53 protein-coding genes, 1 tRNA gene and 1 riboswitch (1 of these 55 only partly in view) are annotated in these 55,934 nt (G+C 65.2%); of the genes, 33 read left to right on the top strand and 21 right to left on the bottom strand.

What is annotated here, in order from left to right; all coding sequences use genetic code 11:
• Nucleotides 1-122 precede the first annotated feature (122 nt).
• The 3 genes from RSE12_17720 to RSE12_17710 form a co-directional block, all read right to left on the bottom strand.
• Complete coding sequence (locus tag RSE12_17720) at nt 123-1,091, bottom strand: 1-phosphofructokinase family hexose kinase (GenBank protein ID WRH62185.1); 969 nt, start codon at nt 1,089-1,091, stop codon at nt 123-125.
• Between the two features lie 140 nt (nt 1,092-1,231).
• Nucleotides 1,232-2,161 (bottom strand): MBL fold metallo-hydrolase, encoded by a 930-nt coding sequence (locus RSE12_17715; GenBank protein WRH62184.1) that lies wholly within the window; start codon nt 2,159-2,161, stop codon nt 1,232-1,234.
• A gap of 132 nt (nt 2,162-2,293) precedes the next feature.
• A complete protein-coding gene (locus RSE12_17710) occupies nt 2,294-2,749 on the bottom strand; it encodes a metallopeptidase family protein (GenBank protein ID WRH62183.1) in 456 nt (151 codons plus the stop codon).
• A gap of 90 nt (nt 2,750-2,839) precedes the next feature.
• On the opposite strand from RSE12_17710, the gene gltX reads away from it, so the two are divergent.
• The 10 genes from gltX (at nt 2,840) to RSE12_17660 (ending at nt 12,815) form a co-directional block, all read left to right on the top strand.
• Nucleotides 2,840-4,168 carry a glutamate--tRNA ligase gene (gene gltX, locus RSE12_17705; protein ID WRH62182.1) on the top strand — a complete coding sequence of 443 codons (1,329 nt, stop codon included), beginning with the start codon at nt 2,840-2,842 and terminating at the stop codon, nt 4,166-4,168.
• Between the two features lie 94 nt (nt 4,169-4,262).
• Nucleotides 4,263-5,642, top strand: coding sequence for an MATE family efflux transporter (locus tag RSE12_17700; GenBank protein ID WRH62181.1), 1,380 nt, complete (start codon nt 4,263-4,265; stop codon nt 5,640-5,642).
• Nucleotides 5,643-5,726: 84 nt separating this feature from the next.
• A riboswitch (glycine riboswitch) is annotated at nt 5,727-5,834 on the top strand.
• Between the two features lie 174 nt (nt 5,835-6,008).
• Nucleotides 6,009-7,163 (top strand): glycine cleavage system aminomethyltransferase GcvT, encoded by a 1,155-nt coding sequence (gene gcvT / locus RSE12_17695; protein ID WRH62180.1) that lies wholly within the window; start codon nt 6,009-6,011, stop codon nt 7,161-7,163.
• Between the two features lie 7 nt (nt 7,164-7,170).
• Nucleotides 7,171-7,530, top strand: coding sequence for a glycine cleavage system protein GcvH (gene gcvH / locus RSE12_17690; protein WRH62179.1), 360 nt, complete (start codon nt 7,171-7,173; stop codon nt 7,528-7,530).
• Between the two features lie 117 nt (nt 7,531-7,647).
• On the top strand, nt 7,648-10,485 hold the full coding sequence (gene gcvP / locus RSE12_17685) for an aminomethyl-transferring glycine dehydrogenase (GenBank protein WRH62178.1): 2,838 nt from the start codon (nt 7,648-7,650) through the stop codon (nt 10,483-10,485).
• 200 nt (nt 10,486-10,685) lie between these two features.
• Complete coding sequence (locus tag RSE12_17680; GenBank protein ID WRH62177.1) at nt 10,686-11,393, top strand: AzlC family ABC transporter permease; 708 nt, start codon at nt 10,686-10,688, stop codon at nt 11,391-11,393.
• Nucleotides 11,390-11,707 (top strand): AzlD domain-containing protein, encoded by a 318-nt coding sequence (locus tag RSE12_17675; protein ID WRH62176.1) that lies wholly within the window; start codon nt 11,390-11,392, stop codon nt 11,705-11,707. The genes RSE12_17680 and RSE12_17675 overlap by 4 nt, the downstream gene beginning before the upstream one ends.
• 71 nt (nt 11,708-11,778) lie before the next feature.
• A complete protein-coding gene (locus RSE12_17670; GenBank protein WRH62175.1) occupies nt 11,779-12,096 on the top strand; it encodes a DUF3775 domain-containing protein in 318 nt (105 codons plus the stop codon).
• Between the two features lie 138 nt (nt 12,097-12,234).
• Nucleotides 12,235-12,684 carry a thioredoxin TrxC gene (gene trxC / locus RSE12_17665; GenBank protein ID WRH62174.1) on the top strand — a complete coding sequence of 150 codons (450 nt, stop codon included), beginning with the start codon at nt 12,235-12,237 and terminating at the stop codon, nt 12,682-12,684.
• A gap of 55 nt (nt 12,685-12,739) precedes the next feature.
• Nucleotides 12,740-12,815 (top strand) — tRNA-Ala (locus RSE12_17660).
• Between the two features lie 82 nt (nt 12,816-12,897).
• Here the strand turns inward: RSE12_17660 and RSE12_17655 are convergent.
• Entirely contained in the window at nt 12,898-13,683 is a 786-nt protein-coding gene (locus RSE12_17655; GenBank protein ID WRH62173.1) for an alpha/beta fold hydrolase, read from the bottom strand.
• Nucleotides 13,684-13,778: 95 nt separating this feature from the next.
• Between RSE12_17655 and RSE12_17650 the strand changes: the two genes are divergently transcribed.
• Entirely contained in the window at nt 13,779-14,150 is a 372-nt protein-coding gene (locus RSE12_17650) for a hypothetical protein (protein WRH62172.1), read from the top strand.
• On the opposite strand, the gene RSE12_17645 is transcribed toward RSE12_17650, so the two are convergent.
• Nucleotides 14,110-15,018, bottom strand: a complete 909-nt coding sequence (locus tag RSE12_17645; GenBank protein WRH62171.1) for a DUF817 domain-containing protein — start codon at nt 15,016-15,018, stop codon at nt 14,110-14,112. The two genes, RSE12_17650 and RSE12_17645, sit on opposite strands and share 41 nt — an antisense overlap.
• 136 nt (nt 15,019-15,154) lie before the next feature.
• On the opposite strand from RSE12_17645, the gene RSE12_17640 reads away from it, so the two are divergent.
• Entirely contained in the window at nt 15,155-15,838 is a 684-nt protein-coding gene (locus tag RSE12_17640) for a hypothetical protein (GenBank protein ID WRH62170.1), read from the top strand.
• 61 nt (nt 15,839-15,899) lie between these two features.
• Here the strand turns inward: RSE12_17640 and glyA are convergent, their stop codons facing one another.
• The gene (gene glyA / locus RSE12_17635; protein WRH62169.1) at nt 15,900-17,195 is read right to left on the bottom strand and encodes a serine hydroxymethyltransferase; all 1,296 of its coding nucleotides are present in this window, start codon (nt 17,193-17,195) and stop codon (nt 15,900-15,902) included.
• Nucleotides 17,196-17,408: 213 nt separating this feature from the next.
• Here glyA and RSE12_17630 point away from each other — a divergent pair, with 213 nt between their 5' ends.
• The 3 genes from RSE12_17630 (at nt 17,409) to RSE12_17620 (ending at nt 20,241) form a co-directional block, all read left to right on the top strand.
• The gene (locus tag RSE12_17630) at nt 17,409-18,176 is read left to right on the top strand and encodes an NAD kinase (protein ID WRH62168.1); all 768 of its coding nucleotides are present in this window, start codon (nt 17,409-17,411) and stop codon (nt 18,174-18,176) included.
• A gap of 215 nt (nt 18,177-18,391) precedes the next feature.
• A complete protein-coding gene (locus RSE12_17625) occupies nt 18,392-18,790 on the top strand; it encodes a hypothetical protein (protein WRH62167.1) in 399 nt (132 codons plus the stop codon).
• 59 nt (nt 18,791-18,849) lie between these two features.
• The gene (locus tag RSE12_17620) at nt 18,850-20,241 is read left to right on the top strand and encodes a PepSY domain-containing protein (protein ID WRH62166.1); all 1,392 of its coding nucleotides are present in this window, start codon (nt 18,850-18,852) and stop codon (nt 20,239-20,241) included.
• Between the two features lie 46 nt (nt 20,242-20,287).
• On the opposite strand, the gene RSE12_17615 is transcribed toward RSE12_17620, so the two are convergent.
• The 4 genes from RSE12_17615 to RSE12_17600 form a co-directional block, all read right to left on the bottom strand.
• Nucleotides 20,288-21,736, bottom strand: a complete 1,449-nt coding sequence (locus RSE12_17615) for a sigma-54 dependent transcriptional regulator (GenBank protein WRH62165.1) — start codon at nt 21,734-21,736, stop codon at nt 20,288-20,290.
• Complete coding sequence (locus RSE12_17610; GenBank protein WRH62164.1) at nt 21,733-22,170, bottom strand: hypothetical protein; 438 nt, start codon at nt 22,168-22,170, stop codon at nt 21,733-21,735. Before RSE12_17610 ends, RSE12_17615 begins: the two co-directional genes overlap by 4 nt.
• A 129-nt stretch (nt 22,171-22,299) precedes the next feature.
• Nucleotides 22,300-24,192 carry a propionyl-CoA synthetase gene (locus RSE12_17605; GenBank protein ID WRH62163.1) on the bottom strand — a complete coding sequence of 631 codons (1,893 nt, stop codon included), beginning with the start codon at nt 24,190-24,192 and terminating at the stop codon, nt 22,300-22,302.
• A 317-nt stretch (nt 24,193-24,509) separates the two neighbouring features.
• Entirely contained in the window at nt 24,510-26,804 is a 2,295-nt protein-coding gene (locus RSE12_17600) for an NADP-dependent malic enzyme (protein WRH62162.1), read from the bottom strand.
• 139 nt (nt 26,805-26,943) lie between these two features.
• Between RSE12_17600 and RSE12_17595 the strand changes: the two genes are divergently transcribed.
• From RSE12_17595 to RSE12_17565, 7 genes are all read left to right on the top strand, one after another.
• Entirely contained in the window at nt 26,944-28,038 is a 1,095-nt protein-coding gene (locus tag RSE12_17595) for a cupin domain-containing protein (protein ID WRH62161.1), read from the top strand.
• 161 nt (nt 28,039-28,199) lie between these two features.
• On the top strand, nt 28,200-28,592 hold the full coding sequence (locus RSE12_17590) for a cytidine deaminase (protein ID WRH62160.1): 393 nt from the start codon (nt 28,200-28,202) through the stop codon (nt 28,590-28,592).
• A 5-nt stretch (nt 28,593-28,597) separates the two neighbouring features.
• Nucleotides 28,598-29,905 carry a thymidine phosphorylase gene (locus tag RSE12_17585; GenBank protein ID WRH62159.1) on the top strand — a complete coding sequence of 436 codons (1,308 nt, stop codon included), beginning with the start codon at nt 28,598-28,600 and terminating at the stop codon, nt 29,903-29,905.
• Nucleotides 29,905-31,113: a phosphopentomutase gene (locus tag RSE12_17580; protein WRH64853.1), complete on the top strand. Its 1,209-nt coding sequence runs from the start codon at nt 29,905-29,907 to the stop codon at nt 31,111-31,113. The genes RSE12_17585 and RSE12_17580 overlap by 1 nt, the downstream gene beginning before the upstream one ends.
• Before the next feature lie 8 nt (nt 31,114-31,121).
• The gene (locus RSE12_17575; protein WRH64852.1) at nt 31,122-32,084 is read left to right on the top strand and encodes an adenosine deaminase; all 963 of its coding nucleotides are present in this window, start codon (nt 31,122-31,124) and stop codon (nt 32,082-32,084) included.
• Nucleotides 32,085-32,093: 9 nt separating this feature from the next.
• A complete protein-coding gene (gene upp / locus RSE12_17570; GenBank protein ID WRH62158.1) occupies nt 32,094-32,726 on the top strand; it encodes a uracil phosphoribosyltransferase in 633 nt (210 codons plus the stop codon).
• Between the two features lie 68 nt (nt 32,727-32,794).
• Entirely contained in the window at nt 32,795-33,973 is a 1,179-nt protein-coding gene (locus tag RSE12_17565) for an SPOR domain-containing protein (GenBank protein WRH62157.1), read from the top strand.
• 56 nt (nt 33,974-34,029) lie between these two features.
• Here the strand turns inward: RSE12_17565 and RSE12_17560 are convergent, their stop codons facing one another.
• Together RSE12_17560 and RSE12_17555 are read right to left on the bottom strand one after the other, a co-directional pair.
• Complete coding sequence (locus RSE12_17560; GenBank protein ID WRH62156.1) at nt 34,030-35,046, bottom strand: hypothetical protein; 1,017 nt, start codon at nt 35,044-35,046, stop codon at nt 34,030-34,032.
• Nucleotides 35,047-35,221: 175 nt separating this feature from the next.
• Nucleotides 35,222-36,850 carry an AMP-binding protein gene (locus RSE12_17555; GenBank protein ID WRH62155.1) on the bottom strand — a complete coding sequence of 543 codons (1,629 nt, stop codon included), beginning with the start codon at nt 36,848-36,850 and terminating at the stop codon, nt 35,222-35,224.
• Nucleotides 36,851-36,956: 106 nt separating this feature from the next.
• On the opposite strand from RSE12_17555, the gene RSE12_17550 reads away from it, so the two are divergent.
• Complete coding sequence (locus RSE12_17550; GenBank protein ID WRH62154.1) at nt 36,957-37,898, top strand: DMT family transporter; 942 nt, start codon at nt 36,957-36,959, stop codon at nt 37,896-37,898.
• Between the two features lie 51 nt (nt 37,899-37,949).
• Here RSE12_17550 and RSE12_17545 read toward each other — a convergent pair whose 3' ends face one another.
• Both RSE12_17545 and RSE12_17540 read right to left on the bottom strand, forming a co-directional pair.
• Complete coding sequence (locus RSE12_17545) at nt 37,950-38,528, bottom strand: thymidine kinase (GenBank protein WRH62153.1); 579 nt, start codon at nt 38,526-38,528, stop codon at nt 37,950-37,952.
• Between the two features lie 171 nt (nt 38,529-38,699).
• Nucleotides 38,700-40,064 (bottom strand): DEAD/DEAH box helicase, encoded by a 1,365-nt coding sequence (locus RSE12_17540; protein ID WRH62152.1) that lies wholly within the window; start codon nt 40,062-40,064, stop codon nt 38,700-38,702.
• A gap of 328 nt (nt 40,065-40,392) precedes the next feature.
• Between RSE12_17540 and RSE12_17535 the strand changes: the two genes are divergently transcribed.
• The 3 genes from RSE12_17535 to RSE12_17525 all read left to right on the top strand — a co-directional run bounded on the left by RSE12_17535 (nt 40,393) and on the right by RSE12_17525 (nt 41,603).
• Nucleotides 40,393-40,854 carry a BrnA antitoxin family protein gene (locus RSE12_17535; GenBank protein WRH62151.1) on the top strand — a complete coding sequence of 154 codons (462 nt, stop codon included), beginning with the start codon at nt 40,393-40,395 and terminating at the stop codon, nt 40,852-40,854.
• A gap of 87 nt (nt 40,855-40,941) precedes the next feature.
• A complete protein-coding gene (locus RSE12_17530; protein ID WRH62150.1) occupies nt 40,942-41,394 on the top strand; it encodes a hypothetical protein in 453 nt (150 codons plus the stop codon).
• Nucleotides 41,391-41,603: a hypothetical protein gene (locus RSE12_17525; protein ID WRH62149.1), complete on the top strand. Its 213-nt coding sequence runs from the start codon at nt 41,391-41,393 to the stop codon at nt 41,601-41,603. The genes RSE12_17530 and RSE12_17525 overlap by 4 nt, the downstream gene beginning before the upstream one ends.
• 59 nt (nt 41,604-41,662) lie before the next feature.
• Here RSE12_17525 and RSE12_17520 read toward each other — a convergent pair whose 3' ends face one another.
• Nucleotides 41,663-42,265: a hypothetical protein gene (locus RSE12_17520; protein ID WRH62148.1), complete on the bottom strand. Its 603-nt coding sequence runs from the start codon at nt 42,263-42,265 to the stop codon at nt 41,663-41,665.
• 44 nt (nt 42,266-42,309) lie between these two features.
• Nucleotides 42,310-45,639: a carbamoyl-phosphate synthase large subunit gene (gene carB, locus RSE12_17515; protein ID WRH62147.1), complete on the bottom strand. Its 3,330-nt coding sequence runs from the start codon at nt 45,637-45,639 to the stop codon at nt 42,310-42,312.
• 301 nt (nt 45,640-45,940) lie between these two features.
• Here carB and RSE12_17510 point away from each other — a divergent pair, with 301 nt between their 5' ends.
• Nucleotides 45,941-47,080, top strand: a complete 1,140-nt coding sequence (locus RSE12_17510) for an aminodeoxychorismate synthase component I (protein ID WRH62146.1) — start codon at nt 45,941-45,943, stop codon at nt 47,078-47,080.
• A complete protein-coding gene (locus tag RSE12_17505) occupies nt 47,023-47,661 on the top strand; it encodes an aminotransferase class IV (protein WRH62145.1) in 639 nt (212 codons plus the stop codon). The genes RSE12_17510 and RSE12_17505 overlap by 58 nt, the downstream gene beginning before the upstream one ends.
• A 192-nt stretch (nt 47,662-47,853) precedes the next feature.
• On the opposite strand, the gene RSE12_17500 is transcribed toward RSE12_17505, so the two are convergent.
• The gene (locus RSE12_17500; protein WRH62144.1) at nt 47,854-48,495 is read right to left on the bottom strand and encodes a dienelactone hydrolase family protein; all 642 of its coding nucleotides are present in this window, start codon (nt 48,493-48,495) and stop codon (nt 47,854-47,856) included.
• Nucleotides 48,492-49,403 (bottom strand): ring-cleaving dioxygenase, encoded by a 912-nt coding sequence (locus RSE12_17495; protein ID WRH62143.1) that lies wholly within the window; start codon nt 49,401-49,403, stop codon nt 48,492-48,494. Before RSE12_17495 ends, RSE12_17500 begins: the two co-directional genes overlap by 4 nt.
• Before the next feature lie 213 nt (nt 49,404-49,616).
• Here RSE12_17495 and aspS point away from each other — a divergent pair, with 213 nt between their 5' ends.
• The 5 genes from aspS (at nt 49,617) to RSE12_17470 (ending at nt 53,692) form a co-directional block, all read left to right on the top strand.
• The gene (gene aspS / locus RSE12_17490) at nt 49,617-51,398 is read left to right on the top strand and encodes an aspartate--tRNA ligase (GenBank protein ID WRH62142.1); all 1,782 of its coding nucleotides are present in this window, start codon (nt 49,617-49,619) and stop codon (nt 51,396-51,398) included.
• Between the two features lie 143 nt (nt 51,399-51,541).
• On the top strand, nt 51,542-52,027 hold the full coding sequence (locus tag RSE12_17485) for a DUF1993 family protein (protein WRH62141.1): 486 nt from the start codon (nt 51,542-51,544) through the stop codon (nt 52,025-52,027).
• A gap of 58 nt (nt 52,028-52,085) precedes the next feature.
• Nucleotides 52,086-52,778 carry a GNAT family protein gene (locus RSE12_17480; GenBank protein ID WRH62140.1) on the top strand — a complete coding sequence of 231 codons (693 nt, stop codon included), beginning with the start codon at nt 52,086-52,088 and terminating at the stop codon, nt 52,776-52,778.
• Between the two features lie 235 nt (nt 52,779-53,013).
• Nucleotides 53,014-53,418 (top strand): methylmalonyl-CoA epimerase, encoded by a 405-nt coding sequence (mce, locus tag RSE12_17475; GenBank protein WRH62139.1) that lies wholly within the window; start codon nt 53,014-53,016, stop codon nt 53,416-53,418.
• Nucleotides 53,419-53,422: 4 nt separating this feature from the next.
• Nucleotides 53,423-53,692 (top strand): DUF1467 family protein, encoded by a 270-nt coding sequence (locus RSE12_17470; GenBank protein ID WRH62138.1) that lies wholly within the window; start codon nt 53,423-53,425, stop codon nt 53,690-53,692.
• A gap of 298 nt (nt 53,693-53,990) precedes the next feature.
• Here RSE12_17470 and RSE12_17465 read toward each other — a convergent pair whose 3' ends face one another.
• The 3 genes from RSE12_17465 to RSE12_17455 all read right to left on the bottom strand — a co-directional run.
• Nucleotides 53,991-54,680, bottom strand: a complete 690-nt coding sequence (locus tag RSE12_17465; GenBank protein WRH64851.1) for an EI24 domain-containing protein — start codon at nt 54,678-54,680, stop codon at nt 53,991-53,993.
• A 24-nt stretch (nt 54,681-54,704) separates the two neighbouring features.
• Complete coding sequence (locus RSE12_17460; protein ID WRH64850.1) at nt 54,705-55,274, bottom strand: nitroreductase; 570 nt, start codon at nt 55,272-55,274, stop codon at nt 54,705-54,707.
• Between the two features lie 178 nt (nt 55,275-55,452).
• Nucleotides 55,453-55,934, bottom strand: the 3' end of a protein-coding gene (locus RSE12_17455; GenBank protein ID WRH62137.1) for a class II histone deacetylase. It continues 646 nt past the right edge of the window; 482 of the gene's 1,128 nt are visible here — the last part of the coding sequence; its start codon lies off the right edge, out of view; its stop codon occupies nt 55,453-55,455.

Here is a 55,934-nt window from a genome sequence, read left to right as displayed (position 1 = left end):
AGCCTGCGCGACAGCCGGGAGGGCGATCAAGGGAAAAGCGGTGCGCCGAGGGGGCTTTTGACCAAGGCGAATGATGGGTGCCGGAAGGGTAAAGGGCGCGTCGCCCGATCCTGCGCGGTGGATCAGGTTTCGCTGACCACCGCCTCGGGCAGTAGGCGCGCGACATCCTCGGACCGGCAAAGCTCGGTGGCGGCGGACATGACGGCGGCGGCGGCGGCGGCCACGCCTTGGGCCAGCGCCTGGGCCTCGGACTGGCCGCGCGCGAGGGCCAGGATATAGCCCCCGACAAAGCTGTCGCCCGCGCCGACCTTGGAGTTCACCGTCACCTTCGGGGCCTTGGCAAAGAGGCGGCGGGTGGCATCGGCCAGCACCGACCCATCTGCCCCGCGCGCCACGACGACCTTTTTCGCCACGCCGCGTGCCACTAGGGATTGGGCGAAATCGGCGGTCTCGGTCCGGGTGTCCAGTTTGCGGCCTGCCAGCGCCTCGGCCTCTTCGCCGTCCATGCGCAAGAGGTCCAGTCCGGGGATGGGATGGGTCACCGCCTGAGTGAGGGCGGCACCCGACGTGTCCAGCACCACGCGCATCCCGGCCATGGAGGCGGCAAGGCGGGCGGGGAAATCCATCGGCACACCGGGTGGCTGGCTGCCAGAGATGACGGCAAAGCCGCCCGGCTTGCCTGCGGCGCGCAAGAGCATGAAGACGCGGTCCTGATCGGCATCCGACCAGACCGGGCCAGGCAGCATGAAGCGGTATTGGCGGCCGGTGGCGGCCTCATTCACTGTCAGGCTCTGGCGGGTTTCGCCGGGGCCGGTGATGCCCAGAAACATCACGCCTTCGCGCCGGATCAGCACGGCCAGCCGGTCGCCGGTGAGCCCGCCAAGGGCCACGAGGGCGAGGGATTCACCGCCAAGGGCATGGATCGCACGGCTGACGTTCAGGCCGCCACCGCCGGGATCAAGCTGGGGTTCCGAGCAGCGCAGCTTTTCATCGGCCACCATCTGCGGTACCGATGTCGCCATATCCAGCGCCGGGTTGAGGGTGAGCGTCAGGATCGGGGTCTGCTGGAAAACGGCTGTGTTTTCAGACATGTGCTGCTTCCCCCTGATCGACGCGGGCCTGTGCCCCAGGGCCACGATAGCGCTAACGCCCGGTGCCGGGCAACCGCTGTTCGGTTGGGGAAAGGGGAGGGGGTGCGGGGGAGGGGGCGGTTGCCCCCTCCCCCGTTGAATCAGAGCATCAGCTGATAGCTGGCCGGGACGTAGCGGAAGCCGTCGCCATTCGCTTCGACGAAGCCCACACCGGGGAAGGGCATGTGATAGCCCGCGAAGGGGATCTTGTCGGTGGCGAGCATGCCAAGGATCGTGCGCCGGGTGGCGGCGGCCTGCGCCTTGTCCTGATCGAAGCGCACTTCCCAATCGGGATAGGCCAGCGACCAGACATAGTGGTTGGTCGTGTCGGCCAGAATGGCCATCCGCGCGCCGTTTGATTCCAGCATATAGGTGAAATGCCCCGGCGTGTGGCCCGGTGCGGCCATGGCGGTGATGCCCGACACCACGGCGCCGCCATCATCGAGGAAGGTGAACTTGTCGTTCAGCGGTTTGACCTTGGCGTCGAAGCCTTCGTTTGCCGCAGTGGACCAGTTGTTGTGTTCGGTCGCGCCAGTCACGTAGCGGGCATTGGCATAGGTCACTTCGCCCGCGTCATTGGAAAGGCCGCCGATATGGTCGCCATGCATATGGGTCAGGACCACGATGTCGATCTGATCGGGGGTGATCCCGGCGCTGGCAAGGGCGGCGGTGGTGGCGTCGCTGGCAAGGCCGGTGTCAAACAGCACCAGTTCCGCACCGGTGTTCACGACGACGGGGGTGAAGAAGTTGTAGGTCTTGTCGGCGGGGATGAAGTTCGCAGCCGAGGCGGCGGCAAATTCTTCGGGGGTGACGTTCATGCCAAAGGTTTCCTGCGGCTTGTCACCGGCGCGGGCGCCGGCGAGGATCGTCGTCACCTCGAACGCGCCAAGTTTGGCGCGGTTGAACAGGGCGCTGGCCGGGCCCTGCTGCGGGGCGGCGGCAAGGGCCGGGCGTGCCGAGAGCAGCGCGGGGGCGGCAAAGGGAAGGGTGGCACCGGCGAGCAGCGCGTGGCGGCGGGACAGGGTCGTCATGGCATCCTCCTGAGAAAAACTGCCCAAAAGGATAGGAAGGCCGGCCTTTCCGGCCAGTCACGGTTAAGTCAGGTCATGTGCAGTGGCGCACATCTGCTCTGCAATCATTTTGAGAGTGGCTTTTGAGGGTCGTCATTCCCACCACGGGTCGATGGCCGCGATATCTTCATCCGACCAGCCGAAGTGGTGGGCGAATTCGTGGATCACGACATGGGTGATCAGATCGCCAAGGCCCACATCGCCGCGGTCGATCCACTCCTCAAGGATCGGGCGGCGAAACAGCCAGACGATATCGGGATGGTCGGGCTGATCCATCACGGATTTCTCTGTCAGCGGAATGCCTTCGTAGAGACCGGTCAATTCGTAGGGATCGTTGAGGTCCATCGCTTCGAGCATGTCATCGGGCGGGAAGTCGACGACGCGCAGGGCGACCTTGGTGGCAATGTCGCGCCAGGGTTGGGGCAGCGAGATCACCGCGCCATGGGCAAGCTGTTCGAACAAGGCCAGATCGGGGGCGGTGAAGGCGTCCCAGCCGGGAGGTTGGGTATCGGGGGTGTCCGTATCGGCAGTGGGGTCGGCGGTTGTCATGGGGCGGCCTTTCCTGCCGGGGGTCTGGTGCAGATATGGACAAAAGGGACCGCCTGTGAAAGAGGGACAGGGTCCATCGGAGCCTGTCAAATGACCACCGTCACCACCCGTTTCGCGCCGTCGCCCACCGGATATATCCATGTGGGCAACCTGCGCACCGCGCTGATGAATTACCTGATCACCCGCAAGGCGGGGGGGACGTTCATCCTGCGGCTGGATGACACCGATCAGGAACGGTCAAAGCAGGAATACATCGACGGGCTGCTGGCCGATCTGGATTGGCTGGGCATCCGCTATGACCGGATCGAGCAGCAATCCAAGCGGATGGCGCGTTATGCCGAAGCGGCCGAGACGCTGAAGGCGGCGGGGCGGTTCTATGAATGTTTCGAGACGCCGGTCGAGTTGGACCTGAAGCGCAAGAAATTGCTGAACATGGGCAAGCCGCCGGTTTATGACCGCGCGTCGCTGCACCTGACCGAAGAGCAGAAGGCCGCGTATCGGGCCGAGGGGCGGCAGGGCTATTGGCGGTTCCGTCTGGATCAGGAGCGGATCGAATGGCGCGACGGGATCATCGGTGACATTTCCATTGATGCGGCGTCGGTGTCGGACCCGGTGCTGATCAAGGCGGATGGGCAGGTTCTTTATACCTTCGCGTCATCGGTGGATGATGTGGATATGGGCGTCACCCATATCGTGCGGGGCGCGGACCATGTGACGAACACGGCCACGCAGATCCAGATCATGAAGGCGCTGGGCGGGGTGCCGCCGACCTTCGCGCACCACAGCCTGTTGACCGGGCCGCAGGGCGAGGAATTGTCCAAACGCCTTGGCGTGCTGAGCCTGCGCGACCTGCGGGCGCGGGGGGTTGCACCCTTGGCGCTGATGTCGCTGATGGCGCGGCTGGGATCATCGAAGCCGGTGGAGCTGGCGACGTCGATGCAGGATCTGATCGACGGGTTCGATGTGGGATCGTTCGGGTCGGCGCCGACGAAGTTTGATGCCGAAGACCTGTTCCCGCTGACGCGGGCCTATGTGCAGAGCCTGCCGTTTGAGGCGGTGGCCGACAAGGTTGCAGCACTTGGCGTGCCGGCGGATGAGGCCGAGGCGTTCTGGGCGGTCGCCAAGGGCAATATCACCGTGCTGGATGATCTGGCGGAGTGGTCGGTGTTGTTCCGGGATGGGGCCGAGCCGCTGATCGAGCCGGAGGATGCCGCGTTCATCACGCAGGCCGTGGCCCTGCTGCCGCCGCGTCCCTGGACTCATGCGACATGGGGCGAATGGACCGAGGCTGTGAAGACCGCGACTGGCCGCAAGGGCAAAGCGCTTTACATGCCGTTGCGCAAGGCGCTGACGGGACGGGTGAACGGGCCCGAGATGGCGGATGTGATGCCGCTTTTGAAGGTGGTTCGGGCGGGCTGAGGCCACGAATTTTCTGCGAAAATTCTGGCGCTTTGCCGGGGCGGTCGTGCCCGTGGCGGGCGTTCAATGGGTATTTAAGCCAAGGTGAAACGGCATGGCGTCTTTTGAAGAGACAGGCGTGACGCCGGCGGCGAAGGCCCCGGTTCAGGGCAAGTTCGTGACCGGGAACCTGTTCCGGCATATCGCGGTGATGTCGCTGACATCTTCGGTCGGGTTGATGGCGATCTTTGTCGTTGATCTGATCAACCTTCTGTACATTTCCTGGCTTCAGGACCCGGTGAAGACGGCGGCCATCGGCTATGCCGGGGCTGTGCTGTTTTTCACCACGGCTTTTGGCATCGGGCTTTCGGTTGGCGTGTCGGCGCTGGTGTCGCGGGCGGTCGGGTCGCGCGATCTGGCGCTGGCGCGGCAGCGCACGACCGAAGGGCTGCTGCTGGGGGCCGGGTTCGGGGCCGCTTTTGCGGCGGTGGTCTGGCTGGCCTTGCCGCCCATCGTGGGGTTGCTGGGGGCCGAGGGGGCGACGGCGGCGGAGACGCTGCATTACCTGCGGATTATCATCCCGTCGCAGCCCTTGCTGATGATCGGGATGATCGGGGCGGGGGTGCTGCGCGCGCATGGCGATGCGCGGCGGTCGATGATGGTGACGGTCTGGGGCGCGGTGGTGCTGGCAGCGCTGGACCCGGTGCTGATCCTGTGGGCGGACCTTGGGCTGACCGGGGCGGCGCTGGCGGGGTGGGGGTCGCGGGCGGCGATTGCGGGCATGGCGCTGTGGCCGATCTGGCGGCATTACGGGGGGTTCGGGCGCCCGTCGGGGGCGAGCGTGGTGGCGGCGGCGGCGCCGTTGTTCGCGATCTCTGGCCCGGCCATCCTCACGCAACTGGCCACCCCGGTGGGGCAGGCGGTGGTGACGCGGATGGTGGCGGGATATGGCGAGGCGGCGGTGGCCGGGATGGCGATTGCCGGGCGGCTGACGCCGGTGGCGTTCGGAATCATCTTTGCGCTGTCGGGCGCGGTGGGGCCGATCATCGGGCAGAACCTTGGTGCCGGGAAGATGGACCGGGTGCGGCGGACGCTGCGCGAGTCGATCCTGTTTTCGGGGATCGTGATCGTGGTCATGTCGGCCGTGCTGTTCGCGGCGCGGGGGGCGATTGCGGATGCCTTCCATGCCGAGGGGTTGACGCGGGATCTGATCTATCTGTTCTGCGGGCCGCTGAGTTTGCTGTTCTTTTTCAACGGGATGATCTTTGTCGCCAATGCCGTGTGCAACAATCTGGGCGCGGCGATGCAATCGACGATGGTGAACTGGGGGCGGCATACGATCGGGACGGTGCCTTTTGCCTGGGCCTTCGGGCAATGGTGGGGCGCGCCCGGCGTGCTGGTGGGCCAAGCGGTGGGGGGTATCCTGTTCGGGGTGCTGGCGGTCTGGCTGGCGCTGCGCGTGGTGGACCGGGTGACCAAAACCCGCGCGGTTTAACGCGTGGTGCATGTCGGGGACGGGTTGCATACCGTCGCATATGATTTCCCCCTTGCCGGATCGATTGGGCCGGGTTAGGCAAAGGCACCAGCATCGGGAGAATCCGGCGCGCAGGGGTAACCCTGTGGGAGCCGGTGCCGAAGGAGCAACCGCCCCGGTAAACTCTCAGGCGCAACGGACCGTTGCTGGTGGAGTACTCTGGAGAGTGGCGCGGATGCGCCCGCCGAAGGGATAACGATCTCAGGCGTCCTAAAGCCGAAAGGTGGGGACAGGGACAGAGGGGGCATCGTGGGACAGGGATTGGCCTGTCCGGACGGTGCCGATTGGTTTGTACAACCGGCGCTCTGAAGACTGGGGAGGGACGTTTTGTCCGACCTTGACGAGACGACGGCTGTTGAAACTGCGCCGCTGAAGCGGTTGGGGCTGCATGATCTGCATGTGGGGCTGGGCGGCAAGATGGTGCCCTTTGCCGGTTATGAGATGCCGGTGCAGTATCCCGCCGGGGTGATGAAGGAACATCTGCACACGCGGGCCGCCGCCGGGCTGTTTGACGTGAGCCATATGGGGCAGGTGATCCTGCGGCCCAAGGCGGGGATGGCGGCGCTGTGCGCGGGATTTGAGTCGCTGATGCCGGTGGATGTGGCGGGGCTGGCGCAGGGGCGGCAGCGCTATGGGCTGTTCACCAACGACACGGGCGGCATCGAGGATGACCTGATGTTCGCCAATCGGGGCGATCACCTGTTTGTCGTGGTCAATGCCGCCTGCAAGGAGGCCGATGTGGCGCATATGCGCGCGCATCTGGGCGCTGTGGCAGAGGTGGAATTCATTCAGGACCGTGCGCTTCTGGCGCTGCAGGGGCCTGCGGCCGAGGCGGCGCTGGCCGTGCTGCTGCCGGGCGTGGCGGCGATGCGGTTCATGGATGTGGCGGTGATGGATTGGGACGGGGCCGAGGTCTGGCTGTCGCGGTCGGGCTATACCGGCGAGGATGGGTTTGAACTGTCGATCCGCGAGGACCGCGCGCTGGATTTTGCGCAAGCGCTGCTGGCGCGGCCGGGGGTGATGCCCATCGGGCTTGGCGCGCGCGACAGTCTGCGGCTTGAGGCGGGGCTGTGCCTGTATGGCCATGACATCGACGACGGCACCAGCCCGGTAGAGGCCGGGCTGACATGGGCGATCCAGAAGGTGCGGCGTTCTGACGGTGACCGCGCGGGCGGCTTCCCCGGTGCGGACCGCATCCTGCGCGAGTTGGCCGAGGGGCCGGAGCGGTGCCGCGTGGGCCTGCGGCCCGAGGGCCGGGCGCCGATGCGTGAGGGGGTGGAACTGTTCGCCGTGGATGGCACGCCGCTGGGCCGTGTCACATCCGGCGGGTTCGGGCCTTCGGTCGAGGCACCTGTTGCCATGGGCTATGTCCCTGCGTCTTATGCGACTACCGGAACGGCGGTGATGGGCGAGGTGCGCGGCAAGCGCCTGCCCGTGACTGTGGTGCCGATGCCTTTTCACCCCACCACCTACAAGCGTTGAGGATGCGATGAAGTACACGGAAGAACATGAATGGCTGCGGATCGAGGGTGATCTGGTGGTCGTGGGCATCACTGAACATGCCGCAACCCAGTTGGGGGATGTGGTGTTCGTGGAATTGCCCGCGACGGAAACCATGGTCGCGTCCGGCGATGAGGTTGTGGTGATCGAAAGCGTCAAGGCGGCGTCCGACATCCTGGCCCCCATCGAGGGTGAGATCGTCGCGGTCAACACCAAGCTGATCGACAACCCGGCGCTGGTGAACGAAGACCCGACCGGGGCGGCCTGGTTCTTCAAGATGAAGGTGGATGATCTGGACGTGCTGGATCAGTTCATGGACGAGGATGAATACAACGACATGATCGGGTGATCCCGGTTCAAACCGTTGAGACGCAAAAGTTTTTGAAAACTTTTGCAAATTCCTTCCAAGGAATTTGGTGGGCGCGGGACGCGCGCCCGCCATGGGAAACACGATGAGGCCTGCGCCATGACCTTTACCCCTGTCGACTATAATCCCTATGACTTTGCCAACCGCCGCCATATCGGCCCCTCGCCTGCCGAGATGGACGAGATGTTGAAGGTGGTGGGCGTCAAGACGTTGGATGCGCTGATTGATGAGACGGTGCCGAAGTCGATCCGGCAGGCGGTGCCGCTGGGCTGGGCGCCCTTGTCCGAGCATGAGCTTTTGGCGCGGATGCGGACGGTGGGTGCGAAGAACAAGGTGATGACCAGCCTGATCGGGCAGGGCTATTACGGGACGGTGACGCCGCCTGCGATCCAGCGGAATATTCTGGAGAACCCGGCGTGGTATACGGCCTATACCCCCTATCAGCCCGAGATCGCGCAGGGGCGGCTTGAGGCGTTGTTGAACTATCAGACGATGATTTCGGATCTGACCGGGTTGCCGGTGGCCAATGCCAGCCTGCTGGATGAGGCGACGGCGGCGGCCGAGGCGATGGCGATGGCCGAACGGGTGGCCAAGACCAAGGCGCGGGGGTTCTTTGTCGACCATGGCTGCCATCCGCAGACCATCGGCGTGATCCGCACGCGGGCAGAGCCGTTGGGCATTGAGGTGATCGTCGGCGATCCGGCGAAGATGGAGCCGGAAAAGCTGTTCGGGGCGATTTTCCAATATCCCGGAACTTATGGGCATGTGATTGATTTCACGGATGAAATCGCCGCACTGCATGAGGCGAAGGCGGTGGCGATTGTCGCGACCGATCTGCTGGCGTTAACGCTTTTGAAAGAACCGGGCGCGATGGGGGCGGATATTGCCATCGGGTCGAGCCAGCGGTTCGGGGTGCCGTTGGGCTATGGCGGGCCGCATGCGGCCTTCATGTCCTGCAAGGATGAGATGAAGCGGGCGATGCCGGGGCGGATCGTGGGGGTTTCCATCGACGCGCGGGGCAACAAGGCCTATCGCCTGTCGCTGCAAACGCGCGAGCAGCATATCCGGCGCGAGAAGGCCACCAGCAACGTCTGCACGGCGCAGGCCCTGTTGGCGGTGATGGCGTCGTTTTATGCGGTGTTCCACGGGCCGAAGGGCCTGCGCGCCATTGCGGAACGGGTGCATTTCCTGACCAACCGGCTGGCGCGGGCGTTGAAGGCGGCGGGGGCGAAAGTGTCGCCCAAGGCGTTCTTTGACACGATCACGGTAGAAGTGGGCGTGGGGCAGGCGGGTATTCTGGCCGCCGCACGGCATGAGGGGCTGAATTTCCGCAAGATCGGCAATGACCGGGTGGGGATTTCGCTGGACGAGACGACGGATGAAAAGGTGCTGATCCGCGTGCTGCGCGCCTTTGGCATCGAGGGCGTGCCGCCACATCGGGCGAACCTTGGCTTCCCCGAGGCCATGGTGCGGGTGACGGACTACCTGACCCATCCGGTGTTCCATATGAACCGCGCGGAATCCGAGATGATGCGCTATATGCGCCGCCTGTCGGACCGTGATCTTGCGCTGGATCGCGCAATGATCCCGCTGGGGTCTTGTACCATGAAGCTGAACGCGGCGGCAGAGATGATGCCGATCACCTGGCCGGAATTTGGCACGCTGCACCCCTTTGCGCCCGCCGATCAGGCGCTGGGGTACAAGGAGGCGATTGACGACCTGACGGTCAAGCTGTGCGAGGTGACGGGATATGATGCCTTCTCCATGCAGCCCAACAGCGGCGCGCAGGGGGAATATGCGGGATTGCTTACCATTCAGGCCTATCACCGTGCGCGGGGGGATGGGCACCGCAACATCTGTCTGATCCCGGTATCGGCGCATGGCACGAACCCCGCCTCTGCCCAGATGGCGGGGATGCAGGTGGTGGTGGTCAAGTCGGCCCCGAATGGCGATGTGGACCTTGATGATTTCCGGCAAAGGGCTGCGGAGGCAGGGGAAAATCTGGCAGCCTGCATGATCACTTATCCGTCGACCCATGGGGTGTTTGAGGAAACGGTGAAGGAAATCTGCGCGATCACCCATGCGCATGGGGGGCAGGTTTACCTTGATGGCGCGAACATGAACGCACTGGTGGGGTTGGTGAAACCCGGCGAGATCGGCAGCGATGTGAGCCACCTGAACCTGCACAAGACATTCGCCATTCCGCATGGCGGCGGCGGGCCGGGGATGGGGCCGATTGGCGTGAAGGCGCATCTGGCGCCCTATCTGCCGGGGCATTCGGAGACGGGTGGTGACGGTGCGGTGAGCGCGGCACCTTATGGAAGCGCGTCCATTCTGCTGATTTCATGGGCCTATTGCCTGATGATGGGGGGCGAGGGGCTGACGCAGGCGACGCGGGTGGCGATCCTGAACGCCAATTACATCGCGGCGCGGCTGAAGGGGGCCTATCCGATCCTGTTCATGGGCAACAAGGGGCGGGTGGCGCATGAATGCATTCTTGACACCCGGCCCTTTGCAGAGTTCGGCGTGACGGTGGATGACATCGCCAAGCGGTTGATCGACAACGGTTTCCACGCGCCAACGATGAGCTGGCCGGTCGCGGGGACGCTGATGGTGGAGCCGACGGAAAGCGAGACGAAGGCCGAGATCGACCGTTTCATCACCGCGCTGCTGGCGATCCGGGCGGAGATCGACGCTGTGGAGAAGGGCGAGATTTCTGCCGAAGACAGCCCCCTGCGCCATGCCCCGCACACGGTGGAGGATCTGGTGGCAGACTGGACGCGGAAATACCCGCGCGAGCAGGGCTGCTTCCCGCCGGGTGCCTTCCGGGTGGACAAGTATTGGCCCCCCATCGGCCGGGTGGACAATGTGTTCGGCGACCGCAACCTGATCTGCACCTGCCCGCCTGTCGAGGCCTACGCCCAAGCGGCGGAATAGGGCGGCGGCTGTGCCGCCATCGGTGCAGATGGCGGTGCAGACGGGTGTGCATACAGATTGGCGCAGCTTTGGCTGCGCCTTTTTGGTTTATGTGCGTGGGTGCAGAGGCGTGAGCATGGTTGGCCCGAGGTCTTGACGAGGCGTTGACGCGGTAAGGCGGCGCGGATAGCCCTGCTGACCGGGGCAGGGTGGGGTTGACCGTGAGCGAAGAAAAAGCCGGAACATTCGGCGCGGGGGTGATTGCTGCGCTGCCCATTGCGCTGGGTTATTTCCCGATCGCCTTTGCCTTTGGCGTGGCGGCGACGGGGGCGGGGTTGTCGGGTTGGGAGGCGGCGGCGCTGTCGCTGATCATTTATGCCGGGGCGTCGCAGTTTCTGGCGCTGGCCCTGCTGACATCGGGCGCGGCGCTGCCAGTGGCGGCCTTTACCCTGATCGCGATGAACCTGCGGCATGTGCTTTATGGCCCTGCGCTGATGAAGGCGGCGGGGGCGGGGGCCGGAAAGCGGCCGCCGAAGCAATGGGCCTGGGCTTGGGCCTGGGGTTTGACGGATGAGGTGTTCGGCGCGGCGCTGGGGGAATTGGCGCGCGGGCGGCGTTTTGGCGAGGCGTATATGTTCGGGCTGGGCCTGCCCGCCTATGCCGCCTGGGTGGGTGGCACCGTGGCGGGCGCGATGGCGGGCGGTGGTGCGCTGGAGGGCTGGCCCGTGCTGGAAGCGGGGCTGTCCTTCCTGCTGCCTGCGCTGTTTCTGGCGCTGCTCTTGTCGATCCTGTCGCGGCCGCAGGTGCCTGTGATTGCTGTGGCGGGGCTGGCCTGCGTGGCGGGGACTTTGCTGGTGTCATCCACCACGGGAATCCTTGGCGGGATGATCGCCGGGGCGCTGGCCGGATTGCTGCGGGGGCGGGCATGAGCGGCGAGGTGCTGGCGCTGGCGCTGATCGTCGGGGCGGCGAATTGGGCGTTCCGCTATCTGCCGATCCGGTTCGGGCTGGGCGATGGGGCGCAGGGCGGGTGGCTGGCGCGGTTTCTGGCGGCGGTGGGGCCTGCGGCGATTGCCACGCTGTTCGTGGCCTCTGCCCTGCCCTTTGTTGCGGCGGGGGCGGTGCTGGCACCGCTGGCGGGGACGGCGGGGGTGGTGGTTGTCTGGCTTTGGCAGCGGTCTGTGGTGGGGGCGACGCTGGCGGGGGCGGTGGCCTATGCGGCAATCTTTGCCTTGATGGCCTGAGCGGGTGCAGTTTGGCTTGCGCTGGGGCGCGGCTGGGGCAACGATAGGACACGCAGAAGAGGAGTCGCGCCATGCTGGAGATCAGCCCGGAGAAAGTGGTGCATATCATTTACCAGTTCCGCGAGGAGGGCATCGCCGACCGCGAATTGCATGCCTTCATCGACGCGCTGAATGATGACGAGAAGGCGCATCTGACGGCGATAGCCTGGGTCGGGCGCGGTGCGTTCGAACCCGAGGATTATGCGACGGCGGTGGAGACGGCCTATACCGAGGCGACCGTGCCCACGGACCAGTATCTGATGGGGATGCCGCATCTGGCCGAGAACCTTGAGGCGGGGTTGGAGGCGATGGGGATCGACGTGACGGAAGTGGAGAGCGATTTCCTGTGAGGTTTAGGGGGCTGCCGCCCCCGCCGCCCTGACGGGCGGCTCCCCCGCGGGTATTTGGGGCCAAGATGAAGCTGGGGGCTTGCATTCCGGTCTCAGCGTCCAAACATATGCGGCAGGGCGAATATGACGGGGGCCAAGATGGCGGATGCGGTCAAGCTGTGCTGTGCCGAATGCGGGCAGATGAACCGGGTGCCGGTGGCGCGGCTGGCGGCGGGGCCGAAATGCGGCATCTGCGGCGCGGCGCTGCTGGATGGGCGGGTGATGGAGTTGGACGCGGCGGCGCATGACAAGGCCGTGCGCGGGGATGACCTGCCGCTGATCGTGGATTACTGGGCGGCGTGGTGTGGGCCATGCCGGATGATGGCGCCGGAATTCGCCAAGGCAGCGAAGGAGATGGCCCCGAAGGTGCGCTTTGCCAAGCTAGACACCGAGGCGCATCCGGCCGTGTCGCAGCGGGCCGGGATCCGGGGCATTCCGGCGTTGATCCTGTATCACCGGGGGCGCGAGGTGGCGCGGTTGGCGGGCGCACGCCCGGCGGCCGAAATCATCGCCTTTGTGCGCCAGCACGTGGCCGTAGCCACCCCCTGAGCGGCGGGGGCGCGGCTTGACAAAGCGGGGGCAATCGGCAAAAACGCCGCCCGTGGGGGCAGTAGCTCAGTTGGGAGAGCGCGTCGTTCGCAATGACGAGGTCAGGGGTTCGATCCCCCTCTGCTCCACCAAGCAATCCAAGAACTTACGGGCCAGGTTTCGGGGGCTGGTCCTTCCGGCGCTTGGCGTTGCTTTGCCGAAATGGACGATCCTTCAGGCCCGGTCGGGGGTGGTGAGGAAGACGCGCACGGTCTCTTCGAATTCGCGGGGTTTTTCGGCGTGGAGCCAGTGGCCGGCATCCGGGATGCGGGCGAAGCGGGCGGCGGGGAAGAGGGTGCGGATGGTGTCGCGGTATTCGGGTTTGACATAGGCGCTGTTGGCCCCTGTCAGGAACAGGGTGGGGCGGTCGAAGTGACCTGTCGTGCCGGGCCAGCCGACGATGCGGGGCATCTCGGCCTCCAGCACATCGAGGTTGAGCCGCCAGCGGGGGCCGCCTTCGGCCTTGAGATCCAGCGATTGCAGAAAGAAGGCGCGCAGGGCGGCATCGTCGATCAGGGCCGAGAGGCGCTGGTCGGCCTCGGCCCGGGTGGTGAGGTGGGTCAGGTCCAGCGCGCGCATCGCATCGATATGGCGGGTCTGGTCATGGGTATAGGCGACGGGGGCGATATCGGCCACGATCAGGCGGCGGATCAGGTCAGGCTGGGTCAGGGCAAGCTGCATCGCGGCCTTGCCGCCCATGGAATGGCCCAGAAGATCGGCAGGCGCACCGATATGGCGGATCACCTCGGCCAGATCGGCGGCGAGGTCGGGGTAGCTGTGCGAGGCGGCGCGCGGGCTGTCGCCGTGGTTGCGCATGTCGACGGCAAAGACATCGCGGCTGTCGGCCAGACGGCGGGCGATGACGCCCCAGTTGCGACCCGAGCCGAAGAGGCCATGCGCGATGATCAGCGGGGGATGGCTGGGGCCTTCGGTGGCAGGGTGGTGGATCAGGTTCAGCATTGTTTCCCTTTGCGCATCCGGTCGTTTCCGGATGCCTGCTTTTTCTGCCCCAGTCTTGCCGCTATGTTGCCACAATGCGTTAAGGGGTATTAAAAATGTCTGCCATCGCCATTATCATTCTGCAGAAGGCAAACCGCATTTCGGAGTTGCTGGAGGAACGGCTCGGCGTCAAGGGGCCGTCGCTTGAGGCGCGGCTGGGGCGGGCGGGGCGGGTGCTGCCTTCCGAGGCGCGTCAGGCCGGGTGGCGGATTGCGCTGGCCGAACGCAAGGCCAAGCTGGGCGATCTGGCCGGGATCGACGAATACAGCTTTGATGACGATTACCGCACCTGCCTGCGGCATTTGCAGATGATGGCGCCCGGAACGCCCGGATTGCCGCATTTCCGGTCTGCGCTGCAAAGCGGGGTTACGGCGGTTCTGTCGGTGCTTATTCTGTATATCGGGTTGGCGTTTGCCGGTCTGATCTGATCGCGCCTGATCTGATTGCGTCTGATCTATCGGATGGAGCGCTGCCGCCCAAGGCGCGGCGGCTGACCAGCGTGACGGTCACGAAGGACACGTAAAGCAGCAGATACCAGGAGCCGAGTTTGCCGAGGCTGACCATCTGGCCGGGCAGTTGGCCGGAATAAAGCCATGTGCCGGTGGCGGTGCCGACATTTTCCGCGATCCAGAGCGCGAGGCTGGCAAGAAAGGCCGCAAGTGGGAGCGGCATCCAAAGCGGGCGGTCGGTGATGCGGAAATAGACGCGGGTGCGGGCGTAGAGGATCAGCGTGGCGGCAAAGAGCGCGATGCGGATGTCGGGCAGGAAGTGGTGGGCGAAGAAGTTCACATAGATCGCGGCGGCCAGCACGAGGGTAAGCGCGAAGGGCGGGTAGGGGGTGAAGCGCATGTCGAAGATGCGGATCACGCGGGCGATATAGCTGCCCACGGCGGCATACATGAAGCCGGAGAACAGCGGCACGCCCATCAGTTTGAACAGCGCGGGTTCCGGATAGCCCCATGACCCGGCGCTGACCTTGAACCATTCCATCGCGGTGCCGGTCAGGTGAAAGAGCAGGATGACCCGCGCCTCTTCCCATGTTTCCAGCTTTTTCCACAGAAACAGCGCCTGTGTTGCAATGGCAAAGAGGAATAGCGCGTCGTAGCGGTGCAGCGGCCAATCCGGCTGCCAGATCAGGGCGGAGCCGATGATCGCCGCCAGCATGAGGCCGCCAAAGAGGCAGGCCCAGCCCTGTTTCAAGACGAACATGACGAATTCGGCCAGCGCGAAGGGCAGGCGGTCGCGGGCCCAATCCCCCAGCCGACGTTCGATGCTGCGGGTGTTGGGGGTGATCATCCTGTCCTGCGCGGTTTTGTGGGCGGATTTGATCGCCGTGGATCGAAGCCGTCAAGTCCGGTGATCGCGCGGCTTGCTGGACAATCGGTGGTCGGACCGGGCACGATAGGACGGCGAGGGAGGCCGCCCACAGGCAATGACTGACACGACGGACGATGGACAGAAGGCACTTCAGATTGACGCCCAGCGCCTATTGGGGCGCTGCATTCTGCGGCTTCAGCAATATGAGAGGCTTTTGAAGGCCATCCTGCAGATGTGCAGTGTAACGATCACGGCAGACGGCCCATCGGGTGGTCTTGCGGTTCAGGAGGCGGACGTCAGGCTTAAGACCTTAGGGATGCTGGTTGGGGCCTTTACCGGTGATCATCTGTTCGCGCTGGGCGAGGGTGAAATGGACAACGTTCGGGTGAAGGACGTGCCCGATTTCTCGGTCCATTTGCGTTTGGGAATGACGGCCGAGGCATTTGAGCGAACCAAGCAGGACCTTGCCGAACTCGTCACCCTGCGTAACGATCTGGTCCACCACTTCATCGAACAGCATGATATTGCCACGGTGGCTGGGTGCCAGAGTGCGCTTATCGCGTTGCATGCCGCTGACGAACGTATTGGCGCCCATCTGGTGCGTCTGCAGGCGTGGGCGAAGACGTTAATGCAGGCGCGGCAGGAAGCAGCCCGTGCCCTTTCGTCGGGCCCTGTGCTTGAGAGTTTGGTAGACTCCAACGCTGCGACGGGTGTGGCGTCTGAGAGAGGGCCCGCACCGCGCCGGGGTACACCGCGCCGAAAGATAAAGAAAAACACCCCGACGCCACGGAAGCATTGACCGAAAAGGAAAAGGGCGCGGGACTTTGGCCCGCGCCCTTTCACCCGTAACGTCAGGTCTATCAGAGCCCCGGATAGATCGGGAACTGCTTGCAGAGGGTTTCGACCTCGGCCTTTACTTTGGCTTCGACGGCTGCGTTGCCGTCTTCGCCATTGGCGGCGAGGCCGTCGACGACTTCGGTGATCCAGCGGCCGATCTGGCGGAATTCGCCTTCACCGAAGCCGCGCGTGGTGCCTGCGGGGGTGCCGAGGCGGACGCCGGAGGTGATGGTGGGCTTTTCCGTGTCGAAGGGGATGCCGTTCTTGTTGCAGGTGATGTGGGCGCGGCCGAGGGCTTTCTCTGTGGCGTTGCCCTTCACGCCCTTGGGGCGCAGGTCGACCAGCATCAGGTGGGTGTCGGTGCCGCCGGTGACGATATCCAGCCCGCCCTTCATCAGCTCATCCGCCAGCGCCTTGGCGTTGGTGATGACCTGCTTTTGATAGGTGATGAATTCCGGGCGCAGGGCTTCGCCGAAGGCGACGGCTTTGGCCGCGATGACGTGCATCAGCGGGCCGCCCTGAATGCCGGGGAAGATGGCCGAGTTGAACTTTTTGGCCAGCGCCTCATCATCCGTGAGGATCATGCCGCCGCGCGGGCCGCGCAGGGTTTTGTGCGTGGTGGTGGTGGCGACATGGGCATGCGGGAAGGGCGAGGGGTAGAGGCCTGCCGCGACGAGGCCCGCAAAATGTGCCATGTCGACAAGGAGATAGGCACCCACGCTGTCAGCGATTTCGCGCATCTTGGCGAAGTCGATGATGCGGGGAATGGCCGAGCCGCCGGCGATGATCAGCTTGGGCTTATGTTCAGCGGCAAGTTCGGCGACCTGATCGTAGTTCAGTTCCAGATCCTGCTTGCGCACGCCGTATTGCACGGCCTTGAACCACTTGCCCGATTGGTTGGGCGCCGCGCCATGGGTGAGGTGGCCACCGGCATCGAGCGACATGCCGAGGATGGTGTCACCCGGCTGCAGCAGGGCCTGAAACACGCCCTGGTTCGCCTGCGAGCCGGAGTTGGGCTGGACGTTGGCAAAGCCGCAACCGAACAGCTTGCAGGCGCGTTCGATGGCGAGGTTTTCCGCAATATCAACATATTGGCAGCCGCCATAGTAGCGCTTGCCCGGATAACCTTCGGCATATTTGTTGGTCATCACGGACCCCTGCGCTTCCATCACGGCGCGGGAGACGATGTTTTCCGAGGCGATCAGTTCGATTTCGTGCCGCTGGCGGCCGAGTTCCTGGGTGATCGCGCCGAACAATTCGGCGTCACGGGTGGCGAGGGGTTCGGTGAAGAATCCGGTATCGCGGTGGGGGGCGTTCATGGGCTCTCCTCATGGCGGGAATGCAGGATTGGTGACGGGCTTGTCCCGCATCTAGCGCACTGGATGCGATGCGGGAAGGCAAGAAAACGACTCCAATCGGGGTCTGTGCGAAATAATGGGTCGGGCGGGCCGGTGGGGCGGGGGTGTTTCGGGGGTTGAGTTTGGCGGGGTTGGCCCGCAAGACTGCGGTGCACGACTGGGGAGACTGGGCCGATGACCACATCACGCATCGCCTTTATGGCATCGGGGGCACCGGCGGCGACCGAGGCGCTGCGGGTGTTGACCGCGCGCTATGGGCAGGTGGCGCAGGAGAGCGCAGATGTTGTGGTTGCCCTTGGGGGGGACGGCTTCATGTTGCAGACCCTGCATGAGACGCAGCGGCTGTCCTTGCCGGTCTATGGGATGAATTGCGGCACCATCGGATTCCTGATGAACGCTTATCAGCCCGGCGATCTGCCTGCGCGGCTGGCGGCGGCGGAGGAGGCGGTGATCAACCCGCTGCGGATGCGCGCCGTGGATGTGGAGGGCGCGGTGCATGAGGCGCTGGCGATCAACGAGGTGAGCCTTTTGCGTGCGGGGCCGCAGGCGGCGAAACTGCGGGTCAGCGTGGATGGCCGGGTGCGGATGGAGGAGTTGGTCTGCGATGGGGCGTTGGTGGCAACGCCTGCGGGATCAACGGCTTACAACTATTCGGCGCATGGGCCGATCCTGCCCATCGGGGCGGATGTGCTGGCGCTGACGGCGATGGCGGCATTCCGGCCCCGGCGTTGGCGCGGAGCGCTGATCCCCAAGGGGGCGGTGGTGCGGTTTGAGGTGCTGGAGGCCGAGAAGCGCCCGGTGATGGCCGATGCCGACAGCCGCGGGTCGGTGCGGGGGGTGGCGAGCGTCGAGGTGCGGTCTGAGCCGGGGGTGCGGCACCGCATCCTGTTCGATCCCGGCCATGGGCTGGAAGAGCGGCTGATCAACGAGCAGTTCGTCTGACGAAACCGCCAAGCGCTTGCGGGCGCTGGGTTTAATTTCGGGATAAGGGCCGGAGGGCGGTGCAGCGCGTGGTGCAGATGCCGGTGCAGACGGCTGTGCATACGCGCGGTGGTGTCGGGTGGCGTTAACCATGTGTCTGGCGGGTGAGTCGCGCAGTCTTTGGCTGGTGCTTGCCCCCTTGATCGGCGGGGGGCAGGTGGGTTAGCGCTGCGCTGATGCTGTTGTCGCGTTTTCCATTGCTGATGCGGGCTGTGCTGGCCCTGACGCTTGGCCTGGCTTTGGCCGGGGCGGGGGCGGCGCATCGCCCGCTGGAGCGGCCCGCCGAGGCGGCGGCCCAGTTTGCCGCGATGGCAGCCTTTCTGGCGGCGGGCGGATCGGTTGACGATCTTTGCCACGATGCCGGGATGGCGGGGCATGAGGGCGGGCATGGGCAGCGGGACTGCCCGGCCTGCGTGTTGCAGAAATCTGCAATGGCTGTGGCGGTGGTGGCGCTGCCTGTGCCGATCGAACGGCAATGGCGCGCGCTTTGGCCTGTCGTGCAGGGGCAGGCGGTGCCCGCCGGTCCCCTGTTTTTGCCCCCGGCGCGGGGGCCACCGGAGACGACCTTTTCCTGATGCGGACTTCAGGCTGTCGCGTGGTGCGGCGGCTGGCACATGGACAAAGGACAGATCCCATGGTTTCGACGACAGAGGATGTCGCCCGCGCGGCGACGGAACGGCGCTATTTCACGGTGTGGCGCTGGCATTTCTACTGCTCACTTTACGTCTTTCCATTCCTGATCATGCTGGCGGTGACCGGCCTGATCATGCTGTGGATTTCGGCGCTGACCGATTTGAACGGCGAGCGGATGGTGGTGGCCCCAACAGGCAGCCTGATGGCGGTGTCCGCCTTGCAGGCGGCGGCGGAGGCGGCCGTTCCGGGCGGAGTGGCGGGCAGCTATATCGCGCCGATGGCGGCGGATCGGGTGGCGGTGTTTCAGGTGACGGGTGCAGAGGGGGCGATGACGGTGGTCATCAACCCCTATACTGCCGAGGTGGTGGACACCTTTCCCTGGCGGGCGGGGTGGTACGACTTCGCGACCGAAATTCACGGCACGCTGCTGATCGGCGATCTGGGGGATTGGCTGATCGAGGCGGCCGCGTCGCTGGGCGTGATCCTTGTGGTGACCGGCGTCTGGCTGCACTGGCCGCGCCGGGGTGGGACATGGCGCGAGGCGCTGTTGCCGAAGGTGGCCTTCACCTCGCGCGGGGCGTGGAAGGCGCTGCACGGTGCGGTGGGAATGTGGATGTCGGCGGTGCTGCTGGTGTTCCTGATTTCGGGGCTGAGTTGGGCGGGAATCTGGGGCGGCAAGATGGTGCAGGCCTGGTCGACCTTTCCGGCAGAGAAGTGGGAGGCGGTGCCGCTGTCGGACAAGACCCATGCCGATATGAACCATGGCGCGGCGAAAGAGGTGCCTTGGGGGCTGGAACAGACCCCGTTGCCGGAGAGCGGGTCGTTGGCGGGGACGCAGGCGGTTGCAGGTCCGGTCACGATTGACAGCGTGGCGGGCTTTGCGCAGGGCCTTGGGTTCAACGGGCGGTTCCAGCTTGCCCTTCCGGGGGATGAGACGGGGGTCTGGACGATCAGCCATGACAGCATGTCCAATGACGGCCCCGATCCCAGTGCGGATCGGACTGTCCATATCGACCAATATACCGGCCATGTGTTGGCCGATGTGGGCTATGCCGATTACAGCCCTTGGGCCAAGGCGATGGCCTATGGCATCGCCTTTCACGAGGGCGACATGGGGGCGTGGAACATCGCGCTGAACACGCTGTTCTGCCTGTCGATGATCTTTCTGCCGGTGTCGGGGTTGGTGATGTGGTGGAAGCGGCGGCCTGCCGGGGCGTTCCGCCTTGGTGCGCCGCCCGCTCCTCAGGGGTTGGCCTTCTGGTGGGTGGCGGCGGCGCTGATCGGGGTGCTGGGGATCGCCTTTCCGCTGGGCGGGGTGGCGATTGCGGCGGTGATCGTGCTGGATCTGGTGCTGCTGCGGCAGGTGCCTGCATTGCGGCGCGTGTTGTCATAAAGCGCGCGTGGGGCGGGGGCGACCCCGCCTCATGGCGGGCTGTGTGCTACTTCCAGCCTTCGATCTTGCGATAGAGGGTGGAGGGGGCGAGTTCGAGCATGCGGGCGGCCTTTGGCACCGATCCGTCAAAGCGTTTCAGGGTGGCTTCGATCACCAGACGTTCAATTTCGGCCAGCGGTTTGCCGATCAGCGCATCCAGCGCGGGTTCGGGCGAGGCGGGCGCGCGCAAGGCGGGCGGTGGGGCAAGGCCCGGTTCATCGGCCACGATATGGGGCAGCATGTCAGGCGTGACAGGGCCGCCTTCGTTCATCACCACGACATGGCGGATGACGTTGAGCACCTGTCGCACGTTTCCGGGCCAGGGCAGGCGGCGGAAGAGGGCGGTCACATCCGGCGAGAGGCCGTCGAAGCGGCGGCCTTCCTCCGTGGCGAAGCGGGAGAGGGCGGCTTCGGCGATTTCGATGACATCATCGCCGCGTTCGCGCAGCGGCGGCATGTGGATCGGCACGACATAGAGGCGGTAATACAGGTCTTCGCGGAAGCGGCCACGGCGGACGGCATCGAGCGGGTCCTGATTGGTGGCGCAGACGATGCGGACGTTCACCTTGCGGGGCCGGGTGGCCCCCACGGGCTGCACGGTGGAGGTTTGCAGAAAGCGCAGCAGTTTGGTTTGCAGCGCGGGGGCCATTTCGCAGATTTCATCCAGAAAGAGCGTGCCGCCATCGGCGGCGGCGGCGGCACCCGGCTTGTCGGAGATGGCGCCGGTGAAGCTGCCTTTCACATGGCCGAACACTTCGGATTCCAGCAGGTCTTGCGGGATCGCGCCGCAGTTCAGCGCGATGAAGGGGCCAGCGGCGCGGGGGGAATGGTCATGGACGGCAAGCGCGCACAGCTCTTTGCCGGTGCCGCTTTCGCCGGTGATGAAGACGGTGGCCATGGAGCGGGCGACGGAGCGGATCTTGGCATGGATGCGGGCCATCGTGTCGGAGGAGCCGACGAAGGCCCCGGTCGTGGCGGGCAAGGCTTGGGCCGGGAGTGCGGCGCTGGGGGGGGCGAGGTCTGGCGGGGTGAGGTCTGGGGTGGCAGTGAGGGCGGTGCTGGCGGCCGGGGCGCGGCGGGGGGTGCCGCGATTGGCGAGGGCGTTGTCCACTGCGCCGAGGAAGCGGGTTTCGTCAAAGGGTTTGACAAGGAATTCATGCGCGCCGGCGCGCATCGCCTCGACCGCCTTGTTGATGGAGCCGTTGGCGGTGATGACGATGACATTCGCCTCGGGCCGCAGGGTGAGCATTTCCTGCATAAGCTCTAGACCGTCGCGGTCGGGCAGCATCAGATCGAGCAGGACGACCGTGGAACCGCTTTCAACAAAGGCGGCCATGCCTTCGGAGGCGGTGCTGGCGCTGCGGACGGCGTGGCCGGCATTGGTGAGCACAGAGCGGTAGACCATCTGAAGCGATGGCGTGTCTTCGATCAGCAGGAGGGGCGGCACGGTGGTCATGCGGCGGCAGTGTCGGTGGATGTGTCGGGGGATGTGCCCGTGGATGTTTTGGGGGTTTGTTCGGTGGCGTGATCGGGCGGCAGGCGGGCGGCGAGCAGGGCGATGAGGGCGGTAAGGTCTGCCATCAGCGGCCCTGAGAGCGCGGCGATGCGGTCAGCATCTTCATCATGGGCGGCGGCGTTCAGGTCGACGGCCAGCCCGTGCAGGCGCATCGCGCCGATGGTGCCGGCAAGCGAAATCAGGACATGGGTCTGGGCGCGGATCGTGGTGCTGTCGGCCCCGGTGATGGCGGGGGCGATCTGCGCGGCGGTGGTGGCAAGGTCGATATGCATCTGGTGCAGGATGCGCAGGGCCGTGTCCGGCCCGGCCATGACAAGGATGTCGCGCAGCGCGGTGCTGTCGCCCAGAATGCCAAGGGGATCGTCCGCAGTCATGCGGACCTGCCTGGCGCGGCGGGGTGTCGGCAGGGGGCGTGGGCGGGCGCGGTTTTCATGGCGCAAGACTAGCCACGCGCGGCGGCTTGTCCAGTGCGCCAAAAAGGCAGGTCCGCGCCTTGGCAGAGATCAGCGCGCGGCGAGGCCGAGGCTTTGCAGCGCGGTGCGAATCTCATCCAGAATGGCGGGGTCGTCGATGGTGGCGGGCATCTTGTATTCCTGCCCGTCGGCGATTTTCACCATGGTGCCGCGCAGGATTTTCCCCGAGCGCGTCTTGGGCAGGCGGTCCACCACGACGGCGCGTTTGAAATCGGCGACGGGGCCGATCTTTTCGCGCATCAGGGTGACGCATTCCTTGACGATATCGGCGGCGGGGCGGTCGCAGCCCTTGTTCAGGCAGAGAAAGCCAAGGGGGGATTGGCCCTTGAGATCGTCCGAGACGCCGATCACGGCGCATTCGGCGACGTCGGGGTGGAAACCCAGCACCTCTTCCATCGCGCCGGTCGACAGGCGGTGGCCTGCGACGTTGATGACGTCGTCGGTGCGCGCCATGATGTAGAGATAGCCGTCTTCATCCACATAGCCCGCATCGCCGGTTTCATAAAAGCCGGGGAAATGGGCGAGGTAGGATTTGCGGAAGCGGTCTTCGGCGTTCCACAAGGTGGGCAGGGTGCCGGGGGGCAGGGGCAGCTTGATGGCGATGGCGCCAAGCTGGCCGGGGGCGACTGGGTGGCCGCCTTCGTCCAGCACCTGCACGTCAAAGCCGGGCATGGCGACGGACGGGGAGCCCACCTTGATGGGAAGGTGTTCGATGCCAAGGGGATTAGCCGCGATGGCATAGCCGGTTTCCGTCTGCCACCAGTGATCGACGACCGGCACGTTCAGATGGCGGCCTGCCCAGTTGACAGTGTCGGGATCGGCGCGTTCCCCGGCGAGGTAGAGCGCTTGCAGGTTCGACAGATCGTAATCCTTGACCAGATGGCCTTCGGGATCGTCGCGTTTGATGGCGCGCAATGCGGTGGGGGCGGTGAAGAAAGCGCGGACCTTGTGTTCCGCGATCACCCGCCAGAAGGCCCCGGCATCGGGGGTGCCGACGGGTTTGCCTTCATAGACGATGGTGGTGCAGCCCGCGATGAGGGGGGCGTAGCAGATATAGCTATGGCCCACGACCCAGCCCACATCGGAGGCGGCCCAGAAGACATCGCCGGGGCCGCAATCGTAGATGGCGCGCATGGTCCAAGCCAGTGCCACGAGATGGCCTGCGGTGGGGCGGACCACGCCCTTGGGCGCGCCGGTGGTGCCGGAGGTGTAGAGGATATAGGCGGGGTGGTTGCCCTCAACCGGGACGCAATCGGCGGGTTCGACGCCGTATTGGAAGCTGTGCCACGCCACATCGCGGCCTTCGATCAGTTTGGCCACTTCCTGTTCGCGTTGCAGGATGACGCAGAAATCGGGCTTGTGGGTGGCCATGTCGATGGCGGCATCGAGAAGGGGTTTGTAGTGGACGACGCGGGTGGGTTCGATCCCGCAGCTTGCCGCGATGATGGCTTTGGGGGTGCAATCGTCGATGCGGACGGCGAGTTCGTTGGCGGCGAAACCGCCGAAGACGACGGAATGGATCGCACCGATGCGGCCACAGGCGAGCATCGCCTCCAACGCCTCAGGCACCATGGGCATGTAGATGATGACGCGGTCGCCCTTTTCCACGCCCTTGGCGCGCAGGGCACCGGCGAGGCGGGCGACGCGGTCCTGCAATTCGGCATAGGTGATGGTGTGTTTGGTGCCGGTGACCGGGCTGTCATGGATGATGGCGGGCTGCGCGCCGCGACCGGCGAGGACGTGGCGATCGACCGCGTTCCAGCAGGTGTTCACGCGGGCATCGGTGAACCATTCATAAAGCGGCGCACGCGAGGCGTTGAGCGCGGTTTGCGGGCGTTCGACCCAATCAATCGCGCCTGCGGCGTTCAGCCAATAGCCTTCGGGATCGGCTTTCCATTTCGCATAGAGTTCCCGGTATGCCATTGTATGCCCTCCTCCACGAGTTGGCATTTGTTACGCGACACGGGGCCTTTGACGCAACGCTGTTACCGTGAACATGGGCGGGGTGCGGCAATTTGTTTGCAGAATATTGCAAGGTTGGTCTGCAAATTTTTGCAAACCGGGCGGAGCTTCGCGGATTGCGGTTAAGTGCAGAAGGGTTTGCAAAGTTTGGGGCGACTCACCAAAGGTCCGGCGGCCCTCCCCTGAAGAAAGGGGAGAGGGGTGCAGGGTTCCCGGCGTGCCGTGGCGGCGCGGGCGGATTTGGGTATTTGGCCCAAGGTGAGGGGGCGAAGGTGCCCTTATCCGTAATGGGTGACCGGGGTTCCGGCGAGTGCCGAGATGTTCAGAAGGCCGCGCGCGGTGATGGAGTTCGTCACGATATGGGCCTTGTTGCCCATGCCCATCAGGATCGGCCCGACCTCCAGACCGTTGGCCTTCATCTTGAGGATGTTGCGCGTGGCGGCGGCGGCATCGGTGGAAGCGAAGACCAGGACGTTGGCCGGACCTTCCATGCGCGAGTTGGGCAGCAGCCTGTCGCGCAGGGATTGATCGAGCGCCGAGTCCACGTTCATTTCGCCTTCATAGCAGAAGTCGGGTTCGCGGGCGTCGAGCAGTTCCAGCGCGGCGCGCATCCGCAGGGAGGCGGAATTGTCCATGTTGCCGAACTGGCTTTGCGTGCAGAGCGCGATCTTGGGTGTCAGGCCAAAGCGGCGCACATGGCGGGCGGCGCCGATCACGGTTTCCATGATGTGCTGCGGGGTGGGTTCGGGGTTGACCTGCGTGTCAGCGATGAACAGCGGGCCGTCTTCGAGGATCATCAGCGAGAGCGCGCCGACGGGGTGGAGGCCATCGCGGGCCAGCACTTGACGGATATAGTTCAGGTGCCAGTGGTATTGGCCAAAGGTGCCGCAGATCATGCTGTCGGCTTCGCCGCGATGCACCATGATGGCGGCGATGGCGGTGGTGTTGGTGCGCATCACGGCGCGGGCGATATCGGGCGAGACGCCACGACGGGCCATCAGATCGTGATAGGTGCCCCAGTAATCGCGGTAGCGGGGGTCGTTTTCCGGGTTCACCAGATGGACATCGACGCCGGGCCGGATGGGAAGGCCTGCGCGTTCGCAGCGGGATTCCACCACATCAGGACGGCCGATGAGGATGGGGATGTCGTTGGTTTCCTCCATCATCGCATGCGCCGCGCGCAGGACGCGTTCATCTTCGCCTTCGGCAAAGACGATGGTGCGGGCGGCGACCTTTGACGCCTCGAACACCGGGCGCATGATGAGGGCGGATTTGAAGACCGACCCGTCCAGCCCGCGCTTGTAGGCATCAAGGTCTGTGATGGGGCGGGTGGCGACGCCGCTTTCCATCGCGGCCTTGGCGACCGCGCTGGCGACCACGCCGATCAGGCGGGGGTCAAAGGGTTTGGGGATCAGGTAATCGGCCCCGAAGGACAGCTTTTCCGCGCTATAGGCCGCCGCCGCCTCGGCGCTGGTGGTGGCGCGGGCAAGGGCGGCGATGCCTTCGATGCAGGCAATCTCCATCCGCTTGTTGATTTCCGTGGCCCCTACATCCAGCGCGCCGCGGAAGATGAAGGGAAAACACAGGACGTTGTTGACCTGATTGGGAAAGTCCGACCGGCCGGTGGCGATGATCGCATCCGGGGCCACGGCGCGGACCTGATCGGGCAGAATTTCGGGCGTGGGGTTGGCAAGGGCAAAGACGATGGGGCGGGGGGCCATCTTGGCCACCATATCCGCCGTCAGCACGCCGGGGCCGGACAGGCCGAGGAACAGGTCGGCCCCTGCAATCACATCCGCCAGCGTGGCGGGAGTGGTGCCTTGGGCGTATTCCTCTTTCTGGGCGGTCATCTGATCGGCGCGGCCCTTGTAGACCAGACCCGCCAGATCACAGAGCCAGACGTTTTCGCGTTTGACGCCAAGGTTCAGCAGCATGTTCAGGCAGGCGATGCCCGCAGCGCCGCCACCGGTGGAGACGACCTTGATATCTTCGAACTTCTTTCCTGCAACGATCAGCGCGTTGGTGGCGGCGGCCCCCACGACGATGGCGGTGCCGTGCTGATCATCGTGGAAAACGGGGATATTCATCCGCTCGCGGCAGAGCTTTTCGACGATGAAGCAGTCGGGGGCCTTGATATCTTCAAGGTTGATCGCGCCAAAGGTGGGTTCCAGCGCGCAGACGATATCGGCCAGCTTGACGGGGTCGGGTTCGTTCAGCTCGATATCGAAACAGTCGATATTGGCGAATTTCTTGAACAGAACCGCCTTGCCCTCCATCACCGGCTTTGATGCCAGCGCACCGATATTGCCAAGGCCCAGCACGGCCGTGCCGTTGGTAACGACGGCCACAAGGTTCCCGCGCGAGGTGTAGCGCGAGGCGGTGGCGGGGTCGGCCTTGATCTCAAGGCAGGCTTCGGCCACGCCGGGGGAATAGGCGCGGGACAGGTCGCGGCCATTGGCGAGCGGCTTGGTGGCGCGGATCTCCAGCTTACCGGGCTTGGGGAATTCGTGGTAATCCAGTGCCGCCTGACGCGCGTTTTCCTGCCGCCCGTCGCCTTTGACGTGATCTTCCATCGCCCCCTCCGCCGTTTTGTTTAACGTTAAACTACTTTTCGCCAAACCATTTGCTGTTCTTTCCAATAGGCGTTTTCTGCCCGTCTTGCAAATCCCCGGAAAGCGCGACCATTCTGCCCGGAACAGAGCGGAGGGCGAGATGTTTGAAGTCAAAGGCGAAACCCGGGCAGAGATGCGCCTGCCGACGCAGGAGTTGCGCGACGATCTGCCGTTCTGGACCAAGAAACTGGGGTTCCGGCTGGATATGATCTATCCCGCCGACAACCCGGAAGTGGCGGTGCTGTCGGGGTATGGCCTTCGGCTGCGGATCCAGAAGGGCGCGACAGAGCATCCCGGAACGGTGCGGATCCTGACGGATGAGGAGGGGTTCGCCGGGGGCGAGACGCTTTTGATCGCGCCAAATGGCACGCGGGTCGAGATCGACAAAGCCAACCCGCCGCTGGTGTTGCCGCCGACGGAACATGCTTTTGTCGTGCGGCGGCTGGCGGATCAGGCGCCGTGGATCATTGGCCGGGCGGGAATGGAATATCGCGATCTGGTGCCATCGCGGCTGGGCGGTGCGATGATTGCCAGCCATATCCGCATCCCCGATGGCGGGCCTGTGCCGGACATGGTGCATTTCCATCGGGTGGGCTTTCAGCTGATCTTCTGCATCAGCGGCTGGGTCGATGTGGTGTATGAGGATCAGGGGCCACCCATCCGCCTGACAGCGGGGGATTGCTTTATCCAGCCACCCGAGATTCGCCACCGCGTGCTGCATGCCAGCGACGGGATTGAGGTGATCGAGATTGGCGTTCCCGCCGAACATGTGACCGAGATCGACCACGACATGGAATTGCCGACGCCGCATCTGCGCCCCGAGCGGGAATGGCAGGGGCAGCGCTTTGTCTATGATCAGGGGGCAAAAGGGGAGTTTCGCCCCTTCCGCCTGCCGGGGTTTGTGGCGCGCGATACCACCATCCATGGGGCGACGCAGGGGGTGGCCTCGGTCATGGTGGCGCGGCCCGATGGCGGGGCGACCGCCTGGACGAAACATCAGGGGGACATCCTGTTCACCTTTGTGATGCAGGGCAGCTTCACGCTGGAGGGAGAGGGGAAAGAGCCCTTCGCCCTGTCGCCGGGCGATGCCTTTGTGATCCCGCCGGGGATGGCCACGCGCTACGGCGATCCGTCGCCGGATCTGGAATTGCTGGAGGTGACACTGCCGGGGAACCCGGAGACGAAGGTGATTTAGGCTTTCATCTTGGCCCAAATACCCTGCGGGGGGTGAGCCGCGCAGCGGCGAGGGGGGCGCAAAGCCCCCCTGATTTTTCGCAGAAAAATCGTGTGCCTTGCCAATCCCGCGCGGGGCTTCCAGACTGTGACCAGATGGTCAGAATTCCACGAGGTGCGCCGATGTCCCTGCTTCTTGCTGCCACAGAGGTTCGCGAAAAGGCCTATGCGCCCTATTCCCGCTTCAAGGTGGGCGCGGCGCTGCGTACGACCAGCGGGGCGGTCTTTGTCGGCTGCAATGTGGAGAATGTGGCCTATCCCGAAGGCACCTGCGCCGAGGCGGGGGCGATTGCCGCCATGGTGGCGGGCGGCGAGACGCGGATTGCCGAGGTGGTGGTGATCGCCGACAGCCCCGAACCGGTGCCGCCCTGTGGCGGGTGCCGGCAGAAGATCGCGGAGTTTGCGGCGCAGGATGTGCAGGTCACGCTCTGTACCACGGATGGGAAGGCCCGCGTGATGACAGTGGCCGAGTTGCTGCCCGGCGTGTTCACCGCCGCGCATATGGACCGGGTTTGACGGGCATGGATGCCCGCGCGATCATCGCCAAGCTGCGCGACGGGGGGAAACCTTCGGCCGATGAATTGGGCTGGTTTGCCAAGGGGTTGGCCAGTGGCGTGGTGACGGATGCGCAGGCCGGGGCCTTTGCCATGGCGGTGCTGCTGAACGGGCTGGGCGAGGCGGGGCGCGTGGCGCTGACGCGGGGGATGCGCGATTCCGGCAAGGTGCTGGACTGGGATTTGAACGGCCCGGTGATCGACAAGCATTCCACGGGCGGGATCGGGGATTGCGTGTCGCTGCTGCTCGCCCCGGCGCTGGCGGCCTGCGGGGCCTATGTGCCGATGATTTCGGGGCGGGGATTGGGCCATACCGGCGGCACGCTGGACAAGCTGGAATCCATCCCGGGTTTCCGCACGGGGTTGAGCGAGGAACAGCTGCGCCGCCAGATCGGCGAGGTGCGCTGTGCCATCGTGGCGGCAAGCACGGAAATCGCGCCTGCGGACCGGCGGCTTTATGCGATCCGCGATGTGACCTCGACGGTGGAGAGCATTGACCTGATCACCGCATCCATCTTGTCGAAAAAGCTGTCGGCGGGGTTGGAGGCGCTGGTTCTGGATGTGAAATGCGGATCGGGCGCGTTCATGGACACGTTCGAAAAGGCCGAGGCCCTTGCGAAGGCGCTGGTCAGCACGGCGCAGGGGGCGGGCTGCATGACATCGGCACTGATCACCGACATGAGCCAGCCTTTGGCCACGGCGGCGGGCAATGCGCTGGAAGTGATCGAGGTGATGGAGACGCTGACCGGGACATCCATCAACGCCGCCTTGTGGGATCTGACGGCGGCGCTGGGGGGCGAGGCGCTGGCGCTGGGCGGGTTGGCGGCGGATGCCGAGGATGGCGAGGGCCGCATCATCGAGGCGCTGGAGAACGGGCAGGCGGCGGAATGGTTCGGGCGCATGGTGGCCGCACAGGGCGGGCCTGCGGATTTTGTCGAACGCTGGCCGGACCGGCTGCCTTCGGCTCCGGTGGTGATGGATATTCCCTGCGAAAGCGACGGGTTCATCGGGGCGATCGACGGGCGCGCGCTGGGCGAGGCGGTGGTGCATCTGGGCGGGGGCCGTTTGCGCGAGGGCGACAGGATCAACCCGTCGGTCGGGTTGTCCGATCTGGCGGGGCTGGGTGAAGGCGTGTCGCGCGGGGTGCCGCTGGGCATGGTGCATGCGGCGGATGAGGCATCGGCCGAGGCGGCCGTGCGGGCGGTACAGGCGGCGTACCGCGTGGCAAGTTCCGCCCCGGAGGAGCCGCCGCTGATCCTGAAGCGGGTGGGATGATGGCGCGGGCCTTTCTGATCGTGATGGATTCCGTGGGCTGCGGTGGTGCGCCCGATGCGGCGGCCTTTGGCGATGCGGGATCGAATACGCTGGGCCATATCGCCTTGGCCTGTGCGGAAGGCCGTGCCGATGAAGGGCGCGCGGGGGCGCTGCGGCTGCCGGTGCTGGATGGGCTGGGGCTGGGCGCGGCGATCAAGGTTGCCAGTGGGCTGGATGCGCCGGGGCTTGGGGCCAGCCCGCGCGGGCGCTGGGGCGCGGCGACGGAGGTGTCGAAGGGCAAGGATACGCCATCGGGGCATTGGGAACTGGCCGGGGTGCCGGTGCCGTGGGATTGGGCCTATTTCCCCGATACGGTGCCTGCCTTTCCGCCCGATCTGGTGGCCGAGGTCTGCCGTCTGGCGGGGGTTGAGGGCATTCTGGGGAATTGCCATGCCTCGGGGACCGAGATCATCGACCGGCTGGGGGCCGAGCATCTGCGGACGGGGTGGCCCATCTGCTATACGTCGGCGGATTCCGTGTTCCAGATCGCCGCGCATGAAGAGGCGTTCGGGCTGGAGCGGTTGGTGAACCTGTGCCGCGATCTGGCGCCGCGCCTGCATGCAGCGAAGGTGGGGCGGGCGATTGCGCGGCCTTTCATCGGAAGCCCCGGCGATTTTCACCGCACCGGCAACCGACGTGATTTCGCGATAGCGCCCCCTGCGCCCACCCTGCTCGATTGGGTGCAGGGCGAGGGCCGGGTGACCCATGCGGTTGGCAAGATCGGCGACATCTTCAGCCATCGGGGGATCACCCATCTGCACAAAGGCAAGGATGATACTGCCCTTTTCGATCATCTGGACCGGCTGGGGCGCGAGGCGGAAGAGGGTTCCTTGACCTTTGCCAACTTTGTCGAGTTTGACAGCAATTTCGGCCATCGCCGCGATGTGGCGGGCTATGCGCGGCAGTTGGAATGGTTCGACGGGCGGGCGGGGGCGTTTCTGGCGGGGTTGCGGGCGGGCGATCTGGTGATCTTTACCGCCGATCACGGCAATGATCCCAGCTGGCGCGGGACGGAACACACGCGCGAGCGGGTGCCGGTTCTGTGCCATGGCGTCGGGGAAGGGTCTTTGGGTCAGGACGGGGGCCTGTGTGCTTTTGTTGATGTGGCGGCATCGGTCGCGGCGCATCTTGGGATTGTGGAGCGCGGGCCGGGGAGGAGTTTTCTGTGATCACCGATATGGCGAAGGTGGAGTTGCACCTGCATCTGGAAGGGGCGGCACCGCCTGCCTTTATCCGCAGTCTGGCAAAGCAGAAGAAGGCCGATATCGGCGGCATCTTCGATGAGAAGGGCGATTACAAATACAAGGACTTTTGGGATTTCCTGAAGGTCTATGAGGCGGCAACCTCGGTGCTGACCCGGCCCGAGGATTATGCGCGCCTGACGCTGGCGGTGCTGGAGGAAAGCGCGGCGGCGGGGGTGGTTTATTCCGAGACGTTCCTATCGCCCGATTTCTGTGGCGGGCGCGATATCGGCGCGTGGCGGGAATATCTGCACGCGATCCGCGAGGCGGCGGATCAGGCAGAGCGCGATATGGGCATCGTGCTGCGCGGGATCATCACCTGCATCCGCCATTTCGGCCCCGACAAAGCGCGCGAAACCGCGCGCTGTGCGGCGGATACGGCGGGCGACTGGATCGTGGGTTTCGGCATTGCCGGGGATGAAAAGGTGGGCAAGCCCAAGGATTTCCTGTGGTCCTTCGACTGTGCGCGCGAGGCGGGGCTGCGGCTGACAGCCCATGCCGGGGAATGGGGCGGGCCGGAGAGTGTGCGCGACGCGGTGCGCGATCTGGGGGTAGAGCGGATCGGGCACGGCGTGCGGGCCATCGAAGACCTGGCGCTGGTGGACGAGTTGGTCGAAAAAGGCATCGTGCTGGAGGTTTGCCCCGGATCGAACATCGCGCTGGGGATCTATCCCGGCTGGCGGCAGCATCCGATTGGCGAGTTGTATCGGCGCGGGGTCAAGGTGACCATTTCCACCGATGACCCGCCGTTCTTTCACACCACGATGGCGCGGGAATATGACCGGCTGAACGCGGCGTTCGACTGGGATGAGGGGGTTTTCGCCGGGATTGCGCGGGCGTCGCTTGACGCGGCCTTTTGCGACGGCGATACGCGGGAAAAGGTGCTGAAAAAGCTGTAAGGGGCTGCCATGCTGGACCATCTGACCATCGTTTCCCACCCGCTGGTGCAGCACAAGCTGACCCTGATGCGCGAGAAGGACACCTCGACCGCGTCTTTCCGGCAATTGCTGCGTGAGATCAGCCTTTTGCTGGCCTATGAGGTGACGCGCGAATTGCCGATGACGACAAAGCGGATCGAGACGCCGCTGTGCGAGATGGATGCCCCGGCGATCGAGGGCAAGAAGCTGGCGCTGGTGTCGATCCTGCGGGCGGGTAACGGGCTTTTGGACGGGATTCTGGAACTGGTGCCTGCGGCGCGGGTTGGGTTCGTGGGGCTGTACCGCGACCCCGAAACGCTGCAACCGGTGCAGTATTACTGCAAGCTGCCGGAACAGTTAGAGGATCGGGTGACCATCGTGGTTGATCCGATGCTAGCCACCGGCAATTCCAGCGCTGCGGCGGTGGACCTGATCAAGGCCAAGGGGGCGAAGAACATCCGCTTCCTGTGCCTGCTGGCCGCCCCTGAAGGTGTGGCCCGGATGAAGGAAGCGCATCCTGATGTGCCGATCGTCACGGCATCGCTGGACAGCCATCTAAATGACCACGGTTACATCGTGCCGGGGCTAGGCGATGCGGGTGACCGCATGTTTGGTACTAAATAATGTGATGTCACCCCTTTACGACGGGCGCGGCATCGCGCATTCTGCCCCTACGCTACTGGGGGGTAGTCATGTTCGTAAAGGTTCTGACGGGGGCAATCCTGACCCTCGGGTTGGGTGCTTTTGGCGCCCTTGCACAATCCACTGCTGATATCGGGGGGCCGCGCGAGTTGCCCCCGGCGAGCTTCACCGGTCAGCAATATGTTGACAGCCGGGGCTGCGTTTTTCTGCGCGCCGGGCTGGGCGGGCGGGTGAACTGGGTGCCGCGGGTGGACCGCAATCGCAATGCCATGTGTGGCTATCCGCCCACATTCGGGGGCGGCACACGGTCGGTGGCTGCGGCCCCTGCGCCTGCGCCTGAACCTGCCCCGGTGGTGCGGCAGGCACCGCAGGTGCGTGTGACAGCGGCAGAGCCGCCAGCGGCGACCTATGTTCCGGCTCCGGTCCGGGTAGCGCGGCCTGCAGCGCCTGTGATTGCGCCGATGGCGGCCCCGGTTGTGGCGGCTGCGCCTGCGCCGCAGGGCGGGGGCATGAAGATCGGCTGCACCACGGCAGCACCGGTGCCGCAATGGCTGCGGCTGACGAATGGCGGATCGGTCATCGTCTGCACGCGGGGTGATGGCACGCTGGAAGGGCTGCGCGCGCCGATATTCCCGGAAGGCGCATCGGTTGGTGCATCGCTTAGGGCTCCGGCCGGGCGGATCGTGCCGCTGGGCCAGACTTCGGGGATCGGCAATGGCAACATGGACGCGCGGGTGGTGGATCCCACCGCCGTCGTTCCCAAGGGATACAAGCTGGCATGGGAAGATGACCGGCTGAACCCGCTGCGCGGGGTCGGCACGGCCGAGGGGCAGGCGGCACAGGATCAGGTCTGGACGCGGGATCGGTTGCCAAAGCCTGTGGTGCAGACGCCGCTTCGTCGGGTGATTTCGGTGGAAACTGCGCCGGCCCAGCCTGCGGTCAGGGTCCGGGTGACGCAATCGACGAAGTCCGTTGCCACAGAAGCGGCTCCGGCGGCTGCTGGCGGGCGGCTGTTCGTGCAGGTGGGCAGCTTCGGCGTGCCGGCCAATGCCGATGGCGCATCGGCGCGGCTGGCGGGGCTGGGCCTGCCGGTGGCGCGGTCGAATGGCCGGATCGGGGGCAAGGCTGTGCAGGTTGTGCTGGCCGGGCCGTTCGGATCCGCGGCCGAGGCGCAGGCGGCATTGCGCGCGGCGCGCGGGGCCGGGTTTGGCGATGCCTTTGTGCGATAGGCCCGTCTGACGGATAAAGATGCAGGAAAGGCCCCCCGTTCATCCGGGGGGCTTTTTCAGTTGCAGATGGCCTGAAGGCTGGCCCAGTCATCGGCATTCAGAAGCGCACGGGGCGTGCCGCCGCGATAGGGATCAGCCTCGATCAGGCCAAGGGTGGATTCGCCCGTCGGATCAAGCGCATAGCCATAGGCCGTTGACGAGACGGCGACGGATTCAAACCGCGCCAGCAGCGTGACATCAGGCAAGGCCGGGCGGTCGGCGGCGAGGAAGCCTTCGCCCAGACCGGCAAGCGCGCCTTCGGGCAGGGTGCCGGTCGTCAGCAAGCGGACGGTGGCGGCAAAGCCCGCATGGCGCAGGATGGGGATGAGGGGATCTTCGACCTCGGCCCGCAGGGTTTCGGCGATGGCAAAGCCCGCGGGGACATCGGGGCCGGGGGCCGCTGTCACCATGGGCAGGCCAAGCAGCAGGATATTGCCGGGCAGGGCGGCGGCCTGCGGCAGGCCTTCGGGCAGAACGGCAAGCTGCACGCCCGCACCGCCGAACAACCGTTCCGACAGCAAGGTCAGGGCACGGTCGCCCAAGGGCGTGGTGCAGGGGGCCCCGGTCAGGCGCGAGATATCGGCCAGCGCCGCCGCGCCGATTTGGGCGCGGGTGGCGGGGGGCAGGACGGATGCGGTATGGCGCACCAGCGCATCGGGCAGGAAGAAGGCAACGACGCCAAGGATGGCCAGCGTGCCGCCCGCCAGCAGCGTGCCGCGCAGGCGGCCGGGGCGGGGGGTGCCTTTGCGGACTGCGCCGCGAATGGTTTCCAGCGCGGCGATCATGTCGGGATCATCCAGTTCCAGCGTTTCGTCGCTGTCCAGACCGGGGCCATAGATCGCGGGCAGGGTGCCGGGATTGTGCCGTTCCACCGCAGGCAGGGACCAATGGCTGAGCGCCAGTTCAGTGCGCGGATCGGACAGGACCAAGGACGCCTCGCGGAAGGCGACAACCACCTCGCGGCGCTGCGCCTCGGGCGTGTCGCGCCAGAGGCCGGGGCTTTCCAGCCTCTGGTATTTCTTCAGCGCCGTCATGCGCGGGGATTGCCCTTGGCTCGTCTTGTCCTGTTACAAGAAATGTTATCGCAGCGCCCGGACGGCCACAAGCGAAGGGGTGATATCTTCAGCTTGGCCCCAAATACCCTGGGGGGTGAGCCCGAAGGGCGAGGGGGGCAAGCCCCCCTTTCCCCGGCATGGCACAGGCGCGCTGTCAGGGCTGGTCCATCAGTTTGGCCACGGCGCGCAGTTCGAATTTCTGGATCTTGCCGGTCGAGGTTTTGGGCAGGTCGGCAAAGACCACAAGTTTGGGCGTCTTGAACCCCGCCAACCGTTCGCGGCAGAAGGCGATGAGGTCTTTTTCGGTGGCGCTTTGCCCCGGTTTCAACTCGACAAAGGCGCAAGGCACCTCGCCCCATTTGTCATCGGGTTTGGCGACGACGGCGCAGAGGTTGACGGCGGGGTGGTGCATCAGGACGCCTTCGACCTCGACGGACGACACGTTTTCGCCGCCGGAAATGATGATGTCCTTCGCGCGGTCGGTGATCTTGATATAACCGTCGGGGTGCTGGAAGGCGATGTCGCCAGAGCGGAACCAGCCGCCCTTGAACGCCTCGGCGGTGGCGGCCGGGTTCTTGTAATAGCCCTTCATCACCATATTGCCGCGCATGGCGATCTCGCCCAAGTGCTGGCCGTCGCGGGGGACGGGGTTGCCGTGGGAATCGTGCACCTCGGCCCCTTCCAGCATGGGCATGGCAACGCCGGTGCGCGCCTTGTAGGCGGCGCGGTCGTCCTTGGGGGCGCTGTCCCAATCGGCGCGCCATGTGCATTCGGTGGCGGGGCCGTAGGTTTCGGTCAGGCCGTAGACTTGGGTGACGTTGAAACCCAAGGGTTCAAAGGCGGCGAGCGTGGCGGCGGGGGGCGGGGCGCCTGCGGTGAACACCTCGACGATGTGCGAGAACGGGCGGCGGTCGGCGTCAGGGGCGTTGATCATGGTGTTCAGCACGATGGGCGCGCCGCCGAAATGGGTGACGCCTTCATCGGCGATGGCGTCATAGATGGCCTTCGCCGTTATGTCGCGGCAGCAGACCAGCGTGCCTGCCACAGCAGGCAGCATCCAGGTGTGTGTCCAGCCGTTGCAATGGAACAAGGGCACGATGGTCAGGTAGACCGGGTGCAGCACCATGCGCCAGGACAGGACATTGGCGGTGGCCGAGAGATAGGCCCCCCGGTGGTGATAGACCACGCCCTTGGGCCGGCCCGTGGTGCCGGAGGTGTAGTTGATGGCGATGGATTCCCATTCATCTTCGGGCATCACCCATGCGGCATCGGGATCGCCTTGGTCCAGCAGCGACTCATAGGTGAGGTAGTGGCCCGAGGCGGTGAAGCCTTCATCTACCACCTCGATGATCTGGGGGGCAGGGCCTTCCATGCGGCGGATGGCTTCTTCCGCCAGCGGCAGGAAGGCGGTGTCGCACAGCAGGAGCTTGGCCCCGGCATGGCCGAAGATATAGGCGACGGTGTCCGCATCCAGCCGGGTATTGATCGTGTTCAGGATCGCGCCCGCGGCGGGGACGCCGAAATGCGCCTCGGCCTGCGGGGGGATGTTGGGCAGAAGGGTGGCCACCACATCCCCGGGCGCGATGCCGCGCCGGGCGAGCGAAGAAGCAAGCCGCGAGACGCGCGCGCCGTATTGGGCATAGGTGCGGCGGGTGGATTTCCAGACGAGCGCCGTGCGATCGGCATGGATGTCTGCCGCGCGCTTCAGAAAGGACAGGGGGGTGAGCGGGGTGTAATTCGCCGCGCATTTCTCCAGCCCTGATTCATCCGGCAACCAACCCATCTTTTCCTCTCCTCCCAACTATCGGCGCCATGTGTCGCTTACAGGCGCGCAAGGGGGAAGGTAGCAAGGTTCACACAGGAAGCGAGAGGGAGTTTAGAGCAGGCAGATGGGCATTTCTGGACAGGCATCGGGGGCGTCACGCGACAGGACATTGGCAGCGGCGGGGTTGATCTTCGTCTATGCCATGGTCATCGGGTTCACCGACAATTACGTGCGGGTGATCGCCGAAGAGGCGGGGCTGTGGCAGTTCCATCTGACGCGGTCGCTGATGGCGGCGGTTCTGCTGGGGCTGGCGGCGGTGCCTTTGGGGCTGCGGTTGCGCCCGGTGAACCTGCGTGCGGTGGTGGCGCGGTCCACCATCCATGGGCTGGCCATGGTGATCTATTTCGGGGCGCTGGCCTTTCTTGATGTGGCGCTGGTGGCGGCGGGGTTGTTCACCGCGCCGATCTGGGTGCTGCTGATTTCGCGGTTTGTCTATGGCCATGCCATTGGCCCGGTTCGAATTTTCGCCGTGATCCTGGGTTTTGCTGGCGTGGTGCTGGTGTTGGGGCCAGAGGCGATGGCGGGGGCGTCGCTGCCTGCGATCCTGCCGGTGCTGGCAGGCGCCATGTATGCGATGGGCAACATCGCCACGCGGGAATGGTGCCCGCAGGAAAGCGCGGAAACCCTGCTGGCAGGGTTCTTTGCCGCGCTGGGGGTGATCGGGGCGGTGGGCTTGGTGGTGCTGTGGCTGACGCCGCTGGCGGTGCCTGCGGGGGCGGATGGGTTCCTGCAACGCGGGGCGGTCTGGCCGTCGGCGACCTTCTACTTCTGGACCTTTGTGCAGGCGGCGGGGTCGCTGGTGGGGGTGGGGATGATGATCCGGGCCTATCAGATCACCGATGCGTCCAAGGCCAGTGTGCTGGAATATGTGATCCTGCCCGCATCGGCCTTTTGGACATGGGTGCTGTGGGGCACGGGGTTGGCCCCGCTGGCGGTGGTGGGGATGGTATTGATCGTGGCGGCGGGGTCGATGATCGCGCTACGGGCGCGGATGGTGGAGGGGTAGGGCAAAAAATCTTGGAAGATTTTTGCAAATTTCTTCCAAGAAATTTGGGTCCTAGTCGCCGACCGCGTCGCGCCAATGGCGGCGGCAGAGGCTGACATAGGTTTCATTCCCGCCGATCACCACCTGCTCGCCTGCGGTCAGCGCCTTGCCGTCGGGGCCGCGGCGGATGACCATGGTGGCCTTTTTCCCGCAATGGCAGATCGTGCGGACCTCGCGCATTTCATCCGCCCATGCCAGCAGGGCGGCCGAGCCGGGGAAGAGGTTGCCCTGAAAATCCACCCGCAGGCCGTAGCACATGACGGGGACCTTCAGATCATCCACGGCGCGGGCGAGTTGCCAGACCTGATCCTTTGACAGGAACTGCGCCTCATCCACGAAGACGCAGGCGACGGGGCCTTGGGCCAATCTTGCCTGCAATTTCAGATACATGTCATCGCCGGGGGCGAAGGTATCGGCGGGTTCGCCGATCCCGATGCGCGATGCGATGCGGCCTTGGCCTGCGCGGTTGTCGAATTGGGCGGTGATCAGATAGGTGGCCATGCCCCCCTCGCGGTAGTTGTGCGAGGCTTGCAGCAGCAGGGTCGATTTCCCTGCATTCATGGTGGAGTAGTGGAAGTAGAGCTTGGCCATGCCGGGGGATTAACGCATTGGCCAGCGCCTTGGAAGGGGTGAGGAGCGGGTGTGGCTGCCCCCCTGTGGGTTCCTATGCCCGACCGCCGGGTTGGCGGCAGCCGGGTTTGGGTACTTCTGCCAAGGTGAACCGGCAGGGGCGCGCTTGGCGTCCCTGCGGTGCTGGTCCTGTCAGGCCGGGCGGCGATTGCCTTGCTGGCGGGGTTTGCCCGAATTGCCCGAACGGGTGGGGGACTGGCCGCCACCGGCGGGGCGGGCGGGCTTGGCGCCCTGACGCGGTTGCGGCTTGGGGGCCTGGGATTTGTGTTCCGGACGGCCCCCCTGCGGCTTGCCCTGTCCCGGGCGGCCACCGGGGCGGCCACCGCGGTTCTGGTTGGGTTTGGGCGCGGCAGCGACCACATCTGCGGCCCAAGGCGCGCCGCCGACCACCGGGATCGGCTTTTTCAGAACCTTTTCAATGGCCTGAAGTTCCCCCATCTCGGCCGGGGCGCAGAAGGCGATGGCGTTGCCTTCGGCCCCTGCACGGGCGGTGCGGCCGATGCGGTGGACGTAGTTTTCCGGCACATTGGGCAGGTCGTAGTTGTAGACGTGGCGCACGCCGGGAATGTCGATCCCGCGGGCGGCGACATCGGTGGCCACGAGCACATCCATCTGGCCATTGCGGAATTCGGTCAGGGTGCGGTCACGCTGCCCCTGGCTTTTGTTGCCGTGGATGGAGCCCACGGTAAAACCCCATGCTGCCAACAGCTTGCACAGTTTTTCCGAGCCGTGCTTGGTGCGGCCAAAGACCAGCGCCTGTTCGCCGGGGTGTTTCTTGAGGTATTCTTCAAGAAGCTTGGCCTTGTCGCCATTGGGGATGAAGTGGACGCCCTGCACGATCTTTTCCACCGGTTTGCCCGGGGGGGCCACCTGCACGCGGACGGGATCGCGGAGATAGGTGCCGGCGATTTCCTCGATATCCTTGGGCATCGTGGCGGAGAACAGAAGTGTTTGTCTTTTCACGGGAATATGCTTGGCGATTTTGCGCAGGGCATGGATGAACCCCATGTCGAGCATGTGATCCGCCTCATCCAGCACGAGGTAGCCGGTGGCCTGCAGGGTGACATCGCCGCGCTCCAGCAGGTCGATCAGGCGGCCGGGGGTGGCGACCAGCACATCGGTGCCGCGCGCAAGGGCCATGGCTTGGCGGTTGAGGGACGCGCCGCCGACGACGGTGGTCACCTTGACGGCGGTGCCTTTGGTGAAAATGGTAAGGTTATCAGAGATTTGCGTCACCAGTTCCCGCGTGGGGGCAAGGATCAGGGCGCGCACGTTCTTTGGCCCCGGCGGGTGGCCGATATCCAGCAGGCGGTGCAGAAGCGGCAGGCCGAAGGCCGCCGTCTTGCCGGTGCCGGTCTGGGCGAGGCCCATCAGATCGCGGCCTTTCATGATCTGCGGGATCGCTTCCACCTGAATTGGGGTGGGCATCTGGAGGTTGGTTTTTTCAAGCGCTTTCAAGAGCTTGGGCGACAGGCCGAGATCGGCGAATGTGGTCATGGCATGGTCTTTCCGGCCCTGTTCAAAAGGGCCAAAGGGGCCGCAGCAAAGGCGGCCAGTGGCAGGGATGCGCCGATTGCGCGGCGCGGAACCCCTGCGTGAAGGTGGGAACCTGTGGCCCGATCCGGCTCCCCATACGGGGCTGCTCACGCGGCAGCGGAGGGCGGGCGTAGGGGGCACATGGGGCCTTTCGGTTGAAAAGTCAACCGTGCAGCGCGTGGTGCAGATGGCGGTGCAGACGGGCGTATGCACCCAGAGGGCGGTGGGGGAGGGGTTGGTTAACCGCCTTTTGGCAGGGTGTCCGCCGGATATGTGCGGGGGGCGGCGGATGGAACCGGGCGGGATGCGGGGCAAGCGGGCGGAGAACTACCACTACATGGCCGATGCGATGCGGCGGCTGGAATGGGACCTGCACCACACGATCGAGGCGACGGGGCGTATTCCGCTGGAATGGCACCAGATCGCGCAGGAACCCGTGCGGCAGGGGGCGGAGCGGGTGGCGATCCGGCTTGACCGGGATGTGCTGCGGTTCTTTCGGTCGATGGGGCCGGGCTATGGGCCCCGGATCAACCTGGTGCTGCGGACCTATATGCATGCGCGGCTGGCGGGGGTGATCCGGGGGGCCGAGACGGCGCCGGAGTTCCGCTTTGCCGTGGCTCCGGAGCGGCCGCTGTGGGGCGAGACGGCGGCAGGGCTGGGGGCTGGGCCGGGGCCGGATGAGGTGGAGCGGGGGGCAGAGGCAGCGGCGCGGGCGGCGGAGCGGGTGAAGGCGGCGCGGGTGGGGGGGTGAGTTACGGCTTTGGATGGCTTTGGAATTTGCGACTAAAGGTGATATTCTGGAGGGGTTGTTTGAGTATGAGCAAGTAAGGAGTGAAAGATGGAATTGGTGGCTTCGATCATCGCAGTCCTGATTTCCATCTTTGCTTATTGGGAAACGCGAAAAGCAAACCGAAGTTCCATGCGCCTCACGGAGCAGGAAATCGAACTTGTCAGACACCAGCTTGCCAAGGCTCGCAACGAGACAATTGAAGAGAGGAAGGCCAACGTTACGGCGCAGATGTACCGGTATGGCAAGGGCTGGCGTGTGAGAGTGCAGAACCTTGGACCCGCTGAAGCCAAGAACGTCAGGCTTGTCTTGGACGATCAGAACATGATGGTCATCGCCAATGCGACTGTTGGAAAGTTCCCGATGAATCGGATGGCATCGGGTCAGTACGTTGATTTCTGGGCAAGGGTGCACATGGGTACACCGCCCAAGGAAAGGTTGGTCATTCACTGGGATGATCCGCACGGTGTTGATCGAGAGAACACGGTGGAGCTCACGATATGAAAGCGCGCGTCTCTTTGAAGCTGCCCCAATCTCTGAAGAAGGCCGTCGAGGATTTCGCGGCTAAGGATGGTGTGTCGGTCAATCAGTACATCGCTTTGGCGCTGGCCGAAAAGATCGGCGTGCGGGGGACGGCGGAGTTCTTTGCGGGACGAGGGAAGGACGGCGATCCGGCGCGCGCGGTGGCGTTTCTAGAGGGAAGGCTGGAGTAAGGGGGGCAGACTAGACAGCCCTTTTTTAACAAACACTTACACAAAAATTAAAGGGATGATTATCCATTAGCAAGTCCGGCTACGAATTCTTCATATAAATCTTGAGCTTCACTAATATTACCAAGAGCGGCTTGATGGATAATCGAAAGCATTATTTGCGATCCAGTTAAAATCTTGTCATGGTCGACTTCCTTATCTGTCAGATCAGGATCTGTTTCGATTTCAAAGTTGACGATCCACCACCTGTCAATTTTGATGATCATATCAACTAGAGCCGGGAACAACGCTTCGAAATCTGGGCTTTTGCTGCCTGTGACTATTGCTTGGAGTTCGTGTGCAAAGATGTTTCTCGCATCTGTGAATTCCTTGATCTTCGCTCTATCATCGTGATCAATTACAGACATCGCTTCGAGCCACGCAATAGACGCGCGCCATGGGTCTCTTTTTCCTTTTGGGTCTAACTGAAGAACTTTCTCTTCGTAGCTTGGGCTGTAGACAGGGCCTTTTCCGTCAAATCCAATAGTGAAGAAGTCCCGAAGTCTTGTCTTTACAGAAGCTATTAGCATCTCATGCGCGACCAAAAACACTGCTGCACTAAGCATTCGTCGCTGGAGCGTCTGGGGATTTAGAAACTCTTTCCATTGAGAAAGAGCGTCAGTCATTATTTTGCGATCCTAAACACACTGCCGACCTTTTACTGATACGCCTACCCCTGCAACGTCCGCACCCCATACCCCTCACCCCGTGCCTTCATTGCCGCGACCGCCGCGATGCTGGCCGCTGCCGTCGTGAAGTAGGGGATCTTGTCCATCAGGGCGACGCGGCGGATGTCGCGGCTGTCGCTTACGGCTTGGGTGCCTTCGGTGGTGTTCATCACCAGCGCGATGTCGCCGTTTTTCAGGCGGTCGACGATGTTGGGGCGGCCTTCATAGACTTTGTTCACGGCCTCGGCCTTTACGCCCTGACCCTTGAGCCAGTCGGCGGTGCCTTTGGTGGCCACGATGTGGAAGCCCATGGTGATGAGGTCGCGCGCGGCGGCGGCGAGGGCTTCGGATTTGTCCATGTCCTTGACCGACAGGAAGACGCGGCCTGACTCGGGCAGGATGGTGCCTGCGCCCATCTGGGCCTTGAGGAAGGCCAGCGCGAAGGTGCGGTCCCAGCCCATCACCTCACCCGTGGAGCGCATTTCCGGCCCGAGGACCGGGTCGACGCCGGGGAAGCGGGCGAAGGGGAGGACCGCCTCTTTGACCGAGAACCACGGGGTGTGGGGATCGGCCAGCGTGAGCGGGTCTGCCAGCGGCAGGTCGGTGTCGGGGCCGACATCGGCGGCATAGGGCGCGCGCATCGGGAAGTTCGACAGCGGCTCGCCTGCCATCAGCCGTGCGGCGATGGAGGCGATGGCAGAGTCGGTCGCCTTGGCCACGAAGGGCACGGTGCGGGAGGCGCGGGGGTTCACCTCAAGGACGTAGATCGTGCCGTCCTTGATGGCGAATTGCACGTTCATCAGCCCCACCACATTGAGCGCGAGGGCCATCTGCACGGTCTGGCGTTTCAGTTCGGTGATGATGTCGGCGCTGAGCGAATGGGGGGGCAGGCAGCAGGCGCTATCGCCCGAATGGACCCCGGCCTCTTCGATATGTTCCATGATGCCCGCGACATGGACGTGCTTGCCGTCGGACAGGGCATCGACGTCAACCTCGATGGCGCCGGAGAGATAGCTGTCCAAGAGGACCGGGCTGTCGCCCGAGACCTGCACGGCGGTGCGGATGTAGCGTTCCAGCTGGGCGTCGTCGCGGATGATTTCCATCGCGCGGCCGCCGAGGACGAAAGAGGGGCGGATGACGAGGGGGTAGCCGACTTGCTGCGCCACGGCGAAGGCCTCATCCCGCGAGCGGGCGGTGCCGTTGACGGGCTGTTTCAGGCCGAGCGAGTGGAGCAGTTGCTGGAAGCGTTCGCGGTCTTCGGCGAGGTCGATGGCATCGGGCGTGGTGCCGAGGATCGGGATGCCCTCTTCATGCAGGGCATTGGCGAGTTTCAGCGGCGTCTGGCCGCCGAATTGCACGATGACGCCGTGCAGGGTGCCGTTGTCCTGTTCCACGCGAAGGATTTCCAGCACGTGTTCCAGTGTCAGCGGTTCGAAGTAGAGGCGATCCGAGGTGTCGTAATCGGTCGACACGGTTTCGGGGTTGCAGTTGACCATGATGGTCTCATAGCCCGCCGCGGTGAGCGCGTAGCAGGCGTGGACGCAGCAATAATCGAACTCGATCCCCTGACCGATGCGGTTGGGGCCGCCGCCGAGGATGACGACCTTTTTGGCCTTGGACGGCCGGGCTTCGCATTCCACATCGCCCATGACGGGGGATTCATAGGTGGAATACATGTAGGGGGTTTGCGCCTCGAATTCGGCGGCGCAGGTGTCGATGCGTTTGAAGACGGCGGTAACGCCGAGGCGGGTGCGCGCGCGGCGGACCTGGCCTTCGTCGCGGCCTGTGAGTTTGGCAAGGCGGGCATCGGTGAAGCCCATCATCTTGATCCGGCGCAGGGCATCGGCGGTGACGGGCAGGCCGGATTTGCGGATGTCGGCCTCGGCGTCGATGATTTCGCGGATGCGGGACAGGAACCACGGATCAAAGGCGGTGATGGCGTTGATGTCGTCATTGGAAAAGCCGTGGCGCATGGCCTGGGCGATGACACGGAGACGGTCTGGTGTCGCCTCGGACAGGGCTTTTGAGATGGCGGCGCGGTCGGGTGCGCCGGGAATGGCGATCTCGTCAAAGCCGGTGAGGCCGGTTTCGAGGGAGGCGAGCGCCTTTTGCAGGGATTCGTGGATGGTGCGGCCGATGGCCATCACCTCACCCACCGATTTCATGGCGGTGGTGAGGTTGGGGATGGAGCCGGGGAATTTTTCAAAGGCGAAACGGGGGATCTTGGTGACGACATAGTCGATGGACGGCTCGAAGCTGGCGGGCGTCACCTTGGTGATGTCATTGTCCAGCTCATCCAGCGTGTAGCCGACGGCGAGTTTGGCGGCGATTTTCGCGATGGGGAACCCAGTCGCCTTGGAGGCGAGCGCCGAGGAGCGGGAGACGCGGGGGTTCATCTCGATCACGACCATGCGGCCATCGGCGGGGTTGATGGCCCATTGCACGTTGGAGCCGCCGGTTTCGACCCCGATCTCGCGCAGCACGGCGATAGAGCCGTTGCGCATGATCTGATATTCCTTGTCGGTCAGCGTCAGGGCCGGGGCGACGGTGATGGAGTCGCCCGTATGCACGCCCATCGGATCGACGTTTTCGATGGCGCAGACGATGATGGCGTTGTCGGCGCGGTCGCGGACGACCTCCATCTCGAATTCCTTCCAGCCGAGGAGGGATTCGTCGACGAGAACCTGCGCGACGGGGCTGGCCTCGAGGCCCGATTTCACGATGGCCTCATAATCATCGCGGTTATAGGCGACGCCGCCGCCGGTGCCGCCAAGCGTGAAGGCAGGGCGGATGATGGCGGGGAGGCCGACATATTCGATGGCGGCGATCGCCTCGGCCAGACCGGCGGCGATGTCATATTTGCCGTTGGCAAGTTTGGGGGCGGCGATGATCGTGGCCTTGGGGTTTTCCAGACCGATGCGGTCCATCGCTTCGCGGAACAGCTTGCGGTCTTCGGCCATTTCGATGGCCTGCCGGTTGGCGCCGATAAGCTGCACGCCGAATTTTTCCAAGACGCCCAGATCGGCCAGCGCCAGCGCGGTGTTCAGCCCGGTCTGCCCGCCCATGGTGGGAAGGAGCGCATCGGGGCGTTCTTTCTCGATGATCTTGGCGACAACCTCGGGGGTGATCGGTTCGATATAGGTGGCGTCGGCCAGACCCGGATCGGTCATGATCGTGGCGGGGTTGGAGTTGACGAGGATGACGCGGTAGCCTTCCTCACGCAGGGCCTTGCACGCCTGTGCGCCAGAGTAATCGAACTCGCAGGCCTGCCCGATGACGATGGGACCGGCGCCGATGATCATGATGGAGGAGATATCGGTTCTTTTCGGCATGGTCCTGTCCCGCATGTGCCATCCCGCGGCGGTGGGCTGCGGGAGGTGGATTCGTGATACGCGCAAATTGACGGGGGTTTAGGGGAGTGGAGGGCGCGGCGCAAGCGGTTGTGGGTGTGCGGGGCGCGACCCCAAATTCGTTGGAACGAATTTGCAAATTTCTTCGAAGAAATTTGGGCGGCAGTGCCGTCGGCGAGGGCGGTTCGGGGCGGCGGGGTGTCGCAGGCGGGCTGGTCGGGGGGCGGGGGGGGTGTTATCTCCTGCCGCAACTGTCAGCACGACATAGTACGGGGCGCGGCGCGTGATCCTTTTCGAACATGGTCCCGGTGGCGGGGCGGCGCTGTTTGCCGCGCCGCGCGAGGTCATTCTTGCGCGGCGGGCGGATGAGGTGCGGGCCGCGCTGGCGCGCGCGGATGCGGCGCGGGCGGCGGGGGCCTGGGTGGCGGGCTATGTCGCCTATGAGGCGGGCTATGCGCTGGAGCCAAAGCTGGCGCGGCTGATGCCCGCGCGGCGGCCCGGGCCGCTGGTGGCGCTGGGGGTGTTCGACGCACCGCAGGATGCGGGGGCAGTGCTGGCGCAGGCGGCCGAGGGGGCCAGTGCGGCGCGGCTGTCGCGGCTGCGGCGGGGGATCACGCGGGCGGGTTACGGCGCGGCTTTTGCCAAGGTGGCGGCCTATATCGCGGCGGGGGATTGCTATCAGATCAACCTGACCTTTCCGCTGTCGGCGCGGCTGGAGGCGGGCACGGCGCTGGGCCTGTTCGGCGCGCTGCGGGCGCGGCAGAGCGTGGGATATGGTGTGTTCTGCGATCTGGGTGTCGGGCCGGTGGTGATGTCACGCTCGCCCGAGTTGTTTTTCCGGATCGAGGGCGGGGTGATTTCCGCCCGGCCTATGAAGGGGACCGCGCCGCGCGACCCTGATCCGGTGCGCGATGCGGCCTTGGCGGCGGAATTGGCGGTGTCGGAAAAGGCGCGGGCCGAGAATCTGATGATCGTTGATCTGCTGCGCAACGACATCGCGCGGATCTCTGAGGTCGGGTCGGTGAAGGTACCCGAGTTGTATGCGGTGGAGCCTTTTGCGACGGTGCATCAGATGAGTTCGACTGTGACCGGGCGGCTGGTGGCGGGGGCTGATCTGGCGGGGTTGATGGCGGCGCTGTTTCCCTGCGGGTCGATCACCGGGGCGCCGAAGATCCGGGCGATGGAGATCATCCGCGAGGTCGAGGGGCGGGCGCGGGGTGTCTATTGCGGGGCGATGGGGTGGATGGCACCCGATGGCGATGCGGTGTGGAATGTGGCGATCCGCACGCTGTCGCTGTTTCCGCAGGGCCGTGTCGCGCTGAATGTGGGCGGCGGCGTGGTGCATGATTCCACGGCCCAGGGCGAATGGGAGGAGGCGCTGTGGAAGGCGCGTTACGCGGAAGGGCTGGCGACGCCCGGCTGATTGAGACAGCTTTGTGGGATGGCGCGGGCTTTCCCCGGCTGCTGCTGCATCTGGCGCGGTTGGCGGCGGGGGCGGGGGCCTTGGGTTTTGCCTGCGACGCGGGGGCGGTGCGGGCGGCGCTGATGGCGGCGGTGGGGGATGCGCCCGCGCGGGTGCGGCTGACACTGGGGTCTGCGGGCGATTGCGACGTGACGGTGGCCCCTTTGCCGCCTGCCAAGGCAGAGTGGCGGATCGGGCTGGCGGCAGAGCGGCTGGCATCAGACGATCCGTGGCTGCGGGTGAAATCGACGCGGCGGGGGGCCTATGATGCAGCGCGGGCGGCGCTGCCTGCGGGGCTGGATGAGGTGGTGCTGTGCAATGAGCGCGGCGAGGTTTGCGATGGCTCGATCACCACGGTGTTCTTTGATCGCGGTGCGGGGATGCGGACGCCACCCTTGAGCTGCGGGGTGTTGCCGGGGGTGTTGCGGGCGGAACTGGCGGTGCCGGAGGAGGTGCTGCTGGCGCGTGACTTGCCGCAGGTGCGGCTCTGGGTGGGCAATGCGCTGCGGGGGTTGATCCCGGCGGTCTGGGCGGGCGGTTGACGGCTGTTTTGCTCAAGAACAGGGGGCGCGCGCGCCCCCTCTGGCCGCAGGCGGCCATTCACCCCCTGCGGATATTTGACCAAAGGAGAATTGGGGGACGCTGTGCTGCCTCTCCTTTGCGGAAATATCCTCGGGGGGAGGCGCGGCACGCGCCGTGGGGGGCAGACGGCCCCCCTCCGACGGTCGTTTGTATCAGGAACGGTTCAGAAACTGGCGCAGGGCGGCGAGGTCGTCCTGCATCAGCCCGTGGCCCGCACCGGGGTGGATGCGGGTTTCCACCATGGCCCCGAGCGCGATGAAGCTGTTGGCCGTTTCGCGCAGGCGTGCCAGCGGGATATGCGGGTCGCGTTCGTGGACCGAGAGCCAGACGCGGCCTTCCCGCTTGCCCGCGTAATCAAAGCGTTTGGGTGTGTGCCCATAGAGCGCTTCGGACGGGGTTCCGGGCGCATCGGCGGTGCCGATTAGGCCGCCGGAAAAGGCCAGAAGGCCGGCAAGGCCGCTGCCGTTGCGGGCAAAGGCCTCGGCCGCCAGACAGGCGCCCTGGCTGAAGCCCGACAGCCAGATATGGCTGCGCGGTATGCCTTCGGATTGCAGCGTGGCGATGGCCTGATCCACCTGCGCCAAGGCGCGGGTGACATAGGGTTCCATCTGCGCCGAGGGGGCGAGGAAGCTGGTGGGCCACCAGCTGTTTCCCGGGGCCTCGGGCGCGATGGCGGCGATCTGGGGCAGGGCCGCGTGATCCATCAGCGACAGGATGTCGGCGGCCGAGCCGCCGCGACCGTGCAAGAGCACGATCCCGGCGGTGGCCCCGGCTTGTGGGCCGTGGCGCATCATGCGGGCACCTTGATCGGCGGAAGGACGGCCTCGATCCGGTCGCGCAGGCGTTCATGCTGGGCCGGCAGCATCAGCCGCGAGCCCATGGTTTCCAGCGGTTCATCGACCGCAAAGCCCGGCGGATCGGTGGCGATTTCGAACAGCACGCCGCCCGGTTCGCGGAAGTAGATCGCGTTGAAATACTGCCGGTCGATCACCGGGGTGGTGCGGTGACCGAAGGACAGGAGCGCCTCTTGCCAGTGGTGCTGATCTTCCTGCGTCTTGGCGCGGAAGGCGATGTGGTGGATCGTGCCGCGCCCGGGACGGGCGACGGTGGGCACATCGGCGCGCCAGATGTCGATGATGCGGCCGCGTTCGGCCCCGTCGGCGATCAGGCGCAGGCGTTCGCCGCCCGCGCCGCGCTCGGAGCCCGCGACGCGGTAGCCGAACGCCTCGGTCAGCAGGCGGGCGGTGGGTTCGGGGTCGCGTTCCCAGAGCGTGACGGAATGGAAGCCGTGCCGATCCACCGCGCCGTCGGTTTCAATCAGTTCCACCGGCGCGCCATCAGGATCGCGCAGCGTGATGACGCGCTGGCCAAAGCGTTCGGTCCCGGCGGGGATGTGGCGGTCACCCTCGGACAGTTCGTCGATCATGGTGTCGAACTCTGCCTTCGGGATGGCATAGGCAAAGGCTGAGGCCATGCCCGGGCCGGCGCGGCCGGGGCCGGCATCGGCAAAGGGGAAGAAGGTGAGGATCGTGCCGGGGCTGCCGGCGGGGTCGCCGTAATAGAGGTGATAGGTGCCGGGATCGTCGAAGTTGACGGTCTTTTTCACCAGACGCTGATTCAGGCGGCCTGCGTAGAAATCCACATTCTCTTGCGGCGGGCCGGAAATGGCGGTGACGTGGTGGATGCCGGGGATCGAGGTCATGATATGCCCTTTCGGCGATATGTTTCGGTTGGGTCGAATATGGGGCGGGTGCGCGTTTGCGGAAAGCGGGCAAGGGCGCGCGGGACTTGTGCAGCAATGCACGAGCCGCGGTCCCCGCGCCGGGGGCGTTTTGGCGTTGCGCGGCCTTGACTTCGCGCGCGCCAACGGGTGTATCGGCGCGATGTCCGATCCAGCCTCGCAAAGGGGAGCATGATGCACGCCTATCGCAGCCATACCTGCGCCGAACTCAACACCGCCCATGTGGGGCAGGAGGTCCGCCTTGCGGGCTGGGTGCATCGCGTGCGCGACCATGGCGGGGTGTTGTTCATCGACCTGCGCGATCATTACGGCATCACGCAGGTGCTGGCCGACAGTGACAGCCCGGCTTTTGCGGCGGTGGAAAAGGTGCGCGCCGAATGGGTGGTGCGGATTGATGGCCGGGTGAAGGCGCGCGATGCGGCGCTGGTGAACGCCAAGATCCCGACCGGCGAGGTTGAGGTCTATGTCACGGGCCTGACTGTGCTGGGCGCGGCGGAAGAATTGCCGATGCCGGTCTTCGGCGAGGTGGATTATCCGGAAGAAACCCGGCTGACCTATCGCTTCCTCGACCTGCGGCGGGAAAAGCTGCATCGCAACATGATGCTGCGGTCGAATGTGGTGCGCCATCTGCGCAATGCGATGTGGGATCAGGGGTTCAACGAGTTTCAGACCCCGATCATCACCGCATCGTCGCCCGAAGGCGCGCGGGATTTTCTGGTGCCGTCGCGCCTACATCCGGGCAAGTTCTATGCCCTGCCGCAGGCGCCGCAGCAGTTCAAGCAATTGATCATGGTGGCGGGGTTTGACCGTTACTTCCAGATTGCGCCCTGTTTCCGCGATGAAGACCCGCGCGCGGACCGGTCCCCCACCGACTTTTACCAGTTGGATGTGGAGATGAGTTTCGTCGAGCAGGAAGATGTGTTCGCCGCCGTGCAGCCCGTGATTCAGGGGCTGTTCGAGACGTTCCGCCCTGACTGCAAGACGGCGAGCGACTGGCCGCGCATTGCCTATCGGGATTCGCTGTTGTGGTACGGGTCGGACAAGCCCGACCTGCGCAACCCGATCAAGATGCAGATCGTGACCGAGCATTTCCGGGGGTCGGGTTTCGCGGTCTTTGCGAAGTTGTTGGAGAATGAGGGCACCGAAGTGCGCGCCATTCCAGCGCCGACCGGGGGAAGCCGCAAGTTCTGTGACCGGATGAACGCCTATGCCCAGAAGGAAGGGCTGCCGGGGATGGGGTATATCTTCTGGCGCGAGGCGGAAGACGGGTCGGGGATCGAGGCAGCGGGGCCGCTGGCCAAGAATATCGGGCCGGAACGGACCGAGGCCATCCGGCAGCAGCTTGGCCTTGGGCTGGGCGATGCGGCGTTCTTCCTGGGCGGCAAGCCGGAGCAGTTTGAAAGCTTTGCGGGCCGCGCGCGCAACGAGATCGGGCGGGAATTGGGGCTGGCCGAGACGGACACGTTCCGCTTTGCCTGGATCGTCGACTTCCCGATGTATGAAAAGACCGATGACGGCAAGATCGACTTTTCCCACAACCCGTTTTCCATGCCGCAGGGCGGGATGGACGCGCTGATGGGCGATCCACTGGCGGTTTATGCCTATCAGTATGATCTGGCCTGCAACGGCTATGAGCTGATTTCGGGCGGCATCCGCAACCACAAGCCCGAGATCATGTACAAGGCGTTTGAACTGGCCGGGTATCCGAATTCCGAGGTCGATAAGCGGTTTGGCGGCATGGTGAAAGCGTTCAAATACGGCGCGCCGCCGCATGGTGGTTGCGCGATGGGGATTGACCGGGCGGTGATGCTGCTGGCCGATGAGAGCAACATCCGCGAGGTCATCATGTTCCCGATGAACCAGCGCGCCGAAGACCTGCTGATGGGCGCGCCGAGCGAGCCGATGAACGAGCAGTTGCGCGAATTGCGCCTGCGCGTGGTGCCGAAGGATCAGTAAGGCCGAACGATCAGGGGGGGGCGCGGGAGCGCCCCTTTTGTTTTGGCGCGTGGCCCCGCTGATGATGGGGAAGGTGGTTTTGGACTGCCCCTCGCCAAGGCGGGTTTTCCCTGCCAGTCTGTCGCCTTGTCCCGAGGTGATCCATGACGTCCCATCCGCCGCTTTACACCGCATCGGTTCCCGTGTTCCGCCATTATCTGGAGCGGATTTCCGTCATGGCAGAGCGGGCCGGGCCAGAGGCGATGGGCGCGCGGATTGCCGATGCCTTTCCCGCCGGGCAGCAGTTCGCCACGGCGGCGGGCTTTGCGCTGCGGGTGGCCTGTCCTCTGGCCGGGCGCGAGGTGCCGGATTTGCCCAAGGCGCTGGGGCCCAGGCTGGCGGTGGCGCGGGCGATGCTGGGGGCGATGGGGCCTGCCGCGTTTGAGGGGGCAGAGGCGCGGGTGATCCGGCATAAGGCGGGCGAGGCGTGGCTGGAGCAGGACGGGGCGACGTTCCTGCATCTGTATGGGATGCCGAATTTCCTGTTCCACCTGACCATGGGCTATGCCGCGTTGCGGGGGGCGGGGGTGGCCTTGGGCAAGGCGGATTTTGACGGGTTCCATGTCTATCCGCCGGGATTTGCGTTCTGATCTTGCGGTTTGCCGAAAGGGCGGGGCAAGCTGCGGGCGGAATGTGGCGGAGGCGGGAATGGCGGGTTTGAGCGGATGGCAGGCGGCAGAGCGGCCCGGCGTGGCGCCCCTTGAGGGGCGCTATGCGCGGCTGGAGCGGCTGGATGCCGATGCCCATGCAGCGGCCCTGTTTTCCGCCTTTGCCGGGCATGATGCGCTGTGGGATTACATGCCCTATGGGCCGTTCCATTCCTCCGCCGCCTATCACCGCTGGGCCAAGGAGGCGACAGCGGGAACGGATCCGGTGTTCTGGGCGATCACGGCGGCGGGGGCGGCGCATCCGTCGGGGGTGGCCTCATATCTGCGGATCACGCCAGAGCATGGGGTGATCGAGGTGGGCAATATCTGCCTGTCCCCCGGCCTGCAGCGCGGGCGGGCGGCGACGGAAGCGATGTTTCTGATGATGGATTGGGCCTTTTCGCATGGCTATCGGCGCTATGAATGGAAATGCAACGCGCTGAACCTGCCGTCGCGGCGGGCGGCGCAGCGGTTGGGCTTTTCCTTCGAGGGCGTGTTCCGCCAGCATATGGTGATCAAGGGGGCGAACCGCGATACGGCGTGGTTTGCCATGATCGACAGCGAATGGCCCGCGCTGCGCGAGGCCTATGCGGCCTGGCTGTCGCCTGCGAATTTCGACGCGGCAGGGCGGCAGCGGGAGCGGCTGTCAGACCTGACCGGGTTGGTGCGGGCGGCATCGGATCCCGCGCTTTAATGGGGCGCTTCAGCCCGGATAGAGCGTGGCAAGGCGGGCGTTGACGGGATCGCGCAAGGCCTGTGGCGGGGGTGGGGGCGGCTGGGTTTGCATTCTGGTCTCCTGCGGGTTGGCTGCAAGTCTTGGGCCACCGGGTTAAGATGCGGTAAAGGCGGGGCCTGCGACGGCTGCGCCCCTTGCGCGGGGGGCGGGGCGCACCCATAACGCAGGGCAGGAGCCAGCGAAGGGGTGGGCGATGATCGGACGTTTGAACCATGTGGCCATTGCTGTGCCGGATCTGGCGGCAGCGGCAGAGCAGTATCGCGGCACCCTGGGCGCAACGGTCGGCGCACCGCAGGATGAGCCGGATCATGGGGTGACGGTGATCTTCATCGAATTGCCGAATACCAAGATCGAACTGCTGTATCCGCTGGGCGAGAACTCCCCCATCGCGGGATTTCTGGAAAAGAACCCGGCGGGGGGGATTCACCACATCTGCTATGAGGTGGAGGATATTCTGGCAGCGCGGGATCGGCTGAAGGCGTCAGGCGCGCGGGTGCTGGGGTCGGGCGAGCCGAAGATCGGCGCGCATGGCAAGCCCGTGCTGTTCCTGCATCCCAAGGATTTCAACGGCTGTCTGGTCGAACTGGAACAGGTGTAAGGGCATGAGCATCACATCGGCCATCGTGCTTTATGCTGTGACCTGGTTCATGGTGTTCTTCATCGTGCTGCCCATCCGCTTTGTCAGTCAGGGGGATGCGGGCGAGGTGGTGCCCGGCACGCCCAAGGGCGCGCCTGCGCGTGATATCGTGGGCAAGAAGGCGCGGATGACCACGTGGATTGCCGCGTTGGTCTGGGTCGTGCTGGCGGGGATCATCCTGTCGGGGATGATCTCGGTCCGCGATATCGACTGGCGCGGGGTGATGACGGAGTGACCCGCCGCCTGCGGTGATCTGATGGCGCGGCTGCGCCGCAAGCCTTTTGTCTCGCCTGCGCGCTTGCGCGCTTCGGCTCGGTGCCGGGGGTTCCCCCCGGACCCCCAGGGTATTCTTTCCAAGATGAAATCAGGGGCGGTTGTGCCTTCAGCTTGGCGTCAAATACCCTCAAGGGGTGAATGGCCGCGCGGGCACCGCGTGGACAGAGGGGACGGAACGTCCCCTGACAGGGGAGCCGGACGCGCGGCACGCGCGGGAGGCGACACAAGAGGCGTGCGGCGCAAGCCGCTCTGCCGGATCAGCGGCGGTTCACGCGGTGGAACAGGTGGGCGAAGGTGGCCACGCCGAAGACCGGGATGAAAAGGTTCAGGACTGGAATCGACAGCGGGGCCGCCATCAGCACGCCTGCGCCCCAGAGCCGCGCCTTGTTGGCGCGCCAGAGCGCACGCGCCTCGAACCGGCCCACCCGGCGCTGGGCGACGAGGGTGAAGTATTCCCGCCCCAGAAGATAGCCGTTCAGCCCCCAGAACAGCACGGGGACCAAGGGCCCTGCGAAGGGCCAGAGGAAGAGCGCGATCAGGTTGGCCCCCAGCGCGATGCCGAAGAAGTTGACCGCGCCGATCAGGCCCTCGGCCAAGGTCTGCGGGCGGGCATCGGGCAGGGTGGGGTAGTGGCGGTCTTCCACCGCGTCGACCACATCCTCCAGAAAGATGCCCGTGAAGGCCGAGGCGACAGGGACCATCAGAAAGACCGAGGCCAGCAGCATCAGGACGATCGAGCCGACCGAGAGCAGCGTGTCGAGCCCGCCCACCGGGCCGAGGAGCGGCAGATCGGTGGTTTCGGGCACCAGCCACTGGATCGCGCCGATCATCAGCGCATAGAGCCCGACGAGCAGCGCCAGCGTCAGGCCGACGCCCAGAAGGACCACGCGGCGGAAGCGCGGATCGGTCCATTGGCCCAAGGCGCGGGAGAAGCTGGCGAAGATCATGCCCATGGGGATGTCCCTTGTGGTTCAGGCCCAGGTGATGGTGCGGGCGGGGTCGGGGCGGGGGCGGTCGGGCATGGGGCTGCCGGGCGTGCCGATATGGATGATGCCCGCCACCCATTCCGCATCCGCGCAGCCGAAGGCGCGGGTGATGAAGGGGCGGTCATGGCTGACCCAGCCTGAAAGCCAGTTCGCGCCCCAACCTGCCGCCGTGGCCGCGTTGACGAGGCCAAGGCAGAGCGCGCCTGCCGACAGGGTCTGTTCGATTTCGGGGATCTTGTCCGAAGCTTTGGGCGCGGCGATCACCACCACGGCGAGGTGGGAGCGGTCGAACTGGCCGCGGCCTTTTTCGATCTTTTCGGGATCGCCGCCAAGTTCGCGCGCCCGCGCCTCGGCCAGATCGGCCCAGAGGGTAAGGGCGGGGCGATAGCCCACCACCAGCCGCCACGGTTCCAGCTTGCCATGATCGGGCACGCGCAGCGCTGCGTGCAGGATCGGTTCCAGTGCCGCGCGGTCGGGGGCGGGGCCGGTCATCACCTTGGAGGGGTAGGATTGGCGGGCGGCCAGAAATTCAAAGGCGGCGGTGTTGGCGGGCATCTGGTTTACGGGCATCTGGGGGCCTTGCTGCCCCGGCGTGGCGCGGGGCGGTGAGGTGGGGTTGTTGGCGGAGCGGGCGTTCGCCCGCATTGCTTTTGTCTCGCCTGCGCGCGGTCGCGCTTGGCTCGGGTTTTTGGGTATTTGAGCCAAGGTGAATGGGCAAGGGGCGAGTTGGCGGTCAGGGGCGTGAATACAGGGTTTCCAGATCGTCGATCCATGCGGTGAGGAAGGCGTCAAAGCGGGGGTCGGGTTGGCGGGCGGTGAGCGTGGCGGCGAGGGGGTCGGGGGCGGTGGCCGTACCAGACCCGGGGCTTTGGGCCAGTTCCTCGATCACGGCATGGCCGCAGAAGGGGACGTAGACCTCGGAATAGCCGCCTTCATGCACGGCGAGGAGGCGGCCGTCGCAGAGGCTGTTGGCGGCTTGCATCGTGAGGCGGGTCATCTGGCGGAAGGTGTCGGCGGTGGCGAGCATCCGGCCCAGCGGATCAAGCGCTGCGGCGTCAAAGCCGCAGGCGATGAGGATGGCGTCGGGTTTGTGGGCGTGCAGGGCGGGGAGGACGAGGCGTTCGAACGCCTCGATATAGCCCTTATGCCCGGTGCCGGGGGGCAGGGGGATGTTGAGGTTGGTGCCATGGGCGGCGCCTTCGCCGCGGATATCGG

The sequence above is a fragment of the Fuscovulum sp. genome, from assembly GCA_035192965.1.
GTDB lineage: Bacteria > Pseudomonadota > Alphaproteobacteria > Rhodobacterales > Rhodobacteraceae > Paragemmobacter.
This window is presented reverse-complemented; position numbering and strand designations above follow the sequence as displayed.

What these genes read in the sequence shown, in the direction of transcription:
- RSE12_17720 (WRH62185.1), bottom strand. Translation starts at nt 1,091, where the DNA reads ATGTCTGAAAACACAGCCGTTTTCCAGCAGACCCCGATCCTGACGCTC.
- RSE12_17715 (WRH62184.1), bottom strand. Translation starts at nt 2,161, where the DNA reads ATGACGACCCTGTCCCGCCGCCACGCGCTGCTCGCCGGTGCCACCCTT.
- RSE12_17710 (WRH62183.1), bottom strand. Translation starts at nt 2,749, where the DNA reads ATGACAACCGCCGACCCCACTGCCGATACGGACACCCCCGATACCCAA.
- gltX (WRH62182.1), top strand. Translation starts at nt 2,840, where the DNA reads ATGACCACCGTCACCACCCGTTTCGCGCCGTCGCCCACCGGATATATC.
- RSE12_17700 (WRH62181.1), top strand. Translation starts at nt 4,263, where the DNA reads ATGGCGTCTTTTGAAGAGACAGGCGTGACGCCGGCGGCGAAGGCCCCG.
- gcvH (WRH62179.1), top strand. Translation starts at nt 7,171, where the DNA reads ATGAAGTACACGGAAGAACATGAATGGCTGCGGATCGAGGGTGATCTG.
- gcvP (WRH62178.1), top strand. Translation starts at nt 7,648, where the DNA reads ATGACCTTTACCCCTGTCGACTATAATCCCTATGACTTTGCCAACCGC.
- RSE12_17675 (WRH62176.1), top strand. Translation starts at nt 11,390, where the DNA reads ATGAGCGGCGAGGTGCTGGCGCTGGCGCTGATCGTCGGGGCGGCGAAT.
- RSE12_17670 (WRH62175.1), top strand. Translation starts at nt 11,779, where the DNA reads ATGCTGGAGATCAGCCCGGAGAAAGTGGTGCATATCATTTACCAGTTC.
- trxC (WRH62174.1), top strand. Translation starts at nt 12,235, where the DNA reads ATGGCGGATGCGGTCAAGCTGTGCTGTGCCGAATGCGGGCAGATGAAC.
- RSE12_17655 (WRH62173.1), bottom strand. Translation starts at nt 13,683, where the DNA reads ATGCTGAACCTGATCCACCACCCTGCCACCGAAGGCCCCAGCCATCCC.
- RSE12_17650 (WRH62172.1), top strand. Translation starts at nt 13,779, where the DNA reads ATGTCTGCCATCGCCATTATCATTCTGCAGAAGGCAAACCGCATTTCG.
- RSE12_17645 (WRH62171.1), bottom strand. Translation starts at nt 15,018, where the DNA reads ATGATCACCCCCAACACCCGCAGCATCGAACGTCGGCTGGGGGATTGG.
- RSE12_17640 (WRH62170.1), top strand. Translation starts at nt 15,155, where the DNA reads ATGACTGACACGACGGACGATGGACAGAAGGCACTTCAGATTGACGCC.
- glyA (WRH62169.1), bottom strand. Translation starts at nt 17,195, where the DNA reads ATGAACGCCCCCCACCGCGATACCGGATTCTTCACCGAACCCCTCGCC.
- RSE12_17630 (WRH62168.1), top strand. Translation starts at nt 17,409, where the DNA reads ATGACCACATCACGCATCGCCTTTATGGCATCGGGGGCACCGGCGGCG.
- RSE12_17625 (WRH62167.1), top strand. Translation starts at nt 18,392, where the DNA reads ATGCTGTTGTCGCGTTTTCCATTGCTGATGCGGGCTGTGCTGGCCCTG.
- RSE12_17620 (WRH62166.1), top strand. Translation starts at nt 18,850, where the DNA reads ATGGTTTCGACGACAGAGGATGTCGCCCGCGCGGCGACGGAACGGCGC.
- RSE12_17615 (WRH62165.1), bottom strand. Translation starts at nt 21,736, where the DNA reads ATGACCACCGTGCCGCCCCTCCTGCTGATCGAAGACACGCCATCGCTT.
- RSE12_17610 (WRH62164.1), bottom strand. Translation starts at nt 22,170, where the DNA reads ATGACTGCGGACGATCCCCTTGGCATTCTGGGCGACAGCACCGCGCTG.
- RSE12_17605 (WRH62163.1), bottom strand. Translation starts at nt 24,192, where the DNA reads ATGGCATACCGGGAACTCTATGCGAAATGGAAAGCCGATCCCGAAGGC.
- RSE12_17600 (WRH62162.1), bottom strand. Translation starts at nt 26,804, where the DNA reads ATGGAAGATCACGTCAAAGGCGACGGGCGGCAGGAAAACGCGCGTCAG.
- RSE12_17595 (WRH62161.1), top strand. Translation starts at nt 26,944, where the DNA reads ATGTTTGAAGTCAAAGGCGAAACCCGGGCAGAGATGCGCCTGCCGACG.
- RSE12_17590 (WRH62160.1), top strand. Translation starts at nt 28,200, where the DNA reads ATGTCCCTGCTTCTTGCTGCCACAGAGGTTCGCGAAAAGGCCTATGCG.
- RSE12_17585 (WRH62159.1), top strand. Translation starts at nt 28,598, where the DNA reads ATGGATGCCCGCGCGATCATCGCCAAGCTGCGCGACGGGGGGAAACCT.
- RSE12_17580 (WRH64853.1), top strand. Translation starts at nt 29,905, where the DNA reads ATGGCGCGGGCCTTTCTGATCGTGATGGATTCCGTGGGCTGCGGTGGT.
- RSE12_17575 (WRH64852.1), top strand. Translation starts at nt 31,122, where the DNA reads ATGGCGAAGGTGGAGTTGCACCTGCATCTGGAAGGGGCGGCACCGCCT.
- upp (WRH62158.1), top strand. Translation starts at nt 32,094, where the DNA reads ATGCTGGACCATCTGACCATCGTTTCCCACCCGCTGGTGCAGCACAAG.
- RSE12_17565 (WRH62157.1), top strand. Translation starts at nt 32,795, where the DNA reads ATGTTCGTAAAGGTTCTGACGGGGGCAATCCTGACCCTCGGGTTGGGT.
- RSE12_17560 (WRH62156.1), bottom strand. Translation starts at nt 35,046, where the DNA reads ATGACGGCGCTGAAGAAATACCAGAGGCTGGAAAGCCCCGGCCTCTGG.
- RSE12_17555 (WRH62155.1), bottom strand. Translation starts at nt 36,850, where the DNA reads ATGGGTTGGTTGCCGGATGAATCAGGGCTGGAGAAATGCGCGGCGAAT.
- RSE12_17550 (WRH62154.1), top strand. Translation starts at nt 36,957, where the DNA reads ATGGGCATTTCTGGACAGGCATCGGGGGCGTCACGCGACAGGACATTG.
- RSE12_17545 (WRH62153.1), bottom strand. Translation starts at nt 38,528, where the DNA reads ATGGCCAAGCTCTACTTCCACTACTCCACCATGAATGCAGGGAAATCG.
- RSE12_17540 (WRH62152.1), bottom strand. Translation starts at nt 40,064, where the DNA reads ATGACCACATTCGCCGATCTCGGCCTGTCGCCCAAGCTCTTGAAAGCG.
- RSE12_17535 (WRH62151.1), top strand. Translation starts at nt 40,393, where the DNA reads ATGGAACCGGGCGGGATGCGGGGCAAGCGGGCGGAGAACTACCACTAC.
- RSE12_17530 (WRH62150.1), top strand. Translation starts at nt 40,942, where the DNA reads ATGGAATTGGTGGCTTCGATCATCGCAGTCCTGATTTCCATCTTTGCT.
- RSE12_17525 (WRH62149.1), top strand. Translation starts at nt 41,391, where the DNA reads ATGAAAGCGCGCGTCTCTTTGAAGCTGCCCCAATCTCTGAAGAAGGCC.
- RSE12_17520 (WRH62148.1), bottom strand. Translation starts at nt 42,265, where the DNA reads ATGACTGACGCTCTTTCTCAATGGAAAGAGTTTCTAAATCCCCAGACG.
- carB (WRH62147.1), bottom strand. Translation starts at nt 45,639, where the DNA reads ATGCCGAAAAGAACCGATATCTCCTCCATCATGATCATCGGCGCCGGT.
- RSE12_17505 (WRH62145.1), top strand. Translation starts at nt 47,023, where the DNA reads ATGGGAGGAGGCGCTGTGGAAGGCGCGTTACGCGGAAGGGCTGGCGAC.
- RSE12_17500 (WRH62144.1), bottom strand. Translation starts at nt 48,495, where the DNA reads ATGATGCGCCACGGCCCACAAGCCGGGGCCACCGCCGGGATCGTGCTC.
- RSE12_17495 (WRH62143.1), bottom strand. Translation starts at nt 49,403, where the DNA reads ATGACCTCGATCCCCGGCATCCACCACGTCACCGCCATTTCCGGCCCG.
- aspS (WRH62142.1), top strand. Translation starts at nt 49,617, where the DNA reads ATGCACGCCTATCGCAGCCATACCTGCGCCGAACTCAACACCGCCCAT.
- RSE12_17485 (WRH62141.1), top strand. Translation starts at nt 51,542, where the DNA reads ATGACGTCCCATCCGCCGCTTTACACCGCATCGGTTCCCGTGTTCCGC.
- RSE12_17480 (WRH62140.1), top strand. Translation starts at nt 52,086, where the DNA reads ATGGCGGGTTTGAGCGGATGGCAGGCGGCAGAGCGGCCCGGCGTGGCG.
- mce (WRH62139.1), top strand. Translation starts at nt 53,014, where the DNA reads ATGATCGGACGTTTGAACCATGTGGCCATTGCTGTGCCGGATCTGGCG.
- RSE12_17470 (WRH62138.1), top strand. Translation starts at nt 53,423, where the DNA reads ATGAGCATCACATCGGCCATCGTGCTTTATGCTGTGACCTGGTTCATG.
- RSE12_17465 (WRH64851.1), bottom strand. Translation starts at nt 54,680, where the DNA reads ATGATCTTCGCCAGCTTCTCCCGCGCCTTGGGCCAATGGACCGATCCG.
- RSE12_17460 (WRH64850.1), bottom strand. Translation starts at nt 55,274, where the DNA reads ATGCCCGCCAACACCGCCGCCTTTGAATTTCTGGCCGCCCGCCAATCC.